The sequence below is a fragment of the Pseudomonas sp. CCI3.1 genome (assembly GCF_034313985.1).
Taxonomy (GTDB): Bacteria; Pseudomonadota; Gammaproteobacteria; order Pseudomonadales; family Pseudomonadaceae; genus Aquipseudomonas; species Aquipseudomonas psychrophila.
The window spans coordinates 4,502,535-4,560,205 of the sequence record NZ_JAVIWO010000001.1; the positions used below are offsets into that span (position 1 = coordinate 4,502,535).

Annotated in this window: 53 protein-coding genes, 5 pseudogenes and 1 riboswitch (2 of these 59 cut by a window edge); of the genes and pseudogenes, 46 read left to right on the top strand and 12 right to left on the bottom strand. The window is 53.5% G+C overall.

Annotation, left to right across the window (positions count from 1 at the left end; all coding sequences use genetic code 11):
* Positions 1-67, bottom strand: the 5' portion of a protein-coding gene (locus tag RGV06_RS20655; RefSeq protein WP_019827916.1) for a DUF2062 domain-containing protein. Its footprint begins 449 nt before the window's first position; only the first 67 of its 516 coding nucleotides appear in the window; it begins with the start codon at positions 65-67; the stop codon falls past the left edge of the window.
* 133 nt (positions 68-200) lie between these two features.
* On the opposite strand from RGV06_RS20655, the pseudogene RGV06_RS20660 reads away from it, so the two are divergent.
* The 7 genes and pseudogenes from RGV06_RS20660 to murB all read left to right on the top strand — a co-directional run bounded on the left by RGV06_RS20660 (position 201) and on the right by murB (position 6,639).
* Positions 201-2,421, top strand: a pseudogene (locus RGV06_RS20660) (DNA internalization-related competence protein ComEC/Rec2).
* 159 nt (positions 2,422-2,580) lie between these two features.
* Entirely contained in the window at positions 2,581-3,216 is a 636-nt protein-coding gene (locus RGV06_RS20665; protein WP_019827919.1) for a MotA/TolQ/ExbB proton channel family protein, read from the top strand.
* Positions 3,213-3,641: an ExbD/TolR family protein gene (locus tag RGV06_RS20670; RefSeq protein WP_019827920.1), complete on the top strand. Its 429-nt coding sequence runs from the start codon at positions 3,213-3,215 to the stop codon at positions 3,639-3,641. Before RGV06_RS20665 ends, RGV06_RS20670 begins: the two co-directional genes overlap by 4 nt.
* Complete coding sequence (gene lpxK, locus RGV06_RS20675) at positions 3,641-4,651, top strand: tetraacyldisaccharide 4'-kinase (RefSeq protein WP_048350948.1); 1,011 nt, start codon at positions 3,641-3,643, stop codon at positions 4,649-4,651. The genes RGV06_RS20670 and lpxK overlap by 1 nt, the downstream gene beginning before the upstream one ends.
* Positions 4,652-4,676: 25 nt before the next feature.
* Positions 4,677-4,862: a Trm112 family protein gene (locus RGV06_RS20680; RefSeq protein ID WP_019827923.1), complete on the top strand. Its 186-nt coding sequence runs from the start codon at positions 4,677-4,679 to the stop codon at positions 4,860-4,862.
* A complete protein-coding gene (gene kdsB, locus RGV06_RS20685) occupies positions 4,859-5,623 on the top strand; it encodes a 3-deoxy-manno-octulosonate cytidylyltransferase (RefSeq protein WP_046809896.1) in 765 nt (254 codons plus the stop codon). The genes RGV06_RS20680 and kdsB overlap by 4 nt, the downstream gene beginning before the upstream one ends.
* Positions 5,620-6,639, top strand: a complete 1,020-nt coding sequence (gene murB / locus RGV06_RS20690) for a UDP-N-acetylmuramate dehydrogenase (RefSeq protein WP_046809897.1) — start codon at positions 5,620-5,622, stop codon at positions 6,637-6,639. Before kdsB ends, murB begins: the two co-directional genes overlap by 4 nt.
* 79 nt (positions 6,640-6,718) lie before the next feature.
* On the opposite strand, the gene rne is transcribed toward murB, so the two are convergent.
* The gene (gene rne, locus RGV06_RS20695) at positions 6,719-9,946 is read right to left on the bottom strand and encodes a ribonuclease E (RefSeq protein WP_322151103.1); all 3,228 of its coding nucleotides are present in this window, start codon (positions 9,944-9,946) and stop codon (positions 6,719-6,721) included.
* Positions 9,947-10,667: 721 nt separating this feature from the next.
* Between rne and rluC the strand changes: the two genes are divergently transcribed.
* Genes rluC through RGV06_RS20710 form a run of 3 tightly spaced genes read left to right on the top strand, consistent with a single transcriptional unit; the run spans position 10,668 to position 13,289 of the window.
* A complete protein-coding gene (gene rluC / locus RGV06_RS20700; RefSeq protein ID WP_019827927.1) occupies positions 10,668-11,627 on the top strand; it encodes a 23S rRNA pseudouridine(955/2504/2580) synthase RluC in 960 nt (319 codons plus the stop codon).
* The gene (locus RGV06_RS20705) at positions 11,614-12,279 is read left to right on the top strand and encodes an HAD-IA family hydrolase (protein WP_322151105.1); all 666 of its coding nucleotides are present in this window, start codon (positions 11,614-11,616) and stop codon (positions 12,277-12,279) included. The genes rluC and RGV06_RS20705 overlap by 14 nt, the downstream gene beginning before the upstream one ends.
* 20 nt (positions 12,280-12,299) lie before the next feature.
* Positions 12,300-13,289 (top strand): S49 family peptidase, encoded by a 990-nt coding sequence (locus RGV06_RS20710; protein WP_019827931.1) that lies wholly within the window; start codon positions 12,300-12,302, stop codon positions 13,287-13,289.
* A 61-nt stretch (positions 13,290-13,350) separates the two neighbouring features.
* Here RGV06_RS20710 and RGV06_RS20715 read toward each other — a convergent pair whose 3' ends face one another.
* Positions 13,351-13,929 (bottom strand): Maf family protein, encoded by a 579-nt coding sequence (locus RGV06_RS20715; RefSeq protein ID WP_019827932.1) that lies wholly within the window; start codon positions 13,927-13,929, stop codon positions 13,351-13,353.
* 105 nt (positions 13,930-14,034) lie between these two features.
* On the opposite strand from RGV06_RS20715, the gene RGV06_RS20720 reads away from it, so the two are divergent.
* The 15 genes from RGV06_RS20720 to RGV06_RS20790 all read left to right on the top strand — a co-directional run bounded on the left by RGV06_RS20720 (position 14,035) and on the right by RGV06_RS20790 (position 29,690).
* Positions 14,035-14,562 (top strand): YceD family protein, encoded by a 528-nt coding sequence (locus tag RGV06_RS20720; RefSeq protein WP_019827935.1) that lies wholly within the window; start codon positions 14,035-14,037, stop codon positions 14,560-14,562.
* 13 nt (positions 14,563-14,575) lie between these two features.
* A complete protein-coding gene (gene rpmF, locus RGV06_RS20725) occupies positions 14,576-14,758 on the top strand; it encodes a 50S ribosomal protein L32 (protein WP_003442519.1) in 183 nt (60 codons plus the stop codon).
* 4 nt (positions 14,759-14,762) lie between these two features.
* The gene (plsX, locus tag RGV06_RS20730) at positions 14,763-15,773 is read left to right on the top strand and encodes a phosphate acyltransferase PlsX (protein ID WP_019827936.1); all 1,011 of its coding nucleotides are present in this window, start codon (positions 14,763-14,765) and stop codon (positions 15,771-15,773) included.
* Positions 15,774-15,899: 126 nt separating this feature from the next.
* Complete coding sequence (gene fabD / locus RGV06_RS20735) at positions 15,900-16,838, top strand: ACP S-malonyltransferase (RefSeq protein ID WP_037032658.1); 939 nt, start codon at positions 15,900-15,902, stop codon at positions 16,836-16,838.
* Between the two features lie 16 nt (positions 16,839-16,854).
* On the top strand, positions 16,855-17,598 hold the full coding sequence (gene fabG / locus RGV06_RS20740) for a 3-oxoacyl-ACP reductase FabG (RefSeq protein WP_019827939.1): 744 nt from the start codon (positions 16,855-16,857) through the stop codon (positions 17,596-17,598).
* Positions 17,599-17,789: 191 nt separating this feature from the next.
* On the top strand, positions 17,790-18,026 hold the full coding sequence (gene acpP / locus RGV06_RS20745) for an acyl carrier protein (protein WP_016779952.1): 237 nt from the start codon (positions 17,790-17,792) through the stop codon (positions 18,024-18,026).
* A gap of 111 nt (positions 18,027-18,137) precedes the next feature.
* Positions 18,138-19,382, top strand: a complete 1,245-nt coding sequence (fabF, locus tag RGV06_RS20750; RefSeq protein ID WP_037032659.1) for a beta-ketoacyl-ACP synthase II — start codon at positions 18,138-18,140, stop codon at positions 19,380-19,382.
* Entirely contained in the window at positions 19,382-20,200 is an 819-nt protein-coding gene (pabC, locus tag RGV06_RS20755) for an aminodeoxychorismate lyase (RefSeq protein WP_019827942.1), read from the top strand. The genes fabF and pabC overlap by 1 nt, the downstream gene beginning before the upstream one ends.
* Before the next feature lie 3 nt (positions 20,201-20,203).
* Entirely contained in the window at positions 20,204-21,298 is a 1,095-nt protein-coding gene (gene mltG, locus RGV06_RS20760) for an endolytic transglycosylase MltG (RefSeq protein ID WP_322151113.1), read from the top strand.
* A 285-nt stretch (positions 21,299-21,583) separates the two neighbouring features.
* Positions 21,584-22,219 (top strand): dTMP kinase, encoded by a 636-nt coding sequence (gene tmk, locus RGV06_RS20765; RefSeq protein WP_106117038.1) that lies wholly within the window; start codon positions 21,584-21,586, stop codon positions 22,217-22,219.
* Between the two features lie 158 nt (positions 22,220-22,377).
* Positions 22,378-24,207 (top strand): hypothetical protein, encoded by a 1,830-nt coding sequence (locus tag RGV06_RS20770; protein ID WP_322151116.1) that lies wholly within the window; start codon positions 22,378-22,380, stop codon positions 24,205-24,207.
* Positions 24,208-24,209: 2 nt separating this feature from the next.
* Complete coding sequence (locus RGV06_RS20775) at positions 24,210-26,315, top strand: site-specific integrase (protein ID WP_322151118.1); 2,106 nt, start codon at positions 24,210-24,212, stop codon at positions 26,313-26,315.
* A gap of 32 nt (positions 26,316-26,347) precedes the next feature.
* Entirely contained in the window at positions 26,348-27,328 is a 981-nt protein-coding gene (locus RGV06_RS20780) for a hypothetical protein (protein WP_322151120.1), read from the top strand.
* Positions 27,329-27,708: 380 nt separating this feature from the next.
* Entirely contained in the window at positions 27,709-28,614 is a 906-nt protein-coding gene (locus RGV06_RS20785) for a hypothetical protein (RefSeq protein WP_322151122.1), read from the top strand.
* A gap of 167 nt (positions 28,615-28,781) precedes the next feature.
* Positions 28,782-29,690: a hypothetical protein gene (locus RGV06_RS20790; RefSeq protein WP_322151124.1), complete on the top strand. Its 909-nt coding sequence runs from the start codon at positions 28,782-28,784 to the stop codon at positions 29,688-29,690.
* A gap of 349 nt (positions 29,691-30,039) precedes the next feature.
* Here the strand turns inward: RGV06_RS20790 and RGV06_RS20795 are convergent, their stop codons facing one another.
* Positions 30,040-30,540: a helix-turn-helix transcriptional regulator gene (locus RGV06_RS20795; protein WP_322151126.1), complete on the bottom strand. Its 501-nt coding sequence runs from the start codon at positions 30,538-30,540 to the stop codon at positions 30,040-30,042.
* A 164-nt stretch (positions 30,541-30,704) separates the two neighbouring features.
* Here RGV06_RS20795 and RGV06_RS20800 point away from each other — a divergent pair, with 164 nt between their 5' ends.
* From RGV06_RS20800 to crcB (RGV06_RS20835), 7 genes are all read left to right on the top strand, one after another.
* Positions 30,705-31,112, top strand: coding sequence for a DUF6957 family protein (locus RGV06_RS20800; RefSeq protein WP_322151128.1), 408 nt, complete (start codon positions 30,705-30,707; stop codon positions 31,110-31,112).
* Positions 31,113-31,154: 42 nt separating this feature from the next.
* On the top strand, positions 31,155-31,577 hold the full coding sequence (locus RGV06_RS20805; protein ID WP_322151130.1) for a hypothetical protein: 423 nt from the start codon (positions 31,155-31,157) through the stop codon (positions 31,575-31,577).
* Between the two features lie 105 nt (positions 31,578-31,682).
* A complete protein-coding gene (locus tag RGV06_RS20810; RefSeq protein ID WP_322151132.1) occupies positions 31,683-32,411 on the top strand; it encodes a metallophosphoesterase family protein in 729 nt (242 codons plus the stop codon).
* A 105-nt stretch (positions 32,412-32,516) separates the two neighbouring features.
* A protein-coding gene (locus tag RGV06_RS20815; protein WP_322151134.1) for an IS3 family transposase occupies positions 32,517-33,667 on the top strand; the annotation gives its coding sequence in 2 pieces (ribosomal slippage) (positions 32,517-32,754 and positions 32,754-33,667; 1,152 coding nt in all).
* Positions 33,668-33,742: 75 nt separating this feature from the next.
* Positions 33,743-34,798 (top strand): ArsO family NAD(P)H-dependent flavin-containing monooxygenase, encoded by a 1,056-nt coding sequence (locus RGV06_RS20820; RefSeq protein WP_416194583.1) that lies wholly within the window; start codon positions 33,743-33,745, stop codon positions 34,796-34,798.
* 417 nt (positions 34,799-35,215) lie between these two features.
* Positions 35,216-35,566 carry a fluoride efflux transporter CrcB gene (crcB, locus tag RGV06_RS20830; protein ID WP_322151136.1) on the top strand — a complete coding sequence of 117 codons (351 nt, stop codon included), beginning with the start codon at positions 35,216-35,218 and terminating at the stop codon, positions 35,564-35,566.
* A gap of 16 nt (positions 35,567-35,582) precedes the next feature.
* On the top strand, positions 35,583-35,987 hold the full coding sequence (crcB, locus tag RGV06_RS20835) for a fluoride efflux transporter CrcB (protein WP_095023947.1): 405 nt from the start codon (positions 35,583-35,585) through the stop codon (positions 35,985-35,987).
* 135 nt (positions 35,988-36,122) lie between these two features.
* Here the strand turns inward: crcB (RGV06_RS20835) and RGV06_RS20840 are convergent, their stop codons facing one another.
* Positions 36,123-37,580: a TrkH family potassium uptake protein gene (locus RGV06_RS20840; RefSeq protein WP_322151138.1), complete on the bottom strand. Its 1,458-nt coding sequence runs from the start codon at positions 37,578-37,580 to the stop codon at positions 36,123-36,125.
* A gap of 296 nt (positions 37,581-37,876) precedes the next feature.
* Here RGV06_RS20840 and RGV06_RS20845 point away from each other — a divergent pair, with 296 nt between their 5' ends.
* Both RGV06_RS20845 and RGV06_RS20850 read left to right on the top strand, forming a co-directional pair.
* On the top strand, positions 37,877-38,116 hold the full coding sequence (locus RGV06_RS20845) for a hypothetical protein (RefSeq protein ID WP_322151140.1): 240 nt from the start codon (positions 37,877-37,879) through the stop codon (positions 38,114-38,116).
* Positions 38,113-38,244, top strand: coding sequence for a hypothetical protein (locus tag RGV06_RS20850; protein WP_322151142.1), 132 nt, complete (start codon positions 38,113-38,115; stop codon positions 38,242-38,244). The genes RGV06_RS20845 and RGV06_RS20850 overlap by 4 nt, the downstream gene beginning before the upstream one ends.
* Here the strand turns inward: RGV06_RS20850 and RGV06_RS20855 are convergent.
* A pseudogene (locus tag RGV06_RS20855) lies at positions 38,197-38,571 on the bottom strand (anti-virulence regulator CigR family protein); the annotation flags it as partial. The gene RGV06_RS20850 and the pseudogene RGV06_RS20855 overlap by 48 nt on opposite strands.
* A 1-nt stretch (position 38,572) precedes the next feature.
* On the opposite strand from RGV06_RS20855, the pseudogene RGV06_RS20860 reads away from it, so the two are divergent.
* The 4 genes and pseudogenes from RGV06_RS20860 to RGV06_RS20870 form a co-directional block, all read left to right on the top strand.
* Positions 38,573-38,851, top strand: a pseudogene (locus tag RGV06_RS20860) (STAS domain-containing protein); the annotation flags it as partial.
* Positions 38,852-38,862: 11 nt separating this feature from the next.
* Positions 38,863-39,001, top strand: a pseudogene (locus tag RGV06_RS20865) (universal stress protein); the annotation flags it as partial.
* Positions 39,002-39,094 (top strand): annotated as a pseudogene (locus RGV06_RS25815) (universal stress protein); the annotation flags it as partial.
* A 91-nt stretch (positions 39,095-39,185) separates the two neighbouring features.
* The gene (locus tag RGV06_RS20870; RefSeq protein WP_133075653.1) at positions 39,186-39,719 is read left to right on the top strand and encodes an NUDIX hydrolase; all 534 of its coding nucleotides are present in this window, start codon (positions 39,186-39,188) and stop codon (positions 39,717-39,719) included.
* A gap of 112 nt (positions 39,720-39,831) precedes the next feature.
* Here the strand turns inward: RGV06_RS20870 and nhaA are convergent, their stop codons facing one another.
* Positions 39,832-41,034 carry a Na+/H+ antiporter NhaA gene (gene nhaA / locus RGV06_RS20875; RefSeq protein WP_095019791.1) on the bottom strand — a complete coding sequence of 401 codons (1,203 nt, stop codon included), beginning with the start codon at positions 41,032-41,034 and terminating at the stop codon, positions 39,832-39,834.
* 271 nt (positions 41,035-41,305) lie between these two features.
* On the opposite strand from nhaA, the gene RGV06_RS20880 reads away from it, so the two are divergent.
* The 3 genes from RGV06_RS20880 (at position 41,306) to RGV06_RS20890 (ending at position 47,176) form a co-directional block, all read left to right on the top strand.
* Positions 41,306-43,516 (top strand): LTA synthase family protein, encoded by a 2,211-nt coding sequence (locus RGV06_RS20880; protein ID WP_095019790.1) that lies wholly within the window; start codon positions 41,306-41,308, stop codon positions 43,514-43,516.
* 425 nt (positions 43,517-43,941) lie between these two features.
* Complete coding sequence (locus tag RGV06_RS20885; protein ID WP_095025396.1) at positions 43,942-46,674, top strand: cation-transporting P-type ATPase; 2,733 nt, start codon at positions 43,942-43,944, stop codon at positions 46,672-46,674.
* Between the two features lie 67 nt (positions 46,675-46,741).
* Positions 46,742-47,176: a universal stress protein gene (locus RGV06_RS20890; RefSeq protein ID WP_095019788.1), complete on the top strand. Its 435-nt coding sequence runs from the start codon at positions 46,742-46,744 to the stop codon at positions 47,174-47,176.
* A 216-nt stretch (positions 47,177-47,392) separates the two neighbouring features.
* On the opposite strand, the gene ppa is transcribed toward RGV06_RS20890, so the two are convergent.
* The 3 genes from ppa to chrA all read right to left on the bottom strand — a co-directional run bounded on the left by ppa (position 47,393) and on the right by chrA (position 49,936).
* Complete coding sequence (gene ppa, locus RGV06_RS20895; protein ID WP_322151149.1) at positions 47,393-47,923, bottom strand: inorganic diphosphatase; 531 nt, start codon at positions 47,921-47,923, stop codon at positions 47,393-47,395.
* Between the two features lie 165 nt (positions 47,924-48,088).
* Complete coding sequence (gene crcB, locus RGV06_RS20905) at positions 48,089-48,472, bottom strand: fluoride efflux transporter CrcB (RefSeq protein ID WP_019822688.1); 384 nt, start codon at positions 48,470-48,472, stop codon at positions 48,089-48,091.
* Between the two features lie 137 nt (positions 48,473-48,609).
* Positions 48,610-48,670, bottom strand: a riboswitch (Fluoride riboswitch).
* A 72-nt stretch (positions 48,671-48,742) separates the two neighbouring features.
* Positions 48,743-49,936 carry a chromate efflux transporter gene (gene chrA / locus RGV06_RS20910; protein WP_095023405.1) on the bottom strand — a complete coding sequence of 398 codons (1,194 nt, stop codon included), beginning with the start codon at positions 49,934-49,936 and terminating at the stop codon, positions 48,743-48,745.
* A gap of 686 nt (positions 49,937-50,622) precedes the next feature.
* Between chrA and RGV06_RS20915 the strand changes: the two genes are divergently transcribed.
* The 3 genes from RGV06_RS20915 (at position 50,623) to RGV06_RS20930 (ending at position 53,833) form a co-directional block, all read left to right on the top strand.
* Complete coding sequence (locus RGV06_RS20915; protein WP_095019784.1) at positions 50,623-50,988, top strand: histone-like nucleoid-structuring protein, MvaT/MvaU family; 366 nt, start codon at positions 50,623-50,625, stop codon at positions 50,986-50,988.
* 590 nt (positions 50,989-51,578) lie between these two features.
* Entirely contained in the window at positions 51,579-51,980 is a 402-nt protein-coding gene (locus RGV06_RS20925) for a hypothetical protein (protein WP_322151154.1), read from the top strand.
* 188 nt (positions 51,981-52,168) lie between these two features.
* Positions 52,169-53,833 carry a BCCT family transporter gene (locus RGV06_RS20930; RefSeq protein ID WP_095023404.1) on the top strand — a complete coding sequence of 555 codons (1,665 nt, stop codon included), beginning with the start codon at positions 52,169-52,171 and terminating at the stop codon, positions 53,831-53,833.
* Between the two features lie 90 nt (positions 53,834-53,923).
* Here RGV06_RS20930 and RGV06_RS20935 read toward each other — a convergent pair whose 3' ends face one another.
* Positions 53,924-54,646, bottom strand: a complete 723-nt coding sequence (locus tag RGV06_RS20935; RefSeq protein ID WP_095019783.1) for a 3'-5' exonuclease — start codon at positions 54,644-54,646, stop codon at positions 53,924-53,926.
* 2 nt (positions 54,647-54,648) lie between these two features.
* Positions 54,649-56,523 carry a DUF294 nucleotidyltransferase-like domain-containing protein gene (locus tag RGV06_RS20940; RefSeq protein ID WP_037031797.1) on the bottom strand — a complete coding sequence of 625 codons (1,875 nt, stop codon included), beginning with the start codon at positions 56,521-56,523 and terminating at the stop codon, positions 54,649-54,651.
* Positions 56,524-56,995: 472 nt separating this feature from the next.
* Between RGV06_RS20940 and RGV06_RS20945 the strand changes: the two genes are divergently transcribed.
* Together RGV06_RS20945 and RGV06_RS20950 are read left to right on the top strand one after the other, a co-directional pair.
* Positions 56,996-57,430, top strand: coding sequence for a YeeE/YedE family protein (locus tag RGV06_RS20945; RefSeq protein ID WP_322151157.1), 435 nt, complete (start codon positions 56,996-56,998; stop codon positions 57,428-57,430).
* A 2-nt stretch (positions 57,431-57,432) separates the two neighbouring features.
* A protein-coding gene (locus tag RGV06_RS20950; RefSeq protein ID WP_095023402.1) for a DUF6691 family protein crosses the window boundary here: on the top strand, positions 57,433-57,671 show its 5' portion. 184 nt of this gene lie beyond the right edge of the window; only the first 239 of its 423 coding nucleotides appear in the window; it begins with the start codon at positions 57,433-57,435; its stop codon lies off the right edge, out of view.

Consider the following 57,671-nt stretch of genomic DNA (forward strand, 5'->3'; position numbering starts at 1 on the left):
GTAAGGACTTGTGTTCCCTGATCAGGGCCGGATCTGGCATGAAACGTTTGATTAAACGCCGTGGCATGGGCCTCTCCCTAGGTCAAGGGCGCAGTATGACCAAATTCGACAGGATGCCTATTCAGACTTTGTGACAATTTCTTAAGCGAGGGTCCCTGATAACAACTAATCCGAGTCAAAGGGATAAGTTGAGTATAGGCATGTACACAGGGATGTTTGCGTTGGCGACGGGCCTGATGGCACTGCGGTTTTTACCCGCGCTGCCGTCACCGGGGTGGTTGCTGGTGATGTTAATGGCGGCGCTATTGATTTTGGCTATGCGTCTCTGGCCGGTGGGTCTTTTTGTGCTTGGGTTGACTTGGGCGTGTGCACAGGGGCAAAGGGCGCTTGATGATCGCCTGCCAGTCGTACTCGACGGCCGGACGCTTTGGGTCGAAGGGCGGGTCATCGGATTGCCGCAGCAGACGGAAACTTCCGTGCGGTTTGAGTTGCAGGGTGCCCGCTCGCGCCACGGCGCGTTGCCTGCCACCATCAGGTTGAGCTGGTATGGCGGATTGCCCGTCAACAGTGGCGAACATTGGCGACTGGCGGTCACGCTCAAACGTCCCAAGGGGTTGCTCAACCCTCAGTCGTTTGACTATCAGGCCTGGCTGCTGGCGCAACGCATTGGCGCTACGGGCGTGGTCAAGGAGGGTCAGTTACTGGCTGCGGCCAGCCATGCCTGGCGTGATGGTTTGCGTCAGCGTTTGTTGCGCATCGATGGCAATGGTCGGGAGGCGTGGCTGGCAGCGCTGGTCATGGGCGACGGTTCGGGCTTGAACCGTGATGACTGGACGCTGCTACAAGCAACTGGAACCGTACACCTGCTGGTTATTTCGGGCCAGCACATAGGGTTGTTTGCCGGATTGATCTACGGGCTGGTCGCGTTGCTGGCGCGTTATGGCCTGTGGCCGGGCTATTTGCCGTGGCTGCCCTGGGCCTGTGGCCTGGCGTTTGCGGGGGCTGCGGGTTACGGCATGCTCGCCGGCTTTGAAGTGCCGGTGCAGCGCGCGTGCGTGATGCTGGGGCTGGTGTTGATCTGGCGTTTGCGGTTTCGTCATCTGGGCGTGTGGCTGCCATTTTTGCTGGCGCTCAATGCGGTGCTGATTGTGGAGCCACTGGCGAGTTTGATGCCGGGGTTCTGGTTGTCATTCAGTGCTGTGGCGGTGCTGATTTTATACCTTCAGCGGGCGGCTGGGGGCTTGGGATTGGAGGGGTGTCTGGCTGCGCCCCCATGGACTGATAGCCCTGGGCTTGTTTCCGATGCTGTGGATTCTCGGTCTGCCCATCAGCCTGACCGGCCCGCTGGCCAATTTGATTGCCGTGCCCTGGATCAGCCTTTTGGTGCTGCCGACGGCATTGCTGGGAACGTTGATGCTGCCGGTGCCCTGGCTTGGTGAAAGCCTGTTGTGGTTGTCGGGTGGCTTGCTCGACTTGTTGATCAACGGGTTGGCCCTGCTGGCTGATGTTGTCACGCCCTGGTTGCCCGCAGTCGTGCCGATCTACATTTGGCTGTTGAGTGCTCTGGGGGCGCTGATCCTGTTGCTCCCGGCCGGGGTAGCCCTCAGGCCGTTGGGGTGGCCGCTGGTGCTGTTGGCCGTTTTTACGCCTCGCGAGCACATCCCTCACGGTGAGGTCGAGGTCTTGCAGCTGGATGTCGGGCAGGGGCTGGCAATTGTCTTGCGGACCCGTAATCACACCCTTTTGTATGACGCAGGCCCCAAAGTCCGAGATTTTGACCAGGGAGAGCGGGTGGTGGTGCCGGTGTTGCGTTCGTTGGGGGTGGGCGAGCTGGATGTGATGCTGCTGAGCCATGCTGATTCAGATCATGCGGGAGGAGCGCTGGCGGTTCAGCGATCGATGCACGTGGCACGGGTGCTCGGTGGTGATGTGTCGGGGTTGCCAAAGCAGTTGCGGGCGCAGCCGTGTGCCAACGGGGAGAGCTGGGTGTGGGACGGCGTGAGGTTTTCACTCTGGCAGTGGCCAGGCGCGAGCGATAGCAATCAGAAGTCTTGTGTCCTGCAGGTGCAAGCACGCGACGAACGGTTACTGCTGACGGGGGATATTGACGCCCATGCAGAGCGAGCGTTGCTGCGCAGTCCGCTGGCCGTGCCGACCCGCTGGTTGCAATCTCCCCACCACGGCAGCAAGACCTCGTCGTCAATGGCTTTTCTCCAGGCGCTGGTGCCTGAAAGGGTGCTGGTTTCCCGGGGGCACGGTAACAATTTTGGTCACCCGCATCCGCAAGTGATGTCCCGTTATCAAGCGTTGGGGGTGCAGGTATGGGACAGCGCCGAGCAAGGAGCTGTGTGGTTTCGTTTGGGGGCGTCCGGCAAGGTTCAGAGCATGGCCGGCCAACGCCGGTTCTGGCGCGATGGATGATACGTGTCTGGGGGTGGCTTGCTGGCGATTCAGGCGGCGCGATTTGTCTGGTGCGCGGTGTTGATACCTTGAGGAGCGTGCCCGCTCCCGCACGTCGGCCCCTAAGGTTCAGGGCAATCCTGTGGTAGAGTGGCGCACTTTTTCGAGGGGATTGTCACTGTGTGGGAACTGGTCAAATCAGGTGGCTGGATGATGCTGCCGATCATTCTGAGCTCTGTTGCCGCGCTGGGCATTATTGTTGAGCGTCTGTGGACCCTGCGTGCCAGTCGCGTAACCCCGGAACATCTGCTCGGACAGGTCTGGGTCTGGATCAAAGACAAGCAGATGGACAAGGAAAAACTCAAATTACTGCGCGCCGACTCGCCGCTGGGTGAGATTTTGGCAGCGGGTCTGGCCAACTCAAAACATGGTCGCGAGATCATGAAAGAGTGTATCGAAGAGGCCGCTGCCCGGGTGATCCACGAACTTGAGCGTTATCTCAATGCGCTGGGTACGATTGCTGCAATGGCGCCGCTGCTGGGCTTGCTGGGCACCGTACTGGGCATGATCGATATTTTCAGCTCGTTCATGGGGTCGGGCATGACCACCAATGCTGCCGTGCTGGCGGGCGGTATTTCCAAGGCGTTGATCACCACTGCCGCCGGTCTGATGGTGGGTATCCCTGCAGTCTTCTTCCATCGCTTCCTGCAACGCCGTGTCGACGAGCTGGTGGTCGGGATGGAACAAGAGGCGATCAAGCTGGTTGAGGTGATACAAGGCGACCGTGAAGTCGATGTGGTCGGGAGCAAAGCGTGAAATTTCGCCGCAAGCCACGGGAAACGGTTGATATCAACCTCGCGTCATTGATTGACGTTGTGTTTATCCTGCTTCTGTTTTTTGTCGTGACTACTACGTTTACCCGCGAAACCCAGCTGCGCGTCGATCTGCCGGAGGCCGTCAGCGGCTCGCCCAGCGAGGACCAAAGCACCAAGCATCTGGACATCGCCATCAGCGCGGACGGTGTTTTTTCGGTGAACGACCAGTTGTTGCCGAAAAATGATCTGGCGAGCCTGATGGAGGCTCTGCAGAAAGAGTCCGGCGGCGATACCCAATTGCCACTGTCGATCAGTGCCGATGGCAAAACTCAACACCAGGCGGTCATCACTGCAATGGATGCGGCCGGTAAACTCGGCTTCAGTCATTTGCGCATGACCACTGTCGAGGCGCAGGCGACTCCCTGATGGCCATGTCCGATCGTTTGTTGCGCGCCTGGTATGCCGGGCATCCGCTGCTGACCCTGCTGCGCCCGCTGGAATGTCTTTACCGTCGCGTGGTTGAGCGCAAGAGAGCGCGTTTTGTGGCAGGAGAGGGCGAAATCTATCGTCCTCCCGTTCCGCTGATCGTTGTGGGCAATATCACTGTGGGCGGCACCGGAAAAACGCCTTTGATCCTCTGGCTGATCGAACATTGCCAGCATCATGGGCTGCGGGTCGGAGTGGTCAGTCGCGGTTATGGGGCTACGCCACCTCAGTTTCCGTGGCGCGTGAGCGCTGAACAAAGTGCCGCGCAGGCAGGTGATGAGCCTTTACTGATCGTGCAGCGCACCGGCGTACCTCTAATGATCGATCCGGATCGCAGCCGTGCGGTCAAGGCCTTGCTGGCCAGCGAGCAGTTGGACCTGATTCTGTCCGATGACGGTTTGCAGCATTACCGTCTGGCGCGCGATCTGGAATTGGTTTTGATCGACAATGCCAGGGGCCTGGGTAACGGCCGCTGCCTGCCTGCGGGGCCGCTGCGTGAACCGGTCGAGCGTCTGCAGGATGTGGACGCGGTGTTGTACAACGGCGCTTCCAGCGACCCCGGCGGCGGTTATGCCTTCAGGTTGCAGCCCACTGCACTGGTCAATCTGATCAGCGGTGAACGTCAGGCGCTGGACTATTTTCCTGCTGAACAAGTGCTGCATGCGGTAGCCGGGATCGGCAACCCGCAGCGTTTCTTCACTACCCTTGAAACGCTACACTGGCGGCCAATTGCCCATGCTTTTGCCGATCACGCGCCCTATAGCGCCGAGGTGCTGAATTTTACGCCGCCCTTACCCGTGGTCATGACTGAAAAGGACGCGGTGAAGTGCCGTGACTTTGCGTCACCCGACTGGTGGTATCTGGCCGTGGACGCAGTACCCTCAGAAGCTTTTGTGCTGTGGTTTGATCAACAGTTGCTGGGTCTTTTGCCCGATCGTCTTTTGACTTGATCCATCTTTATCCAGGGGAACCCTAATGGACACCAAATTGCTCGATATCCTTGCTTGCCCTGTTTGCAAAGGCCCGCTCAAGCTCAGTGCCGACAAGACCGAGCTGATCAGCAAGGGCGCAGGTCTGGCTTACCCGATCCGTGATGGCATTCCAGTGATGCTGGAAACCGAAGCCCGTACCCTTTCAGCTGATGAGCGTCTGGATAAATGATTCCGGTTTTTACAGTCGTAATTCCGTCGCGCTTTGCCTCGACCCGTTTGCCAGGCAAGCCGCTGCAGATGATTGCTGGCAAGCCGATGGTCCAGCACGTCTGGGAGCAGGCCTGTAAAAGCAGCGCGCAACGTGTGGTGGTTGCCACTGACGATGCGCGCATTGTCGACGCCTGCAAGGCGTTCGGCGCCGAGGTGCTGCTGACACGTACCGACCATGAGTCCGGCACCGACCGTCTGGCTGAAGTCGCCACGCAATTGGGGTTGGCCAGCGACGCTATCGTGGTCAATGTTCAGGGCGACGAACCCATGATCCCGCCGCAAGTGATCGATCAGGTTGCTGTCAACCTGGCTACCCACACTGAAGCGAGCATGGCGACCCTGGCCGAGCCGATCGATGATGTCGAGACGCTTTTCAATCCCAATGTGGTCAAGGTCGTCAGTGACATCAACGGGTTGGCGCTGACCTTCAGCCGGGCCACGTTGCCGTGGGCACGGGATGACTTCGCGCATCAGCCGGACAAATTGCCCGTTGGCGTACCCTATCGTCGACACATTGGCATCTACGCCTATCGTGCAGGCTTCCTGCATGACTTCGTCAGCTGGGGCCCTTGCTGGCTTGAGAACACCGAGCGCCTTGAGCAGTTACGGGCACTCTGGCATGGCGTACGCATTCACGTGGCGGATGTGCTTGAGGCCCCGCCGGCCGGTGTTGATACCGTAGAAGACCTTGAACGCGTTCGGCGTTTGCTGGAGTCATGAGTTTGGACCTGCAGGTCAATGCGTCGCTTAAGCCCTTCAACAGTTTTGGCGTTGATGTGAAGGCGAGCCTGTTTGCTCAAGCCCACAGCGATGCCGATGTGCGTGAGGCGTTGTTGTGTGCGGTTGAGCACCAGCTGCCGTTGCTGGTCATTGGTGGTGGCAGTAATTTGCTGCTGACCGGTGATGTTTCGGCGCTGGTTCTGCGCATGGCCAGTCGCGGCATTCGTTTGCTGGAGGATGACGGCGACAGGGTTATTGTCGAGGCCGAGGCGGGGGAGGTATGGCATGCCTTTGTGCTGTGGACCCTGGAGCAGGGGTTGTCGGGGCTCGAAAACCTCAGCTTGATCCCGGGCACCGTGGGAGCCGCGCCGATGCAAAACATTGGCGCATACGGTATTGAAATCAAGGATGTATTCGCAGGGCTTACGGCGCTTGATCGACAAACCGGTGAGTTGCGTGAGTTCAGCCTTGCAGAGTGCAACTTCGCTTATCGCGACAGCCTCTTCAAGCAACAGGCCGGACGTTGGTTGATTTTGCGGGTGCGGTTTGCCCTGAGTCGCGCCACGCGCCTGCACCTGGAATACGGCCCTGTGCGTCAGCGCCTTGCCGAGCAGGGGATTGAACAGCCTACGGCCAGCGATGTAAGTCGGGCGATCAGCAGTATTCGCAGCGAAAAACTGCCCGATCCTGCGGTACTGGGCAATGCCGGCAGCTTTTTCAAAAACCCGTTGGTCTCGGCTGCCCAGGCTGATGAGTTGAAACTGGCTCATCCTGGGCTTATTGGCTATCCGCAAGCGGATGGGCAGGTAAAGCTGGCAGCGGGCTGGTTGATTGAAGCGGCGGGCTGGAAAGGCTTTCGAGAGGCCGACGCAGGCGTGCACCGTTTGCAATCGCTGGTGCTGGTCAATCATGGCTCGGCCACCGGCCTGGAGTTGTTGGCATTGGCGCAGCGCATTCAAGCCGATATCCAGCAGCGTTTTGCCGTGCAGCTGGAGATGGAGCCCAACGTTTACTGACAGATCAGCCGGCTGTTGAGCCCCATAAAAAAAGCCCCGCCAGTTCAGAACTGGCGGGGCTTTTTAGTGGCCTTTGGAATTAGGCGAGAGGTTTAGACTCGTGTTCCTGTTCCTGGGCTGCGGTTTCACTTGCAGGTGCATGGGCGGCAGCAGCAGCGGCGGCTGCAGCCTCTTCACGCTTGCGACGACGTACTTCGCGCGGGTCGTTAGGTGCACGGCCATTGCTTGGAGCGCTGACTGCAGGAGCTGCAACCACGACTTCAACCACTTCAGTCGCCACAACGACTTCAGCTTCAGCTGGAGTCGGTTGAGCGGTGACTACGGTCTCGACTACAGCTTCAACCGCCACCACTTCAGGAGCGGCAGGTTGTGCTGCAAGAGGGGTTTCAACTGCGGCAGGCTCGGCAATTGGCTCGCGTACAACGCGGACTTCCTTGGTAGGCTCCGGTGCTTTTTCGAAAGCTGGCGCCTCGAAAGCTGGAGTCTCAACGACCGGAGTTTGCGCGACGGCTTCGATGACTGGCTCTGGAGCTGCTACAACCGGCTCGGCGACAACCTGGACTTCAGGGTGGGCTTCTTGTACCGGTGCAACTTCAACTTCAGGTGCCTTGATCGCTTCGATCGGCGTTACTGCTTCGACAGCCGGTGCTTCTACAACCGAAGTTTCAACAACGGTTGCTTCTTCAGCTGCGGTTGCTTCAGCAGCGGGTGCTTGAGTCGCAGGTGCTTCTACAACAGCTACTTCCTGCGCAGCTTCAGCGGCAACTACGGTTTCAGCCGGGGCTGATTCCTGAGTTGCTTCAGTCGCACGCTCTGCTTGTTGGTGAGCCTGAGCTTCAGCAGGAGCACTGATTACCGAGCTGGCTACTGCTTCTGTCACGGCCAGGCCGGCAGCGATTTCAAGGGTGGTTGCAGGAGCGTTTTGGGCGTTGCCTTCTTCGCTGTTCTCTTCCGAGCCCTCAATCACGTTGCCGTTGGCATCGCGTTGACGTTCACGACGATTGCTGCGACGACGCTGACCACGGGAGCGGCGACGTGGACGATCGCCTTCGGCGTTGTCCTGTGTCTCGTCCTGGGATTGCTCTTCGCTGGACAGCACTTCTTCGTCTTCAGCAGCAGCTGCTACGTGCTCTTCGCGTGGAGCGCGCTCTTCACGAGGGGCGCGAGGCTGGCGTTCTTCACGAGGCGGGCGGGCCGGACGTTCTTCGGTTACGGCTGCGGCAGCAACAGCAGGCGCTGCGTCCAGAGGCTCGCGCAGTTCGCGTACGCGCTCTTCACGGCCTTCGCCACGAGGTTTGCGGTCTTCGCGAGGTGCGCGTGGAGCGCGTTCTTCACGAGGTGGACGCGGTGCACGTTCTTCGCGAGGTGCTTGAGCAACAACCGGTGTTTCTTCGCGAGTTGTACGCTCTTCACGCGGCTCACGGGCAGCACGCTCTTCACGTGGTGCGCGTTCTTCGCGAGGTTTGCGTTCTTCATCGCGACGACCGTTGCGGTTGCGGCTTTGCTGGCGGCCGTTGCGACGCTCTTCGTTGCGTGCAGGTCGCTCAGGGGTTGCCGGCTTCTCAACCACGGTCGGAGCAACAGGCTCTTCCTTGGAGGCGAACAGGCTTACCAGCGACTTGACCAGGCCTTTGAACAGGCTTGGCTCGGAGATGGTGGCGGCGGGTGCAGGTGCAGTCGGCGCTGCGACGGCTTCGGTAGGAACCGGTGCCGAGGTGCGTGGTGGTGCAGTTTTAACGGCGGCTTCCTGGCGAACCAGAGTGCGGGTGGCAGCAGCAGGCTGGACTTCTTCCACTTCGGCAGCAGCGGCAGCAATTTCATAGCTGGACTGGTTGGTGTGGGCTTCCGGGCTGTCATCACGCAGGCGCTGAACTTCGAAGTGCGGCGTCTCAAGGTGGTCGTTCGGCAGAATGACGATGCGAGCACGGGTGCGCAGTTCGATCTTGGTGATCGAGTTGCGTTTTTCGTTGAGCAGGAATGCAGCAACCGGGATTGGCACCTGGGCACGTACTTCGGCAGTACGGTCTTTCAGGGCTTCTTCTTCGATCAGGCGCAGGATGGCCAGCGACAGCGACTCAACATCGCGGATGATGCCGGTGCCGTTACAGCGTGGGCAAACGATGCCGCTGCTTTCGCCCAGGGATGGACGCAGACGCTGACGGGACATTTCCAGCAGGCCGAAGCGCGAGATACGGCCGACTTGTACGCGGGCACGGTCTGCTTCCAGGCATTCGCGGACTTTTTCTTCCACGGCGCGCTGGTTTTTGGCAGGGGTCATGTCGATGAAGTCGATGACGATCAGGCCGCCGATGTCGCGCAAGCGCAACTGGCGGGCGATTTCTTCAGCCGCTTCAAGGTTGGTTTGCAGTGCGGTTTCTTCGATATCGCTGCCTTTAGTGGCGCGGGCCGAGTTGATGTCGATGGACACCAGGGCTTCGGTCGGGTCGATAACGATGGAGCCGCCGGAAGGCAGTTCAACGACGCGCTGGAAGGCGGTCTCGATCTGGCTTTCGATCTGGAAACGATTGAACAGCGGAACGCTGTCTTCGTAGAGTTTGATTTTGCTGGCGTACTGCGGCATCACCTGGCGGATGAAGGTCAGTGCTTCGTCCTGGGCTTCAACGCTGTCGATCAGTACTTCGCCGATGTCCTGGCGCAGGTAATCGCGGATAGCGCGGATGATCACGTTGCTTTCCTGGTAGATCAGGAATGGCGCGGAGCGATCCAGTGAGGCTTCTTTAATGGCGGTCCACAGTTGCAGCAGGTAGTCGAGGTCCCACTGCATTTCTTCGCTGCTGCGGCCCAGGCCTGCAGTGCGAACGATCAGGCCCATGTCAGCAGGGGCGATCAGGCCGTTCAGCGCTTCGCGAAGTTCGTTGCGCTCTTCACCTTCAATGCGACGGGAGATGCCGCCGGCACGCGGGTTGTTCGGCATCAGCACCAGGTAACGACCGGCGAGGCTGATGAAGGTGGTCAGGGCTGCGCCCTTGTTGCCACGTTCTTCTTTCTCGACCTGGACGATAACTTCCTGGCCTTCGCTCAGGACGTCCTTGATGTTTACGCGGCCTTCAGGAGCCTTCTTGAAGTACTCGCGGGAGATTTCCTTGAGGGGCAGGAAGCCGTGGCGCTCGGAGCCGAAATCGACAAAGGCAGCCTCAAGGCTTGGTTCAATGCGAGTAATACGGCCTTTGTAGATGTTGGCTTTCTTCTGCTCGCGTGCGCCCGACTCGATGTCCAGGTCGTAGAGGCGTTGGCCATCTACCAGTGCAACGCGCAACTCTTCAGGTTGAGTTGCGTTAATCAGCATTCTTTTCATGTTGTACCGTCGGTTTCCGGGCTACCGGAAACGGCGTTCGGCACACACGACTTCTCACGGTCGGTGTCAGGTGCGTCAGGAGTTGTTGGCCACTCCTGTGTACAGCGAGGTTCGAACCTTGGGGTCGAAGTCGCGACTTACGCTTCCTGCTTGCTGTGGTGCTAAAGCACCTCTTAAGCAAAAGTCTGGTCAGGAGGAGGAATCAACCGGCGGCTGTGGACGAGATGAAGCGTCTTGATAAAGCCTATTGCTACACAGTCCGGCGGTTGTGCGTCTCCACCCTACACGTATCCCTGATAATTCGGGTGCTGCCGCGCGCAGAATCCGCAGCGGGTTGGCATTTACCGTGTTCTCCAAAAGGGGAGTTCACGCATCATGGCTAATAAAGGCAATGTTTCTGAAGCTTTCGCCCGAAATTCCCGAAGCTGACTGCACTTTGTGAACTGGCCGTGAATATCGGCGTAGAAGGGGAGTTTGCACTCTGCTTTCCAGGCTCGCTTCAGGCCTCATGTCACCTGCGCTTGTTACAACTCCAGGTCTTGCGTGTGTTGCGAAAGCCCCGTGGGACGGCCTCGCGTCCTTGTTAAGAGCGTTGGTCAGGGCCGGTGGTACACCGTTAATCCTCTGTCCAGGCCGCTTTTGGCGGCGTTCGCGACTATAGCAGCAATGATTAAGTGCTTCAATTCCATAAAAAATTGTTATCATCGGCGCCATGACGACGACTACCCCCCCGACCCCCAGCGTCCAGCTGCTTGAGGTCTCGCCGGAATATGCCGGCCAACGCATCGACAATTTCCTGCTTGCTCGACTCAAGGGTGTTCCCAAGACCTTGATTTACCGCATTTTGCGTAAAGGCGAAGTGCGCGTGAACAAGGGCCGGATCAAACCTGAGTACAAGCTGCAGGCGGGCGATATCGTGCGCGTGCCGCCGGTGCGCGTGCCTGAGCGCGACGAGCCGGTGCCTGTGGCGCAAGGCTTGCTGCTGCGCCTTGAGGCGGCGATTGTCTATGAAGACAAGGCGCTGATTGTATTGAACAAGCCAGCAGGTATCGCCGTGCACGGCGGCAGCGGCCTGACGTTTGGTGTGATTGAAGCCTTTCGTCAGATGCGCCCTGACGTCAAGGAGCTGGAGTTGGTACATCGTCTGGACCGTGACACGTCCGGCCTGTTGATGATTGCCAAAAAACGCAGCATGTTGCGCCATTTGCACGAAGCGCTACGTGGCGACGGTATCGACAAGCGTTATATGGCATTGGTGCGTGGCAACTGGGCGGCTTCGATCAAGCAGGTGCGTGCGCCACTGATGAAGAGCAACCTGCGTTCGGGTGAGCGCATGGTTGAAGTCAACGAAGAAGGTAAAGAATCGGTCACGGTCTTCAAGGTGCTGCGCCGCTTCGGTGATTTTGCAACCATGGTAGAGGCGCGCCCGATCACCGGCCGTACTCACCAGATTCGCGTGCATACCCTGCATGCCGGACATTGCATTGCCGGTGATACTAAATACGGCGATGAGGGCTTCTCCAAGGAGATCCGTGACTTGGGTGGCAAGCGGCTGTTTCTGCATGCCTACATGTTGACGGTGCCTATGCCCGATGGCGGTGAGATGAAATTCCAGGCTCCGGTAGATGAAATGTGGGCCAAGACCGTGGAGCGACTGAGTGTCCCTTACTGATTACAAGCTGCTGATTTTTGACTGGGATGGCACGCTGGCCGACTCCATTGGTCGTATTGTCAGTGCGATGCAGGTTGCGGCGCAGCGGGCGGGTCGCCCTGAGCGCGATGCGCCTGCAGTCAAAGGGATTATCGGCTTGGGCCTGCCTGAGGCGATTCTGACGCTGTATCCCGACATGACGCCAGGGCAGGTGATTGCCTTCCGTCAGCACTATGCGGATGTCTATATCGCCATGGATGCTGAGCCTTCGCCGCTGTTCGCAGGGGTCAAGGAGTCGCTTGAAGCATTCCGTGCGCAGGGCTATCGCCTCGCTGTTGCCACGGGCAAAGCGCGTCGCGGGCTTGATCGCGTGCTCAAGGCTCACGGATGGGAGGATTTTTTCGACATCACCCGTGCGGCAGACGAGACTGCAAGCAAGCCTGATCCCTTGATGCTCAATCAGATTCTGGCTCATTGTGATGTGCTTCCGGGTCAGGCGTTGATGGTGGGGGATGCTTCCTTTGATTTGTTGATGGCACGCAACGCGGGCATCGACTCTGTCGCGGTAGGCTATGGTGCTCAGTCAATGGAGCGCTTGCTGACGTTCGAGCCCCGGTTGGCGATTGACAGTTTTCCCGAGTTGCGCGCCTGGCTGGGTCGTCAGGTTAATTAAAGTCTTTGCTGGGGTAGTGCATGGTTGATCAATGGAAAGCGCCCTCTGCGGCTGAATCGACTGTCGGTGATGCGAAAAGCTGGCAGCTGCTGGAAAAAACCTTGTTGGCGGGTATCCAGGAGCAGCGCCGTTCGCGTCGCTGGGGTATTTTCTTCAAGGTCCTCACGTTCTGTTATTTAGTGACGGTCCTGTTGCTGTTCACTCCGTTGCTGGACATGGAGCGTGCTGCTGTCGGCGGCTCGGGTTATACCGCGCTGATTGATGTGCGTGGCCCGATTGCTGATAAAGAGCAGGCCAGTGCCGATAATCTGGTCACCAGTCTGCAGGCTGCGTTCGAGGATCCAAGGGTCAAGGGTGTGGTGTTGCGCATCAACAGCCCCGGCGGAAGCCCTGTGCAGTCGGGTTATGTCTACGATGAAATTCGTCGTTTGCGCGGCCTGCATCCTGACACCAAGGTGTATGCGGTGATCTCCGATCTGGGTGCTTCCGGCGCTTATTACATCGCCAGCGCTGCTGACGAGATATACGCCGACAAGGCCAGTCTCGTCGGGTCGATTGGTGTGACCGCGGCAGGCTTTGGCTTTGTCGGGACGATGGAGAAGCTGGGGGTTCAGCGTCGTGCTTACACCTCGGGTGATCACAAGGCATTTCTGGATCCGTTTGAGCCAGAAAAGCCGGACGAAACCAAGTTCTGGCAGGGCGTTCTGAATGTGACTCACCAGCAGTTCATTGATAGCGTCAAGAAGGGCCGTGGTGATCGCCTGAAAGACAAGGAACATCCGGAGTTGTTCTCGGGGCTGGTCTGGACCGGTCAGCAGGCGTTGCCGCTGGGGCTGATTGACGGGCTGGGCAATACCAGTTCGGTTGCTCGCGATGTGATCGGTGCCAAGGATCTGGTGGATTTTACTGTTCAGGAATCTACTTTCGATCGATTCTCGAAAAAGCTCGGTGCCAGCGTGGCTGAGCAATTGGCGATGTGGATGGGCTTCCAGGGGCCGACGCTGCGCTGATTGTCTTGTGCTTCAGTGAGAGCATTGGAAACCGGCATGAAAATGCCGGTTTTTTTACGCCTCAAGGAATGTCGACACCTTCGGCGAGCAGCATGTCCACAAGGCGTATTAACGGCAGCCCGACCAGGCTGGTGGCGTCATCGCCTTCTGTGCGCTGAAACAGGCTCACGCCAAGGCCTTCGGCTTTAAAGCTGCCAGCGCAGTCGTAGGGCTGCTCGGCGAGCAGGTAGCGTTCGATCTGCTCTGTCTTTAGGGGGCGCATGTGTACGGTAAAGGGGATGCAGTCGACCTGGTAGTGCCCGGTCTGGCTGTTGAGCAGGGTCAGGCCGGTCAGGAAGCTCACGCTGGCACCGCTGGCACTCATCAGCTGTTGGTGGGCCTTATCGTGGGTGTGGGGTTTGCCGATGATTCGTCCGTCGAGTACGGCGACCTGATCAGAGCCGATAATCAGATGGTTTGGGTGGCTGTGGGCCAGTGCTCGCGCTTTCTCCAGGGACAGGCGTTTGACCAGTTCGACGGCGGTCTCGCCCGGGCGGTGGCTTTCGTCGATATCGGGCGAGCTGCAACTGAAAGGCAGGCGCAGGCGAGTCAGTAAATCGCGGCGGTAAACCGAGCTTGAAGCAAGTAATAAAGGTAGCATGCGCGGCTCCTGTAGGTGGTTGGCGATTCTAACGGGCGTACGGGATGTCGCACAGGCACAATTTCCTTTGACAGGTGAGGGGGTCGTCCCTAGAATGCTGCGCCTATGTTGAATGACCCGATTCCACCTCACGTTGACCCGCGCAAATTAGCTGATCGTGGCACTACCCTTCAAGGTGAAGTGCTGCTGGCTGATTTGGAGAGACTCTGCGACCCGCTTTCCGACAATGTCGGTACGGTCCAGGCTAAATTTGTTTTTGAGCGAGACGAGCGAAGATCTGTGGTAATACACAGCTCCATCGACGTTGAGGTCAAAATGGTTTGCCAGCGTTGTCTTGAGCTGGTCACCCTGCCGATTCACAGCGAGTGCAGTTATGCTGTGGTGAAGGAGGGTGCAAATACCCAGTCGTTACCGAAAGGTTATGACGTGCTGGAACTGGGCGAAGATCCATTGGATCTGCAGTCACTGATCGAGGAAGAGCTTTTGCTTGCCTTGCCCATTGTGCCTGCTCATCATCCGGAAGAATGCCAGCAGCCGGCGGGTCTCGATGAGCCCGAACCAGGCGAGGACGAGGTAACGCGGTCCAACCCGTTCAGTGTATTGGCGCAGTTAAAGCGTGACCCAAACGTTTAGGAGTTAATTAATTATGGCTGTTCAGCAGAACAAAAAATCCCGCTCTGCCCGTGACATGCGTCGTTCGCACGATGCTCTTTCGGCTAGCACTCTGTCCGTAGAAAAAACCACCGGTGAAATTCACCTGCGTCACCACGTATCGCCAGAAGGCGTATACCGTGGTCGTAAAGTGATCGACAAGGGCGCTGACGAGTAATCACTTGTCCGCTCAGGTCATCGCGATCGACGCAATGGGCGGGGACTTCGGTCCCCGCAGCATTGTTCAGGCTTGTATTGCCTGCCTGTCTGCTACCCCCTCGTTACACCTGACCCTCGTCGGTCAACCTTCCGTACTTGAAACCTTGATCGCTGGCCATTCGGCTGTGGATCGCTCGCGCCTGACGATTACTCCTGCTTCAGAAGTGATTGCCATGAATGAGCGGCCTTCCCATGCCTTGCGCAGCAAACCGGATTCGTCCATGCGTGTGGCACTGGAGTTGCTCCGTGATGGCAAGGTGCAAGCCTGCGTGAGTTCCGGCAATACCGGTGCACTGATGGCGTTGTCCCGGCATGTGCTCAAGACCTTGCCGGGAATCGACCGTCCGGCCATGGTGGCGGCGGTTCCGACCCAGACTGGCTACTGTCAGTTGCTGGACTTGGGCGCGAATGTCGATTGCACGGCCGGGCAGTTGTTTCAGTTTGCAGTGATGGGTTCGGTGGCGGCGCAGGCGCTGGGTGTTCTTCGTCCGCGGGTTGCCTTGCTCAACATCGGCACCGAAGACGTCAAGGGCAATCAGCAGGTCAAGGAGGCCGCCGCGTTATTGCAAGCGGCGCCCGGGCTGCATTACATCGGCTTTGTCGAGGGCGATGGCGTGTACCGGGGTGAGGCGGACGTGGTGGTGTGTGACGGGTTTGTCGGCAATATCATGCTCAAGTCCAGTGAAGGGCTTGCGACCATGATTTCAAGTCGGCTTGAAGCGGTGTTCCGGCGTACCCTGTTCAGTCGCTGTGTCGGGGTGCTGGCGTTGCCGTTGATGCGGCGCCTGCAGGCTGATCTGGCGCCCGCGCGTCATAATGGCGCGAGCTTTCTCGGGTTGCAGGGGATTGTGATCAAGAGCCACGGTTCGGCAGGTGCTCAGGGCTTTCAGAGTGCGATAGAGCGCGCACTGATTGAAATCCATGAAGACCTGCCAAAGCGTTTGTATGGGCGCCTTGACGGGTTGTTGCCGTAGGCGTTTTACCGGGCGGATACTAAAATGTGACCGCTCAGTCCAATCAGCCATCCAACTGTCAGTTTCTTGCGTCCACTACGGTAGGGCGTCAATTCTCCGACGACAAGATCATTAGGGGCTTGTTACATGTCTACATCCCTCGCATTTGTCTTTCCAGGGCAGGGTTCGCAGTCCCTCGGCATGTTGGCCGAGCTGGGCGCGGAACATCCGCTGGTCCTGGAAACATTTAAAGAAGCTTCTGATGCTCTGGGTTACGACCTGTGGGCACTGATCCAGGAAGGTCCTGCAGAGAAGCTGAATCAGACCGACATTACTCAGCCTGCCATTCTGGCTGCCTCGATTGCCCTGTGGCGTCTGTGGCTGGCCGAAGGCGGCAAGCGTCCTGACTTTGTTGCAGGCCACAGCCTGGGCGAATACAGCGCATTGGTTGCTGCCGAGTGCCTGACATTGGCTGAAGCGGTCAAGCTGGTTGAGCGTCGCGGTCAACTGATGCAAGAAGCCGTGCCGGCTGGCCAAGGTGCCATGGCGGCAATCCTGGGTCTGGAAGATGCTGACGTGCTGGCGGCCTGTGCAGAAGCAGCACAAGGTGAAGTGGTCAGTGCAGTCAACTTCAACTCGCCGGGCCAGGTTGTTATTGCGGGCGCCAAGGCGGCTGTCGAGCGCGCCATGGAGCTGTGCAAGGCCAAAGGCGCCAAGCGTGCACTGCCGTTGCCGGTAAGCGTGCCCTCGCACTGCGAGCTGATGCGTCCTGCCGCTGAGCGTTTTGCCGAGTCCATCGAAGCGATCGACTGGAAAATGCCGAGCATTGCGCTGGTGCAGAACGTCAGTGCCGCCGTTGCCGCTGACTTGCCAACCCTCAAGCGTGACTTGCTCGAGCAGTTGTACAAGCCTGTGCGCTGGGTTGAGTCGGTACAGGCTCTTGCAGTCGGTGGTCCGGTTGATCTGGTTGAATGCGGCCCGGGTAAAGTTCTGGTAGGCATCAGCAAGCGTTGCGCTGAAGGCGTAACGACTCACAATTTGAATACCCCGGATGCCTTCGCCGCTGCGCGATTGGCTCTGGTCTGAATCAGGAGAAGCCTGCATGAGCTTGCAAGGTAAAGTTGCACTGGTAACAGGCGCAAGCCGTGGCATTGGCCAGGCTATCGCATTGGAGTTGGGTCGTCAGGGCGCCGTTGTCATCGGTACCGCGACTTCGGCAGCCGGTGCTGAGCGTATTGCCGCCACCCTGAAAGAAAACGGTGTTCAGGGCACTGGCATGGAACTCAATGTCACCAGCAGCGAATCCGTTGCTGCAGTGCTGGCGAGCATTCAGGAACAGTTCGGCGCGCCGGCGATTCTGGTCAATAATGCCGGTATCACCCGCGATAACCTGATGATGCGCATGAAAGATGACGAATGGCATGATGTCATCGATACCAACCTGAACAGTCTGTATCGCCTGTCCAAGGGGGTTTTGCGCGGCATGACCAAGGCCCGTTGGGGGCGAATTATCAATATTGGCTCTGTTGTGGGTGCCATGGGCAACGCAGGCCAAGTAAACTACGCCGCCGCCAAGGCAGGGCTTGAAGGTTTCGGTCGTGCGCTGGCACGTGAAGTGGGCTCGCGCTCGATCACTGTCAACTCGGTAGCTCCGGGCTTTATCGATACCGATATGACCCGTGAATTGCCGCAAGCACAGCGCGAAGCCTTGCAAACGCAGATTCCGCTGGGCCGTTTGGGTCAGGCTCAAGAGATCGCAAACGTGGTCGCTTTCCTGGCATCCGACGGTGCAGCCTACGTGACTGGGGCTACAATCCCGGTCAACGGCGGGATGTACATGAGTTAAATGTGACGGATTGCTTCAAAAAAATGTCATACGAGCTGTCTAAAATCCGTTATAAAGCTGCAATCTATTTATAGGCAGCCGGTTGTTGAGGTGTGAGTGCAAAGCTTTCAGTTGAAAAACTGAAAAGGCTTTCGATACACTTGCCCACTGGCCAGCTGCCTGAATTTGTCCATTAGGAGTGAAAACAAGGTATGAGCACCATCGAAGAGCGCGTCAAGAAAATCGTTGCCGAGCAACTGGGCGTTAAAGAAGAAGAAGTGACCAATGCTGCTTCCTTCGTTGAAGACCTGGGTGCCGACTCCCTTGACACCGTTGAGCTTGTGATGGCTCTGGAAGAGGAATTCGAGACTGAGATTCCTGACGAAGAAGCTGAAAAGATCACTACTGTACAAGCCGCTATCGATTACGTTACTAGCCACCAGGCGTAATAGTTTGTAATCGTTGCTCGCTGTCATGGAAAAACCGCACTGCCGCTCTGGCGTGCGGTTTTTTCTTTAGGCGTGAAGCAAAGTGTCGTCAATAGAATAAAGGAGAGTGCTGTGTCGCGTAGACGCGTCGTAGTCACCGGTATGGGGATGTTGTCGCCACTGGGTGCGGATGTTCCGAGCACTTGGCAAGGCATTCTGGCAGGCCGAAGTGGCATTGGTCTGATCGAACACACGGATCTTTCTGCCTATTCCACCCGTTTTGGCGGCTCGGTACAGGGCTTTAACGTTGAGGATTACCTCTCCGTCAAAGAAGCCCGAAAACTTGACCTGTTTATTCAATACGGTTTGGCAGCTGGGTTTCAGGCTGTGCGTAATTCCGGCCTTGAAGTAACCGACGCCAATCGTGAGCGCATCGGTGTGGCAATGGGGTCGGGTATTGGCGGTTTGACCAATATCGAAGAAACCAGCCGTACCCTGCACGAGCAAGGCCCGCGACGGATTTCTCCGTTTTTCGTGCCCGGTTCGATCATCAATATGATTTCCGGCTTTCTGTCTATCCATCTGGGTACACAGGGGCCTAACTACGCCATTGCGACTGCCTGTACCACGGGTACGCATTGCATCGGCATGGCAGCACGCAACATTGCTTACGGCGAAGCCGACGTAATGATTGCCGGCGGTGCCGAAATGGCCGCCTGCGGCCTGGGCATGGGTGGTTTTGGTGCCTCCCGCGCGCTGTCGACCCGCAACGACGATCCAACCCGTGCCAGCCGTCCGTGGGACAAAGGCCGTGATGGTTTTGTATTGTCTGACGGTGCCGGTGCGCTGGTGCTCGAAGAGCTTGAACATGCCAAGGCGCGTGGTGCGACTATCTATGCCGAGCTGATCGGTTTTGGGATGAGCGGTGACGCTTTCCACATGACCTCGCCTCCGGCCGATGGTGCAGGTGCTGCCCGCTGCATCACCAATGCCCTGCGTGACGCTCAGCTGAACGCTGATCAAGTGCAATATATCAACGCCCATGGTACTTCGACGCCTGCCGGTGACCTGGCAGAAGTGTCGGCGATCAAGTCGGTGTTTGGTGATCACGCCTACAAACTGGCGGTGAGTTCCACCAAGTCCATGACCGGTCACCTCTTGGGTGCGGCGGGTGCGGTCGAGGCGATTTTCAGCGTGCTGGCCATCAACAGCCAGATTGCACCGCCGACCATCAACCTCGACGAGCCTGACGAAGGCTGTGATCTGGACTTCGTGCCGCACACCGCGCGCGAAATGCCGATCGATGTGGTGTTGTCCAACTCATTCGGCTTTGGTGGCACTAACGGCTCGTTGGTGTTCCGTCGGTACGCCGAGTGATGCAAAGCTGGGTCGACGGTCAGCCGGCGAACGCACTTGCGTCGCTTAAAGACCGTGGGCTGGCCTACGGCGATGGTCTGTTTGAGACCCTCGCGGTCAAGGCTGGCACACCGTTGCTGCTGGAGCTGCACATGCAGCGTCTGGCGCTCGGTTGTTCCCGGCTGGCGATTGTTGCGGATCAGGCATTGATCCGCAGCGAATTGCTGGCTTATGCGCAAGCGATGGGCGAGGGCGTCCTCAAACTCATCCTGACCCGTGGCGATAGCCTGCGTGGTTATGGCGCGTCCCCCGAGGCTAAGCCTCGAAGAATCCTGCAAGCCAGTCCGGCTGCGGCTTACCCTGATGCCTACGGGCAGCAAGGTATTGCGCTGTTTGACTGTGCCACCCGTTTAGCCGAGCAACCGCTGTTGGCGGGGCTCAAACACCTCAATCGACTCGAACAGGTGATTGCGCGTTCCGAATGGCAAGACCCGGCCTACGCCGAGGGCTTGATGCGCGACACCTCGGGGCGAGTGATTGAAGGTGTCTTCAGCAATCTGTTCATGGTGCGTGACGGGGTTCTGATTACCGCCGATCTGCACCGTTGTGGCGTGGCTGGCGTAATGCGCGCTGCTCTGCTGGCCGAGGCCGAGCGCCTGGCCATCCCTTGTCATGTCACTGACATCAGCCTGGCGCAGCTGCAACAGGCCGATGAACTCTTCCTCTGTAACAGCGTGTATGGCGTTTGGCCCGTGCGCGCATTTGCAGACCTGAGCTGGCCGGTGGGGCCACTCACCCGTAAACTGCAAGGCATTGCTCGCACCCTATTGGATGTTTGATTCGTGAAACGTAAATTCTTGGTGCTGCTGGAGACGGGTCTGGTGCTGGCGGGCTTGCTGCTGGGCGCTAGCGCCTGGAAGCTCAATTCGGCGCTCAACCAACCGCTCAACCTGACGCAGGAACAACTGCTCGATGTACCGGCCGGGGCAACGCCGACCGGTACGTTCAATCGTCTGGAAGCCGACGACACGCTGCGTGACGCGTTCTGGCTGCGCTTGTACTGGCGCTTCAACCTTGAGGGTCAGCCCTTGCACAGCGGCGAATACCGCATGACTCCGGGTATGACCGCCCACGACCTTATCGGTCTGTGGCAGCGCGGCGAAGTGGTGCAATACAGCCTTACCCTGGTTGAAGGCTGGAACTTTCGTCAGGTGCGCAGTGCTTTGGCCAAGCACGAAAAAATCGAACAGACCCTCGATGGCCTGAGCGATAGCGAAGTCATGGCCAAGCTTGGGCATGCAGGCGAATTCCCGGAGGGTCGATTCTTCCCGGACACCTATCGCTTTGTGCGCGGCATGACCGATGCCCAACTGCTGGAAAAGGCCTACGACCGTCTCGAGAAAGTGCTTGCCCAAGAGTGGGAGCAGCGTGATCCAAGCGTGCCTTATGCCACGCCTTATCAGGCGCTGATAATGGCCTCACTGGTAGAGAAAGAAACCGGTGTGCCACAGGAGCGTGGGCAAATTGCCGGGGTTTTCGTGCGCAGGATGAAAATCGGCATGCCGCTGCAAACCGATCCTACGGTGATCTATGGTCTGGGCGAACGCTACAACGGCAAGCTGACACGGGCCCATTTGCGTGAACCCACGCCATACAACACCTATACGATTCCTGGCTTGCCGCCAACGCCCATAGCCATGGTCGGGCGTGAAGCGATTAACGCCGCCTTGCACCCGGTCAGTGGGACAAGCCTGTACTTTGTGGCCAAGGGCGATGGTAGCCACACGTTTTCCGACGATCTGGATGCGCATAACAATGCGGTGCGCGAGTTCCAGATCAAGCGCCGGGCCGATTACCGTTCGAGCCCCGCGCCGACCCCTGCTGCTGAGTCGGCGAGTCCCCCGGCCGAGCCGCAAGGCCCGAAAGACACTGATTAAGGATTGCTGCCTGTGACTGGCTTGTTTATTACCCTGGAAGGCCCCGAAGGCGCGTTATATTACCTTTCGCTTATGTGTAAACCGATCTCAGTAAATGCCCCTTACAAATAATGTAAACCGGCTAGCCTTATCTTTCAGGCTTAAAAGCCAAATCCCTTCCAGGCCCATATGTGAGGAGAGGGTGAGCCAGCTCAGTGGATACGTGGTGCCTTGACGAATACATTTTCTTCTACCACGCTGTAAACCAACCCCACCCATCAACCTACTAGGTAGCAGGAAAAGCAAATGGCAAAAGGTTGCCTAATCGTGTGCGACGGAAATAACGGGGCGGGGAAGTCTTCGGTTATCCGTGCAATTGAAGAACACTTGATTTCTCTAAATCACCAGGTGGTTGTAACTCGTGAACCTGGTGGTACTCGGGTTGGTGAAAAGATTCGAGGGGTAGTACTCGACCCTGAAACCCCCGAGCTCTGCGACACCACTGAGCTCTTGCTGTTCGCAGCTGCTCGCGCTCAGCATTTAAAGGAGAAAATCATCCCTGCGATTGAAGCTGGAATGATTGTGATCTGTGATCGCTTCACGCCTGCCACCATAGCTTTCCAGCACTATGGTAGGGGTATCCCCCTAAGCTTGGTTCAGAGTATCAATAGCTTCGCGCTTGAAGGGTTTGCGCCCGACCTCAACATCATTTTGGACGTAGATCCAGATGTCGGTATGAGGAGGGTAGCGTCACGAGGTGAAGGGCTTGATCGCATGGAGATGCAGCAACGTGAATTTTTGATGAGAGCGCGTGATGGGTTCCTGCGCCAAGCAGAACAGTCGCCCGAAACATTTGTTGTTGTTGATGCTTCCCAGCCGTTTGAAGTTGTGAGTAGCGAAGTGCTCGCGGTTGTTGATAGCTTGCTGGCAAAAGCTGCGTAGGTTTTCTCATGCGATACTTATCTATGTATCGCAGCGAGACAACTTCTACCGCTACTGATCGGACAGTAATCGCCTCAAATTATCTAGAGAGGAAGGATTTCGACTTATCCATACCGTTGCATGGCGGTTTGCACTATGTATTTGTGCGTGGCGTGAAAATGGCTACATACACTAAAGGTTATGAGCTTCGCAGGGCAATTAATGCGTTCCTTGATTTTGCGTCGGAATACAATCGGGTTGTAATTCCCGCGCTGCGAATTGAATCTCTCAATGATATAGGCGTTGAAGAATACGCTGTTTTTGAAGAGTACCTACGTAGAAATGATGAGCGGATATATTTGGCGATTAAGCTTCGCTCCGCCTTGAAACTCATAGCTCGGAATTTCGATGATGGCATGCCCCAGCTAAAACTTCGTAGAATTGAAGAGCCTATATCCACTCCCTCTGAGCCATTGAGCGATCAAGCAGATCAAGATTTTTTTAAGGTTATGCGTAATAAAGTTGATTTGTTAAGGGAGAAGTTGCGCATAAGAGAACAGATCAGAACTGCCCTGCCATACGATAAGTGGGAGGTCTGGTCGATCTGCAGTGAACTCTATCAGGCGAAGCCTAGTCGGCCTTCTCAATGGGAAATTGACCCATTACGCGCCGCTGCTACACTACAGCACGAGGGCTATCCTTTTTTTATTAATAAGTTTCACTTTTCTGCTTATGCCGCTGATGCGAGAGGGGCTTACTTGAGTCCTACTGGTAGAGAACCCCTAGAATTTGTGCTGTCGTGCTGCATTTATTTAGGGTTTTTGAGGCATAGAGCACCGAACTGTATCTCATTGACTGGGTTGTTCAATTTGATGTATCCAACTTCGCAGGATCAAGCGACGCTGGTTATGTTTATTCAGAGGCAATTAGGGTGGAATAAAGAGTCAGTTCTAGCTTTAGACAAAGACGACTTTGTTCACCCTATCTCTGAGCTGGCAAGTGATGACTCAGTGCTGCTGGTTTCTCAAAAGTTTAAATCGCAAGGGCAGGGTGAATTTTACATCAAAGCCAAAGCGGTACTGGCAACTAGTAGTCGCTCTGACCCTTATTCGGGTTACAATCTAATTCAGCTAGCAAGCGATCTCTCTGAAGTCTGTCATAGGGATTTGCGTCATGATCACACTGTCGGTGCTGATGATGTACGACTTCGCTCGCCCTTTCTATTTCTTGGGGAACCTCATCTGCCCTGGAGTCCTTCGGAGAGAATTTACTCTTTTGATGATATGGGAATGTGGAAAGTTGGGGTTAAAAACTTTCTTGAGGATGCGAAACTCGTAGACAATGGAACCCAGTTGGTCAATCCTGCCGACATTCAGCATCGATTGCGAGTGACGTCCATTCAAAATAATAAAAAGGCTCATAACCAACCTTTGGCACTTACAGCCTTAATCTATGGGCACTCTGACCTTACCACCACAGATACCCACTACGACAGTTCGGTGTACGCAATGGTGGATCGCAGGAAACGCTTTCATTCATTCCAGCAACTGTTCATTGAAAAAAGCCAGAGCGGTCAGTTCAAAGGCTTCATGGCGAACAGCGCATCGGCTAAGGTTGAGCTGCCTCGTTTCAGAATCTTTACAATCATTGGACATGAGCGGGCGCTATGGGCTTGTATGGACTCTAGCAAGCCTTCATACCCAGGAAGCACGTCATTGGCAGCAGACGAGCGTTGCACACGACTAGACAAATGCAATGGGTGTGATCAGTGGTGCGTTCTGGAGGACTCATTGCCTTTTTTGATGGAGCGGGAAGCGATGCTGGCGCTTCAGATTGAAAGGGATCCTCTCGCGTATCCTGGGTATTCAACTGAGCTTCAGGTACATCAGCATATTCTCAACACTTGGGGTAACAGTACAGCGTTGGAAGCGGCCAAGGACTATAGGAGTAACTATGACGCGCTATTGCCATTCGATCTGAAGTCTCTCGTAGCTTATCTTGAGGATTGACCATGATTGCCAATGATGATGAGGACGATGATTTCGAGCAGTTGATGCAAGAAATTGATAGTGAAGCCCGACAGGCTGCTGATGCCTATTTCAATAATCTCTATGAGACATCCCACGGGCGCTCCTGTCACTCTTCAGGTGAAGACGTAGCCGAGGAGTCGTCTGTCCCGCTAGAAGACTTATCTAATCGTCAGCGTAAAGGTGGTCTCAAGTTTAAACTGGCCGCTAGTCCCACTGGTGATTTTCCGGTTTCACACTATTCTAATTATAATCAAGGTCGCTGGGTTTTGATGGAGGGAAGAGAGTATTGTGAGATTTCAATAGTAATTAATAATTCGCGTGAGGATTTACAATCGCTTAAGCGCGCAATATCGTACTATTTTTTACCATCCACTAATCCATTTGGGACTATCAAAAGTTACGTTTCGTCAATGAATTATGCAGATGCTTTTAAGTATGTCGAGCGTTTTGTTTTCAAGGATAATCATCTGGACGGTACTGAGGAGTCTCTATCAATTATAAGTTCAGATATGTTGAATCAGGCGCTTGATGAGTGCAAAGTACAGGCATATCCACATTCGTATTATATGTTATTTTTCTATATAAATTTTTGGCTTTCAGTCTCTGTCCAGCAGCTTATACCAAGTGAGCTTTGTCTGGATGTTGATGTTAATGAGATAGATACGCCTGAAAGAAGAAGAGATGTATATGATTATATCGCCGCTAATTTTGTCGGTTGGAAGCCTTTTACAGAGGAAGAACTCCGCTATTTACTAAGCTATGCCTATTTTTGGATAGATGAGGGCATCCCTGTGATTGAGGGTGTCCAGCGCTATCTGCTGACGATACCCAAGGCCCTAGAGTCGGTACACATCACGGCACAGCGTGATACACGATTTGAATCCGTACTGGCACAGCAGGTGAAAGGGATTAACATTGTCGGTTTTGACTATAATACCCTTTCCCAGCGCATGACTTCCTCCTCAGGACGTCACTTGGAATATATTCGACATAGCTATAGCTGGAAAGATAAATACAGGCGCGCTGTCGACAGGGTCAGGAATGCAATTTTTATTCTCTTTTGCCTGATGACTGGAATGCGCAAAAGGGAAATGGCTGCGCTTAAGTTTGAGGATGTTACGCGTGGGGCGGACGGCGTCTGGCGCGTATCCTTCGCTAGGTATAAAACAAGCACCGATCCAAATTATTTGGGGGATGCTGACCACATCAGCATCCCGGATTACTTGGGTGAAGCAATTGATTCGTTCAGGAAACTTCGAATTTTTGGTCACTATTTTCGCAAAGGTTATATTTTTCAACCTGTGAGAGGTGGGGCCACAGTAAACAGACTCGATCGAATGATTGCTAACGTAGCTCGTACTGTCGCAGGAGAGGCTGGCGTTCCTCAATTACATATCCACCGATTCCGTAAGACCATCGCAGAACTTTTGATCAATGAGTCTGAGGCCAATATCGACGTCATTCGAATGATATTTGACCATAGTTCATACGTCATGACACTTCGTTACATTGCGCGCAATCCCTTTTTAGTTTCCTCGGTGGTCGACACCCTCAAGGAACATTTTGCCGAGGATTTCGTAGATGTCGTTCGCGCTATTCATACTGGGGTTTACGCTGGTGATGCAGCGAACAGGATTGCTGATCAAGTGAATAAACGGCCCGAGCTATTCTCAGGCACCGTTTTGAAAACCACAGTAATGCAATATGTAAAGCACCTATTTGAGGGCGGTTCGTCGTTTCGAATCCAGCGCACTTCTCTTGGCACTATATGTATGTCTCAAACATTCCATGAGTGCGACCAACTTCCGCCATGCCTGGCATCCACTACAGGATTAATCTATCCGGCAGGGCCTGATTTTTCCAACTGCCAAATTCATTGTGATAAAAACGTGATTCTTCAGGGGTCTCAAGATGCCATTGAGCATAATCTCAAGTTTTACAGGACGATTCTTGCTAACGGAGCTAGACTCAAGGTTGAGGCAGTCAGAGAACTTGAACTGAAGGTTTCAGTTAATGAGCGATTGCTTAACGAATTATTAGTGTCAGCTGCCAAACATAAAGTGGAGCCTTTCACGGATAGGTCATAAGCTCCTCGAGTTCATCAATGAGGTTCTATACTGTGAGCGTATCTGACACCGAAGAAAGAATAATCACGGTCATCCGCGACCACTTTTTGAGTGGTACGAAGGAAAAGCTGACAGTAGGGATTGTCTCCGAGCGTGCAGGTATATCTAGGCAAGCATTTCACAAGAATTATCTTCACCTTAAAGGATTCATCACTGGTCAGCGCACGGTCGATGAGCTGTTGCTTAGGCAAGGAATCGATGCCTCTAAGGTAATACTACAGACCCAAAAGCTTGTGAGAGAACTTGAGTCGGAGTTGCAGGATGTACTATCCAGGCAAGATGCGAGGTTCAAGGAATTTGAGAACAACATTATAACCTCTTTGATGACAAGTGATATCCTCACTCACCGCGCCAAAGAGTTGACCGCTGAGCTCCGTAAAAAAGCACTTCATGTTGAAAAACTTAAACGTGAATTAGATGAAAAGGAAGTTGAGTTATCATTAATCATTGCTAATACTGGTTCGCATCCACAACCTGTTCTAGGGAAGAAAGTGGATGTTCATGTTTTTAAGCCTGATCTAACCATTGCGGTCGCTAACTTGCCATCGGCTAACGACAAAGAATCCTATATCGTGCTCAAGCGCAAAGCAATTGACGCCATGCAACAAAAAGTACTAAGGCTACTCAAGAAGGGGGCAATAAACGTAATTATTTTTCAGGAGCGATACCTCTGCTCATTTGAGAAATTTATTGATCGCTATTGTTCAAAGCGCGATGAATCGCTTGTGGTCATTAATTTACCAATCTACTCTCGTATTGAAATCAAGGAATTTATACAAGCCCTGAAGGGCGCTGTACCGCTACAGCTATATGTCCCCTATTGCGATAGCGAGGCGGTAATCAACGCGCAGCGTGGTTTCCTATTCAGGAATGTTCCTGAATTTGAGTTCAAGGCTATGGCGAAGGAACCTTTGCCTACGATCTACGACGGCTATGACAAAGTGACGGTCTTCAGGATCGTACAGGGGGATTGAATGATTTCCATCGAGAGACGACAGCTTACCTATCCCCACGTATCCAATCCTGGAAGAATTAGGTCGCATTACGTACTCATTGCCGTGAATCGCGGCAAAAGGACTTTGCTGAGTCATGTAAATCTGTATCTGGAAGACGTGAGCTCCTCTCTTGATACTTCCAATCGGTATTCAAATATTATATCGCTTTTCTACCGGTATCTCTCAACGTTAGAGAAATATCGGACTGTACCAATCTCAAGCTATCACTCTTTAGTCGATAATAACGATATAAAGGAATGGCAAATCCAGCGCGAGGTTAGCCGAGTGGTCGCGCAGTCGACTAGGCCCAGCACAGAAACTATTATTGAGGATGCTAAGAGAATTTATGGCTTCTTTGAATGGCTTCGAAAAAAAGACTATCCAAGCTGCGTGTCTTTTCAGTATGTAACGTGGAGGGCGAACTTCAAGGACGAGGAGCTTTTAGCTCATATCAAACGGAAAGCTCTTACCGTTTTGGACGGGCGGGGGTGCGGGCTCTTGATAGACAATACTTCCAAGATCGCTCCTACTCTTTACCCACAAATTATGAGATGAAGAGCCTAATCTTGGGGTATAAAGATCCAGTCTATGCTGCGCTTTTCAAGCTCTCCCTCGGAACGGCGATGAGGCCTATGGATCTTTGTAAGTTCCCCTACCTGGGCAACGGCCTTAACTCCCACATCAAGCCTTTTGAGTATATGGGTTTAGATGGGGAAAATGTCGAGTACTATGTAAATCAGAGCAAAGGTAATAAATCCCGTAAGATCACCATTCACAAGCTTGACCTTAAAGCCTTGGACGACCATTACATCCAAGAGCATTACGCTCCCCGAGCAGAATTGTACGAAAAACGATTCGGAAAGCCATGTCCTCCATCAATTCTCTTTCTGTCCTCTCGGGGAATACCAGTGACGCCCAAAATGATTTCCCGCCGCACCGTTGCTGCTCGAGCGCGCGCTCGGGCCAGTGATCCGTCTATACGCAAGTCCATTCGTTTTTACGATGCTAGGCACTGGTGGCCGACTAAATTCCTTATCCAGCGATTTAAGGGCGGACTACTGGGGCAAATGAGTGAGGTGCGCGACGCAGCTGCTATGCAGGTTATCAAGAACCAGATGGGGCACAAACATCTGATTACCACCTATAACCACTATGTTGATCATGCTAGGGTGATACTGCGCGCTCATATGGGCTTGGTAAACGAACTCGTCACACATCCCTCGGAGACCGTAGAGCAATTTCTGGAGTCTCCGTCCCTGCTTTGACCCGTCTTTGCCGGGCTCTGCGCGAACGATCTCACTGATCCTAGCTATCAAGCTAGGTCAATACTGTGTCCTCGACCGTCTGACCCAGATTTACTCGACCATTCAGGTTCGCTCTGCTGGCATTATGCTACTGTTGAGTCCTTTCTTGGCTAGCAAGGATGAACGGTATGGTTACAGGCAAGTCAATCACCAGCGTCAATCGAATCATCGCGCACTCGCATGGCGCCCGCGAAATGCTGTTTGTGATTGAGCGAAACAAGCTCGATCAGAACATTGAGGCGCGGCTGGCGATTGATCACCTCAAAAAAGATGGTGACTGGATCCTACCTGCGGGTGTCGGCAAAGTAAGCGAATTCAATGCTCGTGGTAAGGAGATCAAACGGCGAGATCTCCCACTTATCAAGAAATCAGTTCCTCAATACCGTAGCTGGAAAGACTGGCATGGTAACGAGCACAGCGGGGTGCAAATTCGAAGTATGGATGTGTATCCCATTGACTTTGTACGCCCGCCTATGGAGCACCTTTCTCTGAGCGTCATTGATGGGAAAGAGTACATCGTAACCCGCCGGGTGAATTTTGATGAGCTGCCCGCTGCTCTTCTTCACTTGGCCAACCTCATGCTCGAATTCTTCCAGGAGTTTGAGATCTTAGACGTTGGGCGGCAGCGCATTGCAAAGGTGGAGGCGCGCCATCTGCAGTGGGAGTTGCTTCCTCCTGGGAAGTACCCTTGGAAGAACGCTGAGGCCATCGTCAAACCCTATTTGGCCGGTCTGCGGGCGTCAGAGCAGGGAGTGATCGAACATCGGATCAGGGAAATAACTCGATTCGAGCCTGATTTCTTTGCCACGGGCCGAGGGGGTTATCAAGGCTACTTCGTCTTTGGCTTTTCCAAGCGTGGGATTTACTTACTTGAGAGCTCACATTTGGATAACGCCACCTATAGGTTTGGCGAGGATTGGGAAGTCCTATCGACACTGACCAAGGATGAGATCATCAACGGCGATCATGGCCACCAGCGTTTCATTCACGATAAGACCTGGGGCCGTAAGATCCGGCAAATGCTCGCATACGCGTAGGGGGTGTTTACCCTTTGGTATGTCGTTCAAAGACGTGGCCCTCAGAGCATCAGAGATGGCTTCGGCGTCATGAGGCGCCTCTAGCCGTCTCTTCGAATTACCAATGCTACCGGCTAGATGAATTGAACGTCTGGTTATAATGTCTGGGTTTCAGTCTTTTGATGCAGAGCCGGTCACTGTTGATCTCTATGAAGTCACTTTCCTGATCGGGTTCAACGGTTCTAGCAAGGCCGCAACCCTTCAGGCGCTTTGACGATTTTGTAGGCCAGCGCAAACACAAGGTGTCAGATCTTCTGCGACATATAGCCTATCCGTTGGGCCATGGTCTCCGGCCTCGCCTAAATTGCCGTTATACTTTTTGCCAGTACCGATACACCGTTGAGCTGGCCAATCCAAGCCTCTGTGCCACCTCAGCCTGACTCATTCCTAAAGTCTTCAGATCTCTCACAGCATCGGCATTCTTGGTATTGCCAGGCTTACCCGCAGGCCGCTTTTTCAGCTCTTTGCCCACAAACTGACTCCGAACAAGCACCTCTCCTCCTTCTGCTTTGAATGAGTCAAGTTCTGCACGTGCTCTCTCAAGGGTGGTGTCGGTAGGTTCATCCTTCTGGATAGCGACGCATAGGGCTATAAGAGCAATAGGATCAAACTGGAGGGCATCTGCTAATTCGATCAATTTCGCGACCGTGATATTGCTCTTTCCTTGCTCCAGCTTTCCTATGTTTGCTTTTGCACTGACGTCTGCCAAATCACCATAGTCAAATCCCCGGATTGTCCTGATTGCCCTGAGTACTCCGGCGATCTCATTCTTAAGCGACATAGTCAGCCCTAAAAGCGAGGATAGAGCCATAACGCCTGTCTTCCGATAAACCACGTTTGGTGGTAGTATTGAAAGTGCGCGGTGACGCTTTCTCAGAGTTGAGCCGCACAACCATATGTTCATGGTCTTTTGGATATGGGCATGAGGCAGTTTTAGCGCCAAACATATCACATGTATTGTCAGAGGTTTTTTGATTGGAATTTGAAGAAATCCAAGCAGCCAGCGAGCTCCTCTCCACCACTGGAGAGCCACGCTCTGGATCTGGAGAAAGCCAAGAGCGCTTGATTCAACTAGTACAGAGCCGCTTTCCAAACAAAGGTTTTTGCATTGTCCAGCAGTGGACAATCGTGCACGCGATAGCGAGCGATGGGGATCTCACTAAAATCCACGTTCATGGCCACCTGCCGCTCTTTGTTTTCGCCGAAAAAGTCATCCTAGACAGCCGAGGACGCTTCGATTACGGAAATTGGGTGCGCAGTACCATGGCCATTTCATTCCAAGATGGCTTTCTCTTTGAAACCAAAAATACTGTGTACGTTTTGATGGGAGACGGCGACGAAAAGTCGGCCAATCTCGCCGCGATACTGTCTCTTTATCAGTGATGTCAGCTGCAACTGCGGTCTGTAGATCCACGGGAATGCGAAATGTTTAGAAGTCATGAAGCCTTTGCCGAGGGCGCCCCTAATATCTTTGGGGATGGGTATTCAAACTGGCGGATATTTGAACGCCACTTGGCTCATCCTTGGTATCACGTCGTTCTTGAAGAGTGCTTGGATGGCAAGGTGTGGCCACGCACCATGATGATTAGTGACATCGATATGCTCGAAGAAATACTTTCCCAACAAACCAGCGAGTTTGTCGTTACGGAAATTCAGGTCGTCACGCCGGGGTGGATGAACAAAAACGGCAAGTGGATCATGGAGGGGCTTTCGGGGTTGCTGGTGGGATATGACTCCACGGGATGTCGGGTATGTCTTCACAACATAGATGACGAAAAGGCTTATACCGATGCCCCAGGTCGTCTTATTGACGCTCACTCTCTTAAAGGGCTTCGAGTGATTTTTTAATCCAAGTACGTAAACGCAGTCTCTCCTTGCAAGGCGAGCAATGCTCGGAGGCCGGCCGCCGCAGCGGTATCCAAAGTACAACTAAATCGAAACTGGTCGTCCGTTATGAAAATTCAGTTTTACTCTGACCTGCACCTCGAGTTCGCTCGGTTCGATCCCGCCCCAAGCGAAGCGGACGTAGTAATTCTCGCCGGCGACATTGATATCAAATCGCGGGGCGTGAAATGGGCAAGCGAGGTTTTTCAATGCCCAGTGATCTATGTATGCGGTAATCATGAGTACTACGGCGGGCACATAGGTCACACACTGCTAAAGATGAAAAACGCTGCATTGCCCCATGTGCATGTACTCGAAAACGAGATGCTCATTCTCGATGGCACACGCTTTTTGGTCACAACTGCCTGGACGGATTATTCGTCTACGGGTGATGTGGTTGCGGCAAAGAGAATTGCTTGGGATTCGATGAACGATTTCTTGGTGATTCGAGCCGACTTGGATTACAGGCGCTTACGTCCAGACGACTTGGTAGCCAAATCAATGAGGGCTCGCCGCTGGTTAGCCCAGGAACTCGATAAACCCTTCGACGGTAAAACCGTGGTGGTCACACACCATGCACCAGTGTTGGATCACCTGGGTGACGATCACCCTGGACATCTGGCTGCAGCCTATGCGAACGATTGGTCAGAGTTACTTAGTAAGGCTGACCTCTGGATACATGGGCACACGCATTTTGCAGCAGACTTCCTCAAGAATGGGTGCCGAGTGGTTTCCAATCCACGCGGTTATCCGGGTCAAAGGACAGGCTTCGATCCTGGGTGCTTGGTGGTGGTTTGATGGTGAATAGATCTCGTCAGTGTCCTCCATGAGCTCGGAGTTGTGAATCGCCCCGGGTTTCCTAGACACCTCTTTGCCTTAAACTGAGGCCAATTAGGAGGTGCCATGAGCAACCCACGTTATCCCGAAGAATTCAAAATCCAAGCGGTCAATCAAGTGACCGAAAAACAGCTGCCTGTCGCTGATGTAGCGGCCCGTCTCGGTGTGTCGACGCATAGCCTCTATGCCTGGATAAAGCGCTACAGCAAACCTCAAGAAGAACGGCAGCAGGATGATGATCAGCACGCTGAGCTGCGTCGTCTGCGAGCGGAACTCAAGCGCGTCACTGAAGAGCGAGACATATTAAAAAAGGCCGCCGCGTATTTTGCCAAGGAGTGCGGCTGAAGTACGCCTTTATCAAGCAGCACACGGGCGACTATTCGATTCGAAGGCTTTGCCTGACGCTGAAAGTCCATCCCAGCGGTTATTACGCCTGGCTGTCTGAGCCGCAATCGGTACGCGCCAAAGACGACCAGCGACTGCTGGGTTTGATCAAGCACTCCTGGCTTGAGAGCGGCGGCGTTTATGGCTATCGCAAAATCCATGATGATCTGCGCGAGATCGGTGAGGACTGTGGTCGCCATCGTGTGGCGAGGCTGATGCGTCTTGAAGGGTTGCGCTCTCAGACAGGGTATCGACGCCGCCCTGGAAAGCACGGCGGTAAGCCAGCGGTCGCCTCACCTAATTTGCTGAAGCGCCAGTTCGATGTCGTAAAACCCAACAAGGTTTGGGTCACCGACATCACCTACATTCGTACGTATGAAGGCTGGTTGTATTTGGCAGTGGTGCTGGATCTGTTTTCTCGTCAGGTCGTTGGCTGGTCAATGAAGTCGCAGATGACCAGTGATTTGGCCATTGATGCGTTATTGATGGCGGTTTGGAGGCGAAAACCGAAGCAGGAAGTGATGGTTCACAGCGATCAGGGCAGTCAATACAGTAGCTCCGATTGGCGCAGCTTTTTGAAGGCGAACAACTTAATCGCCAGCATGAGTCGTCGTGGCAACTGTCATGACAATGCCGTGGTCGAGAGCTTTTTTCAGCTTCTGAAACGGGAACGGATCAAGCGGAAAATCTACACCACACGGGAAGATGCTCGTAGTGATGTGTTCGATTACATCGAGATGTTTTACAACGCAAAACGTCGTCATGGTTTCAACAATCAGCTGTCGCCGGTAGAGTTTGAAAAACGTTACGTAATGAGCTTGCAAGGTGTCTAGAGAATCCGGGGCGATTCAAACCGACGCAAATGAAGCTGAAAGAATGAGCATGGAGTAATAGCGGTGAATCCAAATATGAAATTTGATGTCGTAGTAATTGGCGGCGGCCAATCCGCACTCGCAACCGCCTATTTTCTGAAGCGTTCAGGTATGTCATTCGTGCTACTTGATGCAGACCCGGCGCCAGGAGGCGCATGGCAGCATGGGTGGGATTCACTCCGACTATTTTCTCCGTCTTCATGGAGTTCGATTGCAGGCTGGCCTATGCCTGCTGTGTCGGAAGAAACGCCTAGCCGTGACGATGTTGTCGATTATCTGACTCAGTATGAAAAGCGATACAACTTTCCCATCATTCGTTCTACGTGGGTATCCCGTGTTGAGAGAATTGAAGACGGTTTGCGCGTTGTTTCGGGGGATAGATATTGGGATGCCAGAGCGGTCATCAGTGCAACAGGCACTTGGAACCGTCCATTCATTCCAAGTTATTTAGGGCAGGAGTTGTTTTTAGAACAGCAGCTTCATTCCGCTCATTATGTAGGCCCGAATAGGTTTGAGGGAAAGACCGTCCTTGTCGTGGGCGGGGGGAACTCGGGAGCCCAGATTTACGCCGAGGTTTCCAAAGTAGCCCAGGCAACCTGGGTGACTCAAGAAGTCCCAAGGTTTCTGCCTGATGAGGTTGACGGCCGCGTCCTGTTCGAACGAGCTACGGCTCGATTGAAAGCCCAGCAGGAGGGCTCAGAACCTAAAGAACTCATAGGTGGGCTAGGTGATATCGTTATGGTTCCATCGGTAAAAGAGGCTCGTGAACGCGGTGTGCTGAACGCGGTACGACCGTTCACTCATTTTACTCCGACAGGTGTCGTATGGCCGTCAGGACATGAGACGACGGTGGATGTCGTTATCTGGTGCACCGGGTTTTTTCCAGCGCTAGACCACCTTACCAACCTAGGCCTTGTAGGCCAGGACGGCAAAGTAGCAGTGGACGAAAACCGAAGTGTTGATTTACCCAATTTATGGCTGGTGGGTTACGGCGATTGGACGGGGCTCGCTTCTGCAACATTAATCGGCGTGACCCGTACTGCACGAGATGTGGTCAAACAAGTGCATAGCTATCTCGCGGGCGTAGCCTGATGGTTCGTAGTAGATCAAGCGCACCTACTATGACGCGACTTTAAGCTTGGGAATCAATGCCCACTATCAGTACTTCTGCGCAGAAGATGCTCAATGAGCGTTGATTGGGTCAGCCTCATACCTTGGACTTTACGACCTTAAGCCCTAAGTGGCGCCTCCTTATAAACACGGGTTTCTGTTGCGGTCACGCCACTTTTCTATATTTTCAGCCGAAACGGTTGCTTTGAAGCAAGAGGGCGGACAGGGCTGTACAGTCCCACTTATGTCGGTACTGGCTTGCCTACCATGCAGGCGACGTGTCCTATCGATTGATGCCTCATTCATGTCTACGCGGTTTTTATCAACTAGAGTTCCCTGAAATTATCAACTGGCACGAGAGGGAACTTCATAACTGCGCTGGATGTTTTTTGGGTCGGATTGGGGGGCGGGCTGGGGTCTTTGCTGCGCTGGTGGATCGGACTGCGGGTGGGGCAGATCTATAAGGGATCATTCCCGCTGGGCACGTTTTTGATCAACGTCAGTGGCGCCTTTGTGATCGGCTACTTGAGCATTCTGTTTACCGTTGACTGGCGTGACCGCTACGGCGACTTCCTGAGTGCTGCCGTGCTCACTGGTATTCTTGGCGGCTACACAACGTTCAGTAGCATGCAGCTGGATGCTTCCAAACTGATCAAGGCGAAGGATCGTGCATGGGCGGCAGGTTATCTGATCATCTCGGTACTGGTCGGTCTGGCCGCCGCCGCATTCGGCGCCTGGCTGGCGCGCTGACACAGGAGCAAACACCATGTTGAACATGATTATTCTGATTTTCGTCGGCGGCGCGTTTGGCGCCATGTGCCGCGAATTTGTCATGCTGTCAGTGCCGCGCTTGGCCGACGGCTTTCCCATGGATATTTTTGTCGTCAATATCGTCGCCGCCTTCCTGCTGGGGGTGGCCACGTCGCTGTTCAAGAGCAACCGGATCAATCAATACGTACACGTCATGGTAGGCACCGGGATCATGGGCGGCCTGTCGACGTTCTCAAGCTTTGTCTTTGGCGCCGTGGAGATGATGAAAGATCCCGCCAGTGTGTTCGTGTCCATCAGTTATCTAGTGCTCAGTCTAGTCATCGGATTTGCTGCAGTGGAGTTGGGCCTCGTAGCCGGGGCCAAGGTCTCGCCAATACCAGCAGCGGACTCTTCGCACTAAACGTTCCTGATACATAAATAGCCCTTGAGTATTGAGGGCTTTTTATTTCGTATATTTGTAGCCCTCCGGGCTTCATGCTGGGTTGGCTAAAATCTAACCAACCAGAATCTTAGATGGCCACTTTCTTAATCATCATTAGTACCTCCAAAAAACGGGTGTGATAAGTACCAGTACAGTGAGTATCTCTAATCGGCCCAGTAGCATGCCGATGGTGAGCAACCATTTTGCTGCGTCGGGTAATGATGAGAAGTTACCAGCAGGCCCGATGATGGTGCCAATTCCAGGGCCCACGTTACACACCGCAGTAGCCGCGCCACTCAATGCCGTTGTCCAGTCCAGGCCGATCAAGGCAAGTCCTAAGGCGATAATTGCAATGGTGATGCTGAAGAAAAATGAGAAAGTCAAAAGCGAGCGTAGTATTTCCTCGTCAATTGGATGGCCATTGTACTTCTTCTGAATCACGGATCTTGGATGGATTAGTTGCTTTAAGCTACCTATCAGTAAAGTCGCAGCAACCTGAAAACGGAAGATTTTGAGGCCCCCAGCTGTGGAGCCCGAACATCCTCCAACAAAGGTCAAATAGAAGAACAAAAGAACTGCAAAGCTCCCCCAGAGCGTGTAATCGCCAACAGCAACTCCGGTAGTAGTGACCACAGAGGTCACGTTGACTGCGACGATACGAAACGCATCCCACCATCCGTAATCGCTGTGATAACAGAGCCATGTCCCTACGGCCAGCCAGGTCACAATCAAGAATCCAATAAATCCACGTACTTGGTGATCTTTAATCAGCGCACGCCGGTTGCCGCGCAATGTCGCAACATACAAGGTAAACGGTAGACTACCCAGAATCATGATGACCACAGCTATCCAGTGGATCGCTGGCTGCGTCCAATGCCCCAGTGAAGAGTCCGAAGTCGAGAATCCTCCAGTTGAGATCAAGGACATGGCGTGGTTGACCGCTTCAAACGGCGTCATTCCAGCGACCCAAAGAGCTAGCGCTCCGAGCCCCGTGAGTCCCAAGTAGAGAAAGAGGATGTATTTGGCGGCCACATGGGAGCGAGGCGTTACTTTTTCCGACCAGTCTGAGGACTCTGTCTGGAAGAGACGCATACCACCCACCCGCAACAGTGGAAGGATCGCTACAGCCATGCCTATGAAGCCTATACCGCCGAGCCAATGCAGCATTGAGCGCCAGATCAATAATCCCGGTGAAGCGGTATCCAAGCCAGTGAGTACCGTTGACCCTGTAGTTGTGATGCCCGACATTGTTTCAAAGAATGCATCGGTGTAACTGATGTCGCTGATAAACACCATTGGCAGCGATGCGAAGATGCACACCACAACCCAACTGCCAGTAGTTAGCAGGTACATATCCCTGGGACGAAGCTGGGCGGTATCTGGGCGTCCTCGTGCGATCAACAGAAGGCCGCAGACAGATGTGATTAAGCTAGACCACAGGAAAGCTGAAAGATCGCCACCATCCCGCTCATAGACCGCCAGTGTGATCATTGGGATAATCATGCTTATAGCTAGCGTGATTAGAAAAATGCCTAAGATGAATCCGATAAGCCGTAGTCCTGCGAGAGACATATAAAATAGCCTGATGAATTAGCGCAGTGCAGTATTGGATGCTCCATCTTTAGGGGTTGTAAAATTTTCGTAAAATCTTTAATAAATTAGGGCGGCAGCGCACACCAGCATCTTGCGGACGTTGGCGGTAACCGTCCGGGCAATACACCTCCCTGATGCCATCGCTTAAGGCGATGGTTTCCACCTAAATTAAGCGGACACCCATGCCACAAGAACGCCGTTCCTATTCTAAATCCTTCAAGGCCTAAGTCATTGCCGAGTGTGCGCAGCCTGACACCTCGATTGTCAATGTTGCCTTGACCTACAACCTCAATGCCAACCTCGTCCATAAATGGATTCGGGTGCGTACGCAAAAAAATCTGGCGCTTAAAAGTGCCTTTATTCCGGTAAAGACGCCGCCATCGGCAGCGGTGCATCAAGTCCTTCCCAGCACGATCCTGATCGAAGTGCCTCATTCAAAAGGCGTAGTCGTTGTGAGCTGGCCGGCAGAAAATGCAGCGGCGTGTTCCGCTTTCCTACGAGAGCTGCTGCGATGATCAGCATCGACTCCATCTGGCTCGCCACCGAGTCTGTGGACATGGGGGCCGGCACTGAAACCGCAGTCGCCATTCAGGCATTAATCAAAAGCCCCGTTGAGCACTTCGTAAATGAGCCCGGTTGCTAGTGCGACGAGTATCAAGTCGGTGCCCGCCTGCTGCCATTCGTATCCATCATAATGCGGCAGCCTGCCGATCAATCGACCATCTAGCTTTTTCGCGATACCTGGTGGAAGAGGCTTGCCGCGAGCGAGGTTTTTCTGAATGCCGGGTGGCAAAGCAGGGCCTGGACTCCAGTAGTCCCGATATCCGTCAACAATCCCAAGAATGCTTCCCCGATTGATACTTGGGCCGTGATTCCAATCGCCGCCCCCGGAGTTTTTGCCTTTGCTTCCCTGGCCGGCCTGATTGCCATGGACTTGGCTGTTTTGCTGGTTTCCCTTGCCGTTTCCCTGGACTTACCACGTCGTGGGCCAGGTGTTCTTTAGCTCTGCGGACAAGTTCACTGAAGTCTTTGACTTCAAGGAAGCTCTCAACAAAGTCACCATCGATCTCATACAGGCGCATTTCTGGGATATCACTGCCGTCGCAGCGCTGGATAAGGTCGTGATCAAGTTCCGTCGTGAAGGCGCTGAGGTTGAAGTGCTCGGTCTCAATGAAGCCAGCGCAACAATCGTTGACCGCTTCGGTGTACATGACAAACCCGGTGCCATCGACAAGCTCATGAGCCACTAAGGAGAACGACAATGACCCACGTAATGGCATGCATTGATAACTCACAATCCTCATTGACGGTCTGCGATTACGCAGCATGGGCCTCGCAACGACTCAGCGCTCCCCTGACCTTGCTTCATGTGCTGGATAAGGAGAAATATCCTGCATCCGTACGAGCACTCTCGCATCAGGCAGTTTCTGGTAGGCAGCACGACCACGACGATGCTGCGAACATCCACTTTACCCGTATTGCTGCTTCGCTGAGCCAATTCCATTGGCCACAGTATTTCCAGAACTGCGGAAATGCCGTGGCCATTCTGGACGATGACTACTGATCTTGCCGTAACGAGACCACATGCAACTCATAACTGAAATTGTTCACCCCGAGCTGAAATCCAAACAGGGCAGAGTATTCCGTCGACATGCAGCACGCGGCATCGTGATTCGGGATGATCAGATCCTGTTGCTGTTCACCGAGCGCTATAACGACTTCAGCTTTCCTGGAGGCGGTCTTGATGGTGACGAGGACATTGTCACAGGCCTGAGGCGTGAGCTTGAGGAAGAGACTGGTGCCCGTGAAATACAGGTACTCCAGCACTACGGTTATATCGAGGAGTACCGGCCCTACTGGAAGCCACAGTACGATCTGATGCACATGACCTCGCATTTTTATCAATGCGAAGTCGCGCCCCAGCTAGCGCCCGTGAGAATGGAAAGCCACGAAATCGCTAATGGTATGCGGCCTGTCTGGATCAACCTGCATGAAGCCATAACGCATAATGAAGCCGTGATGCAGCGTCAGGAGTCATCGATGGGGCAGTCAATTCAGCGCGAAACGTTCATGCTGAAAAAAGTCGCGTCCGAGTTGATGCCGCCAATCAGCCTTTGAGGGGCTATCTCAGCAGCTTGTGGCGTAAAGCACGATGACCTCACTTCGCGAGACGATGTTCCAGCCACAGGATTTCTGTCTGGGAGAAACTCCGTGGCCGGCTCGCTTACGCTTATTTAGAGACCGTGGCAGCGACAATGGCGGGCCCAGCGCTGCGTCGCAAAATCAGGACTCCACCGATTGCAGCCAAGGTCGAACCGATCAACACACCGACTTTTACTTCGTCGATCAGGTGAGCTGATCCAGCAAACGCCAGGTTTCCGATGAACAGGCTCATGGTAAAGCCGATGCCACACAAGAGCGCAACGCCGTAAAGCTGTGCCCAATTGCTGCCTTCCGGCAGTTTGGCCAAGCCCATACGAATGGCCAGAGCAGCCAATAGGAAAATGCCAATCTGCTTGCCCACCAACAAGCCGAGCGCAACACCCAGCGGAACCGGATCGACTAGGTTTTCCATCGAAATACCGGCTAATGAAACACCCGCGTTGGCGAAGCCGAAAATCGGCACCACAGCGAATGCTACCCACATGTGCAGCTTCTCTTCTAGGAAGAGCAGTGGAGACCTGGCTTCCTCTTCTGGCTTGCCCATTGGGACACACAGTGCAACGGCAACACCCGCAAGAGTGGCATGCACCCCCGACTGCAGCACGAAGAACCACAGCACACCACCGACCAGCATATATGGGAATAATCGTCTGACGCCCAATCGATTCATTGCGATCAGAATGACTAGGGTTGCGAGCGATGCCAGCAACATCGGCATGGAAAGACCAGTGGTGTAGAAAAAGGCGATGATAACCACAGCACCCAGGTCGTCAATGATCGCCAAGGCAGCGAGGAAGACCTTCAGCGACGTAGGGACTCGCTTCCCCAGCAACGACAAGACGCCCAAGGCGAATGCGATGTCGGTAGCGGCTGGAATAGCCCACCCCTTCAACGTCTCAGAATTACCCCAGTTGATTGCGATGTAAATAAGCGCAGGCACAACCATGCCACCGACGGCACCAAATCCAGGCAAGGCGCGCTGTCCCCAAGTGGAGAGCCCTCCTGCCAGAACCTCTCTCTTGATCTCGAGTCCGACCATCAGGAAGAAGATCGCCATCAAGCCATCATTGACCCAATGCTCGACAGACATGCCCAACCAGACACTGTGCAAGGCTGCAAAATAACTTTGCGAGAGAGGCGAGTTGGCCACGATTAGTGCCGCGAGTGCTGCGCCCATCAGCACAAGACCGCCAGCGGACTCCGACGACAGGAAGCGAGCCAGAATCGCGGCTGCTCTAGGGGTTTCGGCTTTAGCTTGATGATTAGTCATCAACGTCCTTGGGATCACTTCAAAGGTAATATATTAACACTTGGCCCATACATGCGCGGCGGGGTTAAACAGCCTGAAACAGTTAATGCTGAAGGGCATAGTCAGCGAGCATTCCTCAACGCAAGCCTCTGAAATAGGGCTTACGTCCAAGCACCAATGCCGTCACTGACTCGATCCACCGTCTCCTTTTCGAATAACCCGATGAGTCGTCCCACTGCTTGATACCATCCAGCACACTTATATGAAGATTTAATGTCTGGAAGGCCTTTGCGTGAACGTTATCCATCGCTGGTTAAGTCAACCCCGTGCACGTCTCATCGCCTTGATCGGACTGGTTCTGATCATGCCTTTGTGCCTGCGTGCAGCTCTGGGTTGGTCGAATCCACTTGGCTATCTTTCAGATCTGGGAATTGCGAGCCTGCTCATCGTACTCTTGCATCGCTGTCCTTGGTGGTTAGCGCTACCGGTATTGCTGGCATGGGGGCTTATGACTCTGGCGACTGCCGAACTGGTCAGCGCGGTCGGTAGGCTTCCCAACTCATCAGACCTGCACTACCTGATCGACCCTCAGTTTTTGGAAAACTCTACCGGGGGTGGTTTCGCCCAGCCTTGGCTGGCCGCTACTCTGTTTCTTGGGCTGGTGGTTTGGCTGGTCACGCAGTACCTAGGACGCTCCGCTACGTCTCCGAGCTTGCCACGAAACGCGTGGGCAGCACCGCTACTGCTGTTGATCACCCATTGGGGTGCTCAGCACCTGTACCCCTCAGAAGAAGACCAGTGGCGCTTGTTCAACCTGCCACATCAGTTGATGGCCGCGAGCGTTGGCGATGTTCAGGCAAGCGCAGAAGAGTGGCTGGAGCGTGATGTTGTCGATGTTCCACCGCAAATGGCGGGGCTTACTCAACTCGATCTGGACGGACAGAAATTGCTCGCGGCACCAGGGCGGGCGCGAAATGTGTTGATCATCGCGCTGGAAGGTATTCCTGGTGCCTACGTTGGCGTCAACCGCCAAGCCCTGCACAGCAGCTATCAAGAAAATCTCATGCCCAACCTCAGTCGCTGGGCAGAACGCGGAATGAATACGCCGGATTATGTACTGCATAGCCATCAAACCATTCGCGGCCTTTACGCTATGCTTTGCGGCGATTACGACAAACTGGACAACGGAACGCCCAAGGGGGTTGAGATGTTGACCCAGAACAAACGGAACAAGGCGTGCCTCCCAGCCCAACTGCACAAGAACGGATTCGCCACGCACTACCTTCAGGGTGCAGGCCTTAGATTCATGGCCAAAGACAAGATCATGCCGCACATTGGCTTCGATGCTACCCACGGCTTGGAATGGTTCACCAATAGTAACTATCTAGATTTTCCTTGGGGCAAAGACGACAAGGCGTTCTTCGAAGGGGCACTCGACTACGTCGGCCAGCTGAAAAAGCAGAAAAAACCATGGATGCTGACCCTGCTGACCGTTGGCACCCACCAACCCTATTCGGCCCCTCAGGACTATCTTGAGCGCTACGACACACCCAAGCAGGCTGCCGTCGGATATCTGGATGATGCCCTAGGGCAATTCCTCAACGGCCTGGAACGCCAAGGCATCTTGAAAAACACCTTGGTGGTGATCACCTCGGACGAATCTCACGGAATTGATGGAGTGCGCCTAGCTTCCTCTTGGGGTTTCAACCTGATGTTAGCGCCCGAGCAGGATCAGTTGCCCAAGGTAAAGTCTGGGGTCTACGGGCATGTCGATCTGAGTGCCTCAATACTCGACTATTTCGCCTTACCTGTCCCCTCAGCCTTGAGCGGTCGCTCGCTGTTTCGTGACTATGAAACAGGCCGCGAGATCATGTCGTTCACCAACGACAAGCTGCGTTATCACGATGGCCAAGGCACCTTGATCGAGTGTGACTTTCAACAACGTTGCAGGAATTACAATAGCGCAGGGTTCATTGCCGACCACGCTACCCTTGCTGGACAGTACGGGGGCAAACGAGCACGAGAAATCACATCAAAAGCCTCGGCGCTGGATCATTCGCTGATCCGGACACCGTTGAACCAGCACTACCAGTTCGGCAGTCCCACCATCATCCCGCTTCAGGCACAGATCAAGGATGACTGGGCTGACAACCTGATCGGTGCTCAGTATCTGGAAATGCCCAAGGGCTCACAAACACGCGTGCGCCTGACCGTGCGCTCTTTAGATCCACAGCAGAACGCTTACATCCTGCTGAAAGCCAAGGAGTTGGAGCAGGATGTGCCACTGGGGCTGCCAGCAGAAATGGTCGTCACTGCCGATCAGCCGCTGGAGATGGACTTCAGTTTCGATAATACGCAGCCGCGTAAAGCGTTCTCGTTCCACCTGCTTGGCTATGGGCTAGGTGCCGTTGAAGTGAGTGACTTCAGCGTTATTACCGAGCTGCTAGAAGCACCGGAGGCGCTGGAAGAGTCCCAGGTTGATAACGTAGCTAAATCAAGTTAGGGCGCTATGCATAACTGGGATTAAGTTGAAAGCATTAATATTCCGGGTTTTACAAGGCAACACAGGAATATTGCAAAAACTGCATGCCATATAGTGAATAAACAGAGTTTTCTTAAAAGCAGCAGTAGTATTTATGCCTCCCCGTTTTTGCTTCGCGCAGTGCTCGGTTGCATGCAATATTAGATAAAAATCTAGAAGATTAAACTTCTCACCAAAACATTTTGTCACATTAATTGCTGCTGATAGTTTGATCTACATCAGTAATTGCCAGCCGGTTGATTGCGTTACATCTATAGTTCCTGTCAGCTAGAAGGAACTATAGGATGTAAGACCGAAAATAATGTTTTCAGCCTTATATTCCCACGCTCGCTCATGATCACCTCAGCCCGTCTCACTTGAGCTGTGTGCACAGGAGATACTCATTGATGAAGCAGGTGGTCGACGCATCAACGGGGCAAACACCAATCCCTCCGCATTCCGTGGCCTGGCACTCCCTACCTGCAGAGCAGGTGACAAACCTGCTTGAGGTCAATGAGCATGTCGGGCTGGAGGCCGCCGAAGTTCAAGCCCGGCTTGACCGCACTGGTTTCAATCGTTTGCCAGAAGCCGCACGGCGACCCGCCTGGCTGCGATTCATGCTGCAATTTCACAACATTCTGATTTATGTGCTTCTAGGATCCGCTGCGATTACCGCGATGCTGCAGCATCTGTGGGATACGGTGGTGATTCTGGCGGTGGTCATTGCAAACGCAATCATTGGCTACGTCCAGGAAGGCAAAGCGGAAAAAGCCATGGACGCTATCCGGCAGATGCTGGCACCGCACGCCGCCGTGATTCGCGCAGGCCAACGCTTAAGTATTGTGGGCGAGGAGCTAGTACCGGGCGATATCGTATTGCTGGAGGCGGGAGACAAAGTCCCTGCTGATCTACGTCTGCTGCACGTGAACAGACTACAAATTCAAGAAGCAATTCTCACAGGTGAGTCCGTACCCGCAGAAAAGCATACCGAACCAGTGGGCCTTAAAGCCGCTCTGGGTGATCGTACCTGCATGGCGTTCAGCGGTACGCTCGTGACATGCGGACAAGCTACAGGGGTTGTAGTTGCTACCGCAGCTGCAGCTGAGATCGGCCGCATCAGTACGCTAATTGCTGGAGTAGAAACGCTGACAACTCCGCTGGTGCAGCAAATGAACGTCTTTGCACGTTGGCTGACGATCTTGATCTTGCTAGTCGGTGGACTTCTGCTCGTGTTCGGCCATTATGTCGCGCACTACGAGTTCACAGAGATTTTCATGATCGTAGTCGGGATGTCAGTAGCGGCGATACCTGAAGGATTGCCCGCCGTCCTTACCATCACGTTGGCTGTCGGAGTTCGCGCAATGGCTCGCCGCAACGCTATCGTGCGTCGCCTGCCTGCCATCGAAACACTAGGCTCGGTATCCGTCATCTGCACTGACAAAACTGGAACACTGACCCGCAACGAAATGATGGTCGCATCGGTCGTCACGAACGATCTTCTCTTCACGGTCGATGGCGCAGGTTATCAGCCAGCGGGAGGCTTCAGGATTGCCGATCAGCTGATCGAGATATCGTCTCACCCTGCGCTCTCAGAATTGGGGCGAGCAGCAGGTCTCTGCAACGATGCCGTGCTGCGCCAGAATAAAGACTTATGGACGGTTGAAGGCGATCCGATGGAGGGAGCCTTGCTAGCGTTTTCCGGAAAAACCGGAATAGATAGCGATGAAGATCATCGTACCTGGCCACGAAGCGATGCCATTCCGTTTGACGCGAAACACCGTTTTATGGCGACCCTCCATCACAACCATAATCGCCATGCTTCTATCTATGTAAAAGGTGCGCCAGAGCAAATACTGGCCATGAGCACGCGGCAGTTCGTAACCGATGGCGTGACTGAGCCCCTTAACGCGGACTACTGGTACGAACAGGCAAACACCATCGCCGCAAAAGGGCAGCGTGTATTGGCGTTTGCAGCTAGGTCAGTTCAGCCAGAGCACACTGTGTTGGAGTTTGGGGACGTGCAAGGGAAGTTAACCTTGTTGGGCATGGTCGGGCTAATTGATCCGCCTAGACCCGAGACGATAAAGGCAGTTCAACAATGCCAGGCAGCGGGAATTGTTGTAAAAATGATCACTGGCGATCATGGCGGCACCGCCGCCGCAATCGGTCGTCAGATTGGCTTGCATAATCCCGACAAGGTGCTGACTGGTGTAGACCTGGACTCCATGAACGATGCCGCCCTCAAGGAGGCGGTAAAGGAAGTCAATATCTTTGCTCGTACCAGCCCTGAACATAAACTCAGGTTGGTCATGCTGCTGCAGTCGAATGGCATGACAGTGGCAATGACGGGCGATGGCGTTAATGACGCACCAGCGCTAAAGCGTGCCGATGCTGGCATCGCTATGGGGGGAAAAGGTAGTGACGCCGCCAAGGAAGCTGCCGACTTGGTGCTGGCTGATGACAACTTCGCGTCCATCGTTGCTGCAGTGCGCGAGGGGCGTACAGTCTACGACAATATTAAGAAAGTCCTGAGCTGGACGCTTCCCACAAGCGCAGGTGAAGCCATGACCATCATCGTGGCCCTGCTCCTCGGCCTTACACTGCCGGTGACGCCGATACAGATTCTGTGGATTAATCTTATAACCGCAGTAACGCTCGGCATAGCGTTGGCATTCGAGCCCACCGAAGATAACACCATGCGCAGACCGCCTCGTTCGCGCAAAGAGCCATTGATAAGCGGTGCTTTAGTCTGGCATATGGTGCTTGTTTCTATTCTGTTCCTCTGTGGTGTTTACGGCATTTTTTCGTATGCGCTCGACCGTGGCTACTCCGTGGAGTTGGCCCGAACCATCGCGGTGAATACGCTAGTCGTGATGGAAATTTTCCATCTGTTCTTTATTCGTAATCTCTACAGCACATCGCTCACCTGGAAGGGCATTCGTGGCACCAAGGTCGTGTGGATGACCGTCGCAGTGGTTACCTTGGCCCAGTTCGCCATCACCTACGCGCCACCTCTGCAAAAGGTGTTTGCCACAGAAGCGATCCCCTTCCTTGATGGCCTACTTATCATCGGGGTCGGTGTTGCGCTCTTTGCGATCATCGAGATTGAAAAACAGATTCGAATCCGCCTGTCCGAGTAGAACTGATTGCAAGCTGGCAATCCCCTAACGACAAGCATCTTCATGCCACTGAAAGAGGATTTAGAAAATGCATAAAATACTTGTAGCTGTCGATGGCTCCGAGCACTCGGAGCGCGCAGTGCGTTACCTTATTGGGCTAATCCAAGATGGCGGATTACTGGGCGGTAGTGTTGAGGTACATCTGGTGAATGTACAGCCACTGTTACCAACTCGAATTGCACACGACATGAGAGCGGATGAGATTGATCGTTACTACGGTGATAAAAGTGCTGAGAGCTCACAAAAAGCTGGGGTGCTTCTGAAGCAGGAAGGGGTTGCATTTACACTTCACACCTTACAAGGCGATGCAGCAAGCCAAATCGTGGCGTGCTCACACTCTTTAGGATGTAACAACATCATCCTAGGCTCACATGGCAACGGCTTTCTTGCAGGGATTTTTCTGGGCTCTGTCGCGGCAAAGGTGATTCAGCTCTCAGATATACCAATCACCTTAGTCAAATAGGAAATCGTCAAATGCATGCTAGCGCGACCCCATAAGTGGGTTATCAAAGGCCGATATTCTGGAATGACTTTGATTGAGTTGAGTCATGCGCAGCATAGCCATCCACTTTTCTATGCGTGTGGTTCCCTCGACATTTGATGTGCCGAGCGACTGAGAGGCAAATCACTTGCCCCTCAGTTCTGACTCCCGGCTGATGCTTTCAATTTGGAGTGAAACCTACTTGGGAATATACGCAGCTACCGACTTGCGAATCTCTTCCCGCGCCTCATCCGCGCTCCCCCAACGCCCCATCTTCACCCACTTACCCGGCTCCAATGCTTTGTAGTTTTCAAAGAAATGCTGGATCTGTGCGAGGAGTAGCGCAGGGAGGTCTGAGCACTCCTTTACGTCGCTGTACATCGAGCTGAGTTTTTCATGAGGCACAGCGATCACCTTGGCATCCGCTCCGGCTTCGTCAGTCATGTACATCACACCCACCGGGCGACTGCGGATGACAACTCCAGGTGAGACGGGATAAGGGCAAACCACCAGGACGTCAAGAGGATCTCCGTCATCGCTCAACGTATTTGGAATGAACCCGTAGTTGGCCGGATAGAACATCGGTGTGCTTAGGAAGCGGTCAACGAAGATCTGTCTGCTCTGCTTGTCGACCTCGTACTTGATCGGCGAGTGGTTTGCAGGGATCTCAATAACTGTGAAGAAGTCATCGGGGATCGCGTTACCAGCAGGAATGTCCGCGTAGCTCATGTTCATACCTCCGATGTTGTAGAAGTGGTTGCGTCGGACGGATCTCTCCCAAGTGGGCTCATTTCTTTTGGCAAATCGACTATCCATTCGCCTAACATCATTCTCTGATAGCGACGGTTACGTTGAGTAAAGAAAACGACCATAAAGCCTTTCATGTCTATCTCCTCAGCGAGTACCAATCACTTGGTATGAAAGAAGCCCTGCAGCGGTCATCGCCAGCGAACCAACCACGTGCAACGAAATTGAGCCAAGCGCCCAGAGCAGTTTTCCCTCCTGAATCAAGGTGACTGTTTCGGCTGAAAATGTAGAAAAAGTGGTAAGACCACCACAAAATCCGGTGATGATCAGGAGGCGCCATTCAGGGCTGAGCGAAGGCGATGCAGCCAAGAAGGCGATGGTCAGCCCTATGAGATAACCCCCGACCATGTTCGCGACTACAGTCCCGGGAGGAATCGTAGGAAATAGAGCGTTCAGCTTTATACCCAAAAGCCAGCGTAACCAAGCACCAACTGAGGCGCCGATGGCAATGACGATCAATGATTTCAGCATGACGAGCACTCCTTACCAAACCTGGAGGGCCAAGCATGCAGAGGGACAGCGCTGTAAGATGGGCGAAGCACGAAAAGTAAGATCATATCCTGTCCTAAATTAGGGACAGGGAGCGACACCTACGCACCCTGTCTAGGGTTCACGTAGGCATCATCAGCACAAGGCGGTTAAAGGAGGAATGCCATCTCCTGATAAGATCCTATAGCATCCGCGCTACTGACATCAATAACCTCCTATACAGATCAAGATACCTTTGGCTGATGCTTGCTTTCAAAGTACACCGCTGAGCCACCATCCAAGCATTCCACTGCCCAAGACGACTACCCATGGGGGAACCCTCCAAAACATTAGGGCGACAAGGGCTATCAGCGCCAAACCGAAGTCTTGAGGTTTCAAAATTGCACTCGTCCAGACTGGGTTATATAAGGCCGCCAAGAGTAGCCCTACTACTCCCGCATTAATTCCTGCAAGGGCCGATTGGGTGCGAAAACTATGTCGTAGTTGCTCCCAGAATGGCAGCACGCCGATTACGAGTAGGAATGAAGGTGCGAAGATAGCGACCAGGCATACCGTAGCTCCGATCCAACCAGAGGGTTGGGCGTTCATGGACGCTCCGAGAAATGCTGCGAAGGTAAAGAGCGGGCCCGGTACGGCCTGTGCTAAGCCATACCCAGCAATGAATGTGTCGTTGGTTACCCATCCGTTGAATACGGTCGCAGACTGAAGTAACGGTAGTACAACATGCCCCCCTCCAAAAACTAATGACCCTGCTCGGAAAAAGGCATTCGTCATAGCTAGTGCTTCAGAGGGCCAAACCTGGATCAAAAATGGTAGGCCTACCAATAAGCCAAAGAATACCACCAACGATACCAGACCTACTTTTCGGCTAACTGATATTGGAAGGGGCTCAGCAGTATGCTGTTGAGCAGGCTTGAAAAGCATCAGACCGATGACAGCACTGCAGATAATCACGGCGATCTGCCCCCAGGCATTTGGCCAGATGAGTGCTGCGCAAGCTGCAAACACAGCGATGGTTACCCTGGGTACATCAGTACAAATATTGCGCGCCATTCCCCAGACGGCTTGAGCAACAACAGCAACCGCGACGATCTTAAGTCCGTGCAAAAGACCGCTTGGGAATGCATTTCCCCACGCGGACATCCCTTGCGCAAACAAAACGAGGATTATTGCCGATGGCAGTGTAAACCCAGCCCACGCGGCAACTGCTCCAGAGAAACCAGCACGCGATAGCCCCAAACCTATGCCTACCTGGCTACTGGCAGGCCCTGGCAGAAACTGGCACAGGGCGACCAAATCGATATAACTGCGCTCACTGAGCCATTGGCGCCGAACAACAAACTCTTCGCGGAAGTAACCTAGGTGTGCAATTGGCCCTCCGAAGGAGATGAATCCCAAGCGCAAGAACACCAGAAAAACCGTCCACGGGGTATGGGCTGTAATCATCTTGGTACTACTTTCAGCTGACAAGATTCATGCTCCCAAAAATAGCGGCTGTACTGACCAATTAACACTGTGGCTACGCTCTACAATCCAATATGCCTGTTTTAGGAGGCGCTTACATCGATTTACACACACCGACGACTTTGGGCAGAGGCAGGGCGATGGTTACCTTAGTCAGCAGGTCAATCCGCAAGAAGCCGTTGAAGTAGCCCGAGGCGTGACTGGACATTCAGTGGATTTAAAAGGCCTGCTTGGGCTGGGCCCGGTGTCCGATCTACATACCCAAATCTGCCTCAAGACGGGAACCCTTCAAATTGGTCGGCAATGTCCCGACGGGCATGATTTTCAGTATCTCGCTAGTGAGATACTCGGCGTGAGCGGAGTAAGTCGCGATTCGCCCTTGCTCAACCGACCTATAAAGCACAGCCGCGTCTGCAGCTGCTGGGTAAATCTCAGAATACTCAGCACATCATCCTGAATAACCCCTAGTTTCATAGACACATCCATGCCACAAAGATGTTGACCTCAATACTTCGCTTTTGACAGGGAACGAATAAAATTAGAGTGTGAGCCCAGACTCCACAGTGCGCGCCTTCGTGATCGTTACTCATGGATCTTATACCTAAACGATTGGCGGAAAACTCCAAAGTTGGTGTATTGTTATGGGACTAACTACGTAGAGATTAAACATGTCAAAACTTGCTGAATTTCGCCAACTCGAAAAACACCTTGCCGAACAACTCGAGGCTCTCGAAACACTGAAAGGCGATGCTGGCCTCAAAAAGGAAATAGAGTTTGAGTCGAAGCTGCGCGCTCTGCTTGCTGAATACGGTTACAGCCTGTCTAACATCATCAACTTGTTGGATCCTCAGACTGGCCGCAGCACTCCAGTAGTGAAATCCAAAGCTGGCACTCGTAAACCACGTCAGGTGAAGGTCTACAAAAATCCGTACACTGGCGAGGTCATCGAAACCAAAGGTGGGAATCACAAAGGTCTGAAGGAGTGGAAGGCAGAACACGGCTCAGATACCGTTGAGTCCTGGCTGACCAAGTGATTTTGGTTTGAGTACAAAAGGGCCGTTCGAGGGCCCTTTTGGTATGTTATTTGAGATAGGTGGTTGATCTTCTCGGCGGAGAATTCAAGCATCTCCAGAGGCTCTTGAGTAACTCCTATCTGACGCTGAAATCTGTGCGTTTTTGGCCATAGAAGCTTAGTGTTAGCCAACTCCCCCAGATTACGACCCATCCTGACCGCCCCTGCTGAGTATCAAAACAATAACCTGATAAACAAGGACGGTTTTCCCCGTCGTATTAGCGACATCGACTTTAAAAACAGCCCCCCCCAGTTCATAGTTCCGTGCGTGGATGAGTGTTTGTATTACTTAAGCTGAGAGCTAGAGAATATCCCTAGGCACGACCGGAGCCACAAGCGTTTAATCGCACCGACGGGGCGAGTTGGCAAAGAGACCGGCAACACCTTTGCCGACACTAGTCAGTTCGACAGGATCACCCAGCGCATCAATGGTGACCAGAATGGAGTGGCCGATCGGCAGGCGCTGTATGCCCAAGCGCTCAAGGTGTTGGCGTGATGGAGGATACGGTGTTGGGTGCTGCTGATCATCCTTGCCCTGATGGTGGGTAGCGCGTGAACTGCATGGCCGTGGCAGGCCACGCCTACGATGAGCAATTGGTCGCCAAGGAAGCTGCCCACCAAACCAAGTTCACCCTTCTGACCAATGCCAGCCCCACGCGGGTTCTGGCAGAGCAGGGCAAGCTCCTTACCCTAGAGCAATTGCTGGCAGCCAGTGACCGATCCTATTGCCGAACTCTGACCTATGCAAAAACCAAACAATCACGCTTGGGTGATCGCTTGCTACTGCCGGCCTGCGGCTGTAAGTCCAACTCGACGGAGCTACGAATGGTTGTGACGCAGTGCAACCTACCACCGGTGCCGGCGGCATGGCTTATGGTGCCCTTAGAACCCAACTTGTTCCAGCGCATGCCCAACGAATTATCGGAGTCTACGGTGACGGCGATCAGGGACTAATCGCGTTGCAAGCCTGCCAAGGCTACGCGAGAGAAGTCTCTGGTAAGAAGTTAAAAGAGCTGAGGTTTTAGAAATTTTGTTCCCAAAGCTTGCTAGGATAGCTTGGCTAAAATCTCGTTTTACCATAGGAACAGCGGGGATAATGATAATTACACGTTTTATGACGTGAATCTCAAAAGGGGAATCTTATGGTTGGAAAGCCTACGGATGATAGTCCAAACACACCTTCTCAACCCAGTGAAGGCATTCCTGCTCCTACTGGAGCGGCCAATCTTATCGATACTGACTATGTCATTGGTCAAGACAACATCAAGGGAGAGTTTTCGTTCTCACTCGATATCCACGGTAAAGTTTTCATCATTTCAGCAGCTACCATTTTACTATTCGTGATTTTGACGCTGGCATTGCAGAATGAAGTAGAACCCCTTTTTAGCTCCATTCGAAACTGGCTAACCAGCCATCTAGCCTGGCTCTTCATGAGCATTGCGAACGTTTTTGTCTTGCTATGCATTGCACTTATTTTCTCTCCGCTGGGCAAGGTTCGTTTGGGCGGTAGAGATGCCAAACCAGACCATAGTTACGTCGGTTGGTTTTCAATGCTTTTTGCTGCGGGGATGGGCATTGGGTTGATGTTTTATGGGGTAGCCGAACCCATGTCGCATTACGCTGCTTCAATGGGAGGTGTGACAGTCGATGCGAGCGGTTTACGCACGGATTGGGCGCCCCTAGGAGGTGCCGAAGGTGATATGAAGGCATCTGCTGACTTGGCGATGGCGGCTACAATCTTTCACTGGGGACTCCATCCTTGGGCTATATACGCGATTGTGGCGCTGTCTTTAGCGTTGTTTTCTTATAACAAAGGCTTGCCACTTTCAATACGCTCAATTTTTTATCCACTATTGGGTGAGCGTGTCTGGGGATGGCCGGGACATATCATCGATATACTAGCGGTATTTGCCACGCTATTTGGTTTGGCGACCTCTTTAGGGATTGGCGCAGAACAGGCTGCCGCAGGGATTGAATATCTCTTCGGAATTCAATCGACGAATCTGAGCAAGGTTGTACTGATCGTTGGGATCACCATAATCGCTCTTTGGTCAGTCCTTTCCGGCTTGGACAAGGGCGTCAAAATGCTTTCCCAGATCAATATGGGGCTTGCGCTGCTCTTGTTGGTGTTCGTAATCATTGTGGGGCCGACCCTGGCTATTTTCACTGGATTCTTTAAAAATCTGGTGACTTATGTTGAATATTTGCCTGCGCTCTCAAACCCATTTGGACGTACTGATATCGAGTTCACTCAAGGCTGGACTGCCTTCTACTGGGCTTGGTGGATCAGTTGGTCACCATTTGTAGGCATGTTTATCGCTCGCGTCAGTCGTGGTCGAACTGTCAGAGAGTTTCTGATCTCTGTTCTACTTGTGCCTTCAGTAGTTTCTGTATTATGGATGACTACGTTTGGCGGTACGGCAATTGACCAAGTGACCACTCAAAGCCTTATGGGAGTCAAGGACGCGGTCTTAGAGCTGAAGTTGTTCGCCATGCTGGGAGAGCTCCCCCTCAAGGAGATCAGCTCATTCCTAGGTATTATTCTGGTCATAGTGTTCTTTATTACTTCCTCTGACTCCGGCTCATTGGTGATCGATACCATCACAGCTGGAGGCAAGGTTGACGCGCCTGTTCCTCAACGGGTGTTCTGGGCGGTAATCGAAGGCGTGATTGCGATTGCTCTGCTATTGGGGGGCGGTCTGGTGGCACTGCAGGCAATGGCAGTATCCACGGGATTACCTTTCGCAATAGTTCTAATGATAGGGTGTATCTCTCTAGTGAAAGGACTAATGTCTGAGCCTCGCTAGTCAGTATGAGCTAGGCTATAGGTAAGATTGATCTCAAGCTTCAAGGTGTAACATATCTATCTGCTTGCACCTTGAAGCTATTAACTTGGTTCAATTCCATAACTCACCGACAGGTGTGAGTGGCGAGTAGTGAGTTGCTATCTGCGCCTGCAACAACTCGGCAGTCGCGAGAGCATCGGTTAATGCATGATGTGCGTGATAAGCCGGCAGGTTCAACCTAGAGCGACTGTCTGCCAGCCGTATGGACTGTTGCTTGCGTCCAATCAGTCGGCCGAACCAGCTAATTTTTTGCCTATGGAAGTGTGCCTCTAACTGCATCGTATCGATGACTGGAAACTTAAGGCCTTCACCTAAATACCTACGCACTGCCTGATCCAAGAAAGCGCGCTCAATATTCCGGTAATGGACGACAATCACTCTGCCCGCCATGGCTTCAAGCAAAGGATCAAGCACCTGCGCAAACACGGGGGCATCTAAAATTTCGGCATGGGTTATGTGATGAAAGGTCACTGACTTTTCATTCAGTTCGGACGATGGTTTTATCACCCAGTAGAGTGAATTCCCGCAACAAATACGATTAAGCGTGAACGGCATAACACCAATACTCACGATGCTGTGGGACTGTGAGTCAAGGCCGGTAGTCTCTACGTCCATGGCCAGCAGTTGAACGCTCTCAATGGGTGCCAGCGCTGAAACCGCGCCAGCTTGATAGAACTTTCGTAATAGAGGATTAACCGAAATCTTCGCCAATGTCTCGAACTCGGCAGACCAGTCCAGCACTCTATTTTTAGGCTGCTTTTTTAGGTTTTTCATCGCTAAAAGCGGCCCTTTGAAGGATATCGGAATCGCAAGAAATTTTGGCCATTGCTCAACACCTGAAACGCTTCTTTGAGGTTATGTCGTTCACTGCTAGAAAAGCGCTCGGGCTCAATGTAGTTATTGAGTGATGCCCCCTGTTCAAGTGCGTCCGCCTGGTGTCGAATACGCACCATCGACAGGAACTCTAGTGCGTACCGAAGTTGCTTTAATGCTTCTGGAGGAATGACTTTACTGCGGGCTATAGCATCCATGCGATCAAATGAGTTCTGAGCGGTACTGCCACATGCTAGCGCATGAATCCGGATAAGGTCGGTCAGCGGTGCCGTGCCACGCCCTTTAAGGTTGATGATCCTTTTTTGCTGTCCGTCAGTCTCGACGACAAAAGTACGGAAGAATCCTAATGGCGGCGTTCGATTAAGGGCAATACGAGCCATTGCGCTTAGAAATACAGGGTGTGTACTGGCTTTTCGAGCGCACAGGTCTTTAAGCTCTTGTACCAACTCAAGCTTGCCAAAAACCCCATCCAGATCGAAAAAAATACAGCTATTAAGCAACGTAGTTGGATTAGGTTTTTCGATCCACTGATCGAAGTAACTTCGCCATACCTTCAAAGGCTGTCGCCACTGCTCGTTGGTCGCCATGACCCCGCCCTTGCAGTAGCTGTAACCGCACGCGGCCAGTCCATCGCTAACAAACGTTGCCAGGGCTCGGAAGTAAGAGTCGTGTTGGATCGGATCGAAGCTGTCGTCGAGTACTAACGCGTTGTCCTGGTCAGTCACTAACAACTGCTCATCACGCGCCATTGATCCCAAAACCATAAAGCAGTAAGGCACTGGAGGCGGGCCTAACTTTTTCTCGGCCAGCTCAAGCAAACGCTGGGTAAAGGCACGGCCAATACCTGAAATCGCGCTTCCGATCATGTGCGCAGTAGCCCCGTCACGCACCATGCGGATATAGGTTCCTCGCAGGTCACGTAAAAGTGATCTCAGACCTTCAACTGAGGTCTGGTTAGAGATTCTGTTAACCAAGTACAAACTGCTATGCGATTCGTACCTGATGATATCCGACAGGTTTATAAGGCCAATTGGATTACCATCGTGCACAACCGGCAAGTGATGAATATTGCGGCGCAACATCACAAGCATGGCTTCAAACACTGAATCATCGGAGCCAATTACAACCGGATCGACTGTCATAATGTCGCTGGCACGAGTTTCGTCAGCGTTTAGGCCCACTGCAACAAATCGCGTGCGAAGGTCTCTATCTGTGACGATCCCTTCTATTTCAGCTGTCTTTAAACCTGCTGGAGACATGACTAGAACGCAGGATACACTTTGCTCAGTCATGATTTTTGCAGCGCCGCCGACAGAGATATCTGACGTGACCCACACCAAGGGACGTGAGATAAGTGCGCGACATTTGAGCTGAATAAGCTCACTAGCACGCCCCTGAGCTTCAACAGCAGTTTTGAGTCTCGAGTTTCCCTCTGCTTCAACGAAGTCAGCGAAAGCATCATGTTGCGCACAAAGGTCAGCGAAAACGTCGGCAGGGATGTAATAGATCAGGCTATCTTCCAACGCTCGGGCGGGAAAGCGTACCTTGTTGCTACGTAACAGACCTGCCTGACCGAATAGGTCACCTTCGACGAGACGGTCATAGAGCTCACCATTACGCCGGTAAATCTCCACCGCACCACTACGAACATAATGCAGATCCTGAATGGTCGCACCGGCTTCAAGAATGTCACTGCCGGCTTTGAAATAACTCACTTCAATTCGCCGAGCGATGGCGTCTACCGACTCCTTTGGCAGGGCATCAAAAGGAGCGAAACGATAGAGGTGGTCGCTAATCTCCTGTAACTCAATCTGCATGAAACCTCGTGATGCTGGAAAAATAAAAGTCGCGAGCGCCATAGTTGGCGAATGGGAATAGTCTTTCTGTATCGGCCACCACATCACATCCGGTGACTCGGATCAAGCTTCGTGGCTGACTTACGTTATGCGTTGTAACCACTTTGAGTAACTGCGTACGGTAATTTTTGCGATACCCAGAGGGTCAATATTATTCGCCCCGGGTTTCTGAGGTGTTCAGCAATCACTATTCGCCTAGAGATGCCCCTCCTGAAATGCGGCAACCAGCCAAAAGCGGACTGATCGAGCCTTGCCTCATCTTGTGTCCTTTTGAGGCTTCGATATCTCTAGGAGAGCCGGGGCGGATTCAGGGGCTGAAATCCTACACGGGTCTCGACAGGGTCTTTGATCGCCTTTAGGGGGAGCTCAGAATCTCAGGTGACACCTTTGAAATCCATGTCTTTTACCAGCACTTATATGCAGGAGATGCAAAATGAGCATTGATTGGATCAACTTCACGCCTTGGACTTCATTAGCTGGAGGCGCCTTGATAGGGCTGGCTGCTAGCTTGTTTGTTCTCGCGAATGGACGCATCGCCGGCATCAGTGGACTGCTTGGAAGCGTGCTGCGATTCGATAGTGAGGGTTGGAGTGAGAAGGCGTTATTTCTTCTTGGTCTACTGATTTCTCCGTTGTTGTGGAGAGCGTTTACCGTAATGCCAGAGATCGAGATTAAGGCAGGGTGGCCGACGCTGATCATTGCGGGCTTGCTTGTCGGAGTGGGTACTCGTTACGGATCTGGTTGTACAAGCGGCCATGGCGTTTGCGGGATCTCTCGACTCTCAGCACGATCCATCACGGCAACGATGTGCTTTATGTTTGCTGGCTTTGCAACGGTGTACATCATCCGTCATGTGGTGGGAGCATGAAAATGATCAAGTTGACCGCCTTTTTTGCAGGACTGATCTTCGGCCTTGGTCTTCTCCTGGCAGGCATGGCGAATCCCGCCAAAGTATTAGCTTTTCTTGATTTGGCCGGGGCCTGGGATCCATCACTTGCACTGGTGATGGGGGGGGCCATCGCGGTGGCGATTATTCCCTTGAGTTGGGCGCGCAAAAACAAACAATCCTTGTTGGGTGCCCCGATGCAGTTTCCAATGAAAAGGGAGTT

Coding starts and splice junctions, on each gene's coding strand:
- lpxK (WP_048350948.1), top strand. CDS start 3,641: ATGGCCATGTCCGATCGTTTGTTGCGCGCCTGGTATGCCGGGCATCCG.
- RGV06_RS20680 (WP_019827923.1), top strand. CDS start 4,677: ATGGACACCAAATTGCTCGATATCCTTGCTTGCCCTGTTTGCAAAGGC.
- kdsB (WP_046809896.1), top strand. CDS start 4,859: ATGATTCCGGTTTTTACAGTCGTAATTCCGTCGCGCTTTGCCTCGACC.
- murB (WP_046809897.1), top strand. CDS start 5,620: ATGAGTTTGGACCTGCAGGTCAATGCGTCGCTTAAGCCCTTCAACAGT.
- rne (WP_322151103.1), bottom strand. CDS start 9,946: ATGCTGATTAACGCAACTCAACCTGAAGAGTTGCGCGTTGCACTGGTA.
- rluC (WP_019827927.1), top strand. CDS start 10,668: ATGACGACGACTACCCCCCCGACCCCCAGCGTCCAGCTGCTTGAGGTC.
- RGV06_RS20710 (WP_019827931.1), top strand. CDS start 12,300: ATGGTTGATCAATGGAAAGCGCCCTCTGCGGCTGAATCGACTGTCGGT.
- RGV06_RS20715 (WP_019827932.1), bottom strand. CDS start 13,929: ATGCTACCTTTATTACTTGCTTCAAGCTCGGTTTACCGCCGCGATTTA.
- RGV06_RS20720 (WP_019827935.1), top strand. CDS start 14,035: ATGTTGAATGACCCGATTCCACCTCACGTTGACCCGCGCAAATTAGCT.
- rpmF (WP_003442519.1), top strand. CDS start 14,576: ATGGCTGTTCAGCAGAACAAAAAATCCCGCTCTGCCCGTGACATGCGT.
- fabD (WP_037032658.1), top strand. CDS start 15,900: ATGTCTACATCCCTCGCATTTGTCTTTCCAGGGCAGGGTTCGCAGTCC.
- fabG (WP_019827939.1), top strand. CDS start 16,855: ATGAGCTTGCAAGGTAAAGTTGCACTGGTAACAGGCGCAAGCCGTGGC.
- acpP (WP_016779952.1), top strand. CDS start 17,790: ATGAGCACCATCGAAGAGCGCGTCAAGAAAATCGTTGCCGAGCAACTG.
- pabC (WP_019827942.1), top strand. CDS start 19,382: ATGCAAAGCTGGGTCGACGGTCAGCCGGCGAACGCACTTGCGTCGCTT.
- tmk (WP_106117038.1), top strand. CDS start 21,584: ATGGCAAAAGGTTGCCTAATCGTGTGCGACGGAAATAACGGGGCGGGG.
- RGV06_RS20770 (WP_322151116.1), top strand. CDS start 22,378: ATGGCTACATACACTAAAGGTTATGAGCTTCGCAGGGCAATTAATGCG.
- RGV06_RS20775 (WP_322151118.1), top strand. CDS start 24,210: ATGATTGCCAATGATGATGAGGACGATGATTTCGAGCAGTTGATGCAA.
- RGV06_RS20785 (WP_322151122.1), top strand. CDS start 27,709: ATGGCTTCGAAAAAAAGACTATCCAAGCTGCGTGTCTTTTCAGTATGT.
- RGV06_RS20790 (WP_322151124.1), top strand. CDS start 28,782: ATGGTTACAGGCAAGTCAATCACCAGCGTCAATCGAATCATCGCGCAC.
- RGV06_RS20795 (WP_322151126.1), bottom strand. CDS start 30,540: ATGGCTCTATCCTCGCTTTTAGGGCTGACTATGTCGCTTAAGAATGAG.
- RGV06_RS20805 (WP_322151130.1), top strand. CDS start 31,155: ATGTTTAGAAGTCATGAAGCCTTTGCCGAGGGCGCCCCTAATATCTTT.
- RGV06_RS20810 (WP_322151132.1), top strand. CDS start 31,683: ATGAAAATTCAGTTTTACTCTGACCTGCACCTCGAGTTCGCTCGGTTC.
- RGV06_RS20820 (WP_416194583.1), top strand. CDS start 33,743: ATGAAATTTGATGTCGTAGTAATTGGCGGCGGCCAATCCGCACTCGCA.
- crcB (WP_095023947.1), top strand. CDS start 35,583: ATGTTGAACATGATTATTCTGATTTTCGTCGGCGGCGCGTTTGGCGCC.
- RGV06_RS20840 (WP_322151138.1), bottom strand. CDS start 37,580: ATGTCTCTCGCAGGACTACGGCTTATCGGATTCATCTTAGGCATTTTT.
- RGV06_RS20850 (WP_322151142.1), top strand. CDS start 38,113: ATGATCAGCATCGACTCCATCTGGCTCGCCACCGAGTCTGTGGACATG.
- RGV06_RS20870 (WP_133075653.1), top strand. CDS start 39,186: ATGCAACTCATAACTGAAATTGTTCACCCCGAGCTGAAATCCAAACAG.
- nhaA (WP_095019791.1), bottom strand. CDS start 41,034: ATGACTAATCATCAAGCTAAAGCCGAAACCCCTAGAGCAGCCGCGATT.
- RGV06_RS20885 (WP_095025396.1), top strand. CDS start 43,942: ATGAAGCAGGTGGTCGACGCATCAACGGGGCAAACACCAATCCCTCCG.
- RGV06_RS20890 (WP_095019788.1), top strand. CDS start 46,742: ATGCATAAAATACTTGTAGCTGTCGATGGCTCCGAGCACTCGGAGCGC.
- ppa (WP_322151149.1), bottom strand. CDS start 47,923: ATGAGCTACGCGGACATTCCTGCTGGTAACGCGATCCCCGATGACTTC.
- crcB (WP_019822688.1), bottom strand. CDS start 48,472: ATGCTGAAATCATTGATCGTCATTGCCATCGGCGCCTCAGTTGGTGCT.
- chrA (WP_095023405.1), bottom strand. CDS start 49,936: ATGATTACAGCCCATACCCCGTGGACGGTTTTTCTGGTGTTCTTGCGC.
- RGV06_RS20915 (WP_095019784.1), top strand. CDS start 50,623: ATGTCAAAACTTGCTGAATTTCGCCAACTCGAAAAACACCTTGCCGAA.
- RGV06_RS20930 (WP_095023404.1), top strand. CDS start 52,169: ATGGTTGGAAAGCCTACGGATGATAGTCCAAACACACCTTCTCAACCC.
- RGV06_RS20935 (WP_095019783.1), bottom strand. CDS start 54,646: ATGAAAAACCTAAAAAAGCAGCCTAAAAATAGAGTGCTGGACTGGTCT.
- RGV06_RS20940 (WP_037031797.1), bottom strand. CDS start 56,523: ATGCAGATTGAGTTACAGGAGATTAGCGACCACCTCTATCGTTTCGCT.
- RGV06_RS20945 (WP_322151157.1), top strand. CDS start 56,996: ATGAGCATTGATTGGATCAACTTCACGCCTTGGACTTCATTAGCTGGA.